The 55248-nt window shown below is 65.2% G+C and carries 55 protein-coding genes, 1 tRNA gene and 1 pseudogene (1 of these 57 only partly in view); 34 read left to right on the top strand and 23 right to left on the bottom strand.

From position 1 onward, the window contains the following. The 15 genes from D578_RS0104515 to D578_RS0104445 all read left to right on the top strand — a co-directional run. Positions 1-516, top strand: partial view of an NADH-quinone oxidoreductase subunit J gene (locus tag D578_RS0104515; protein ID WP_018948787.1) — the 3' portion only. It extends 141 nt beyond the left edge of the window; the window shows 516 of its 657 coding nt (coding positions 142-657); its start codon lies beyond the left edge, outside the window; its stop codon occupies positions 514-516. An 89-nt stretch (positions 517-605) separates the two neighbouring features. After that, positions 606-911, top strand: coding sequence for an NADH-quinone oxidoreductase subunit NuoK (gene nuoK, locus D578_RS0104510; RefSeq protein WP_018141813.1), 306 nt, complete (start codon positions 606-608; stop codon positions 909-911). Between the two features lie 6 nt (positions 912-917). Beyond that, the gene (gene nuoL / locus D578_RS0104505; protein ID WP_018948786.1) at positions 918-2927 is read left to right on the top strand and encodes an NADH-quinone oxidoreductase subunit L; all 2010 of its coding nucleotides are present in this window, start codon (positions 918-920) and stop codon (positions 2925-2927) included. Between the two features lie 52 nt (positions 2928-2979). Further along, on the top strand, positions 2980-4494 hold the full coding sequence (locus tag D578_RS0104500) for an NADH-quinone oxidoreductase subunit M (RefSeq protein WP_018948785.1): 1515 nt from the start codon (positions 2980-2982) through the stop codon (positions 4492-4494). Between the two features lie 13 nt (positions 4495-4507). Continuing rightward, the gene (nuoN, locus tag D578_RS0104495; protein WP_018948784.1) at positions 4508-5956 is read left to right on the top strand and encodes an NADH-quinone oxidoreductase subunit NuoN; all 1449 of its coding nucleotides are present in this window, start codon (positions 4508-4510) and stop codon (positions 5954-5956) included. Positions 5957-5959: 3 nt separating this feature from the next. Then, on the top strand, positions 5960-6301 hold the full coding sequence (locus D578_RS0104490; RefSeq protein WP_018948783.1) for a DUF2818 family protein: 342 nt from the start codon (positions 5960-5962) through the stop codon (positions 6299-6301). A 60-nt stretch (positions 6302-6361) separates the two neighbouring features. Then, positions 6362-6438: transfer RNA gene (locus D578_RS0104485), tRNA-Met, on the top strand. 195 nt (positions 6439-6633) lie between these two features. Continuing rightward, the gene (gene rimP, locus D578_RS0104480; RefSeq protein ID WP_018948782.1) at positions 6634-7089 is read left to right on the top strand and encodes a ribosome maturation factor RimP; all 456 of its coding nucleotides are present in this window, start codon (positions 6634-6636) and stop codon (positions 7087-7089) included. A 77-nt stretch (positions 7090-7166) separates the two neighbouring features. After that, positions 7167-8660 (top strand): transcription termination factor NusA, encoded by a 1494-nt coding sequence (gene nusA, locus D578_RS0104475; RefSeq protein ID WP_018948781.1) that lies wholly within the window; start codon positions 7167-7169, stop codon positions 8658-8660. Between the two features lie 64 nt (positions 8661-8724). Beyond that, positions 8725-11496, top strand: coding sequence for a translation initiation factor IF-2 (gene infB / locus D578_RS0104470; RefSeq protein ID WP_018948780.1), 2772 nt, complete (start codon positions 8725-8727; stop codon positions 11494-11496). Next, the gene (rbfA, locus tag D578_RS0104465) at positions 11496-11963 is read left to right on the top strand and encodes a 30S ribosome-binding factor RbfA (RefSeq protein ID WP_018948779.1); all 468 of its coding nucleotides are present in this window, start codon (positions 11496-11498) and stop codon (positions 11961-11963) included. The genes infB and rbfA overlap by 1 nt, the downstream gene beginning before the upstream one ends. Positions 11964-11994: 31 nt before the next feature. After that, entirely contained in the window at positions 11995-12954 is a 960-nt protein-coding gene (gene truB, locus D578_RS0104460; RefSeq protein ID WP_018948778.1) for a tRNA pseudouridine(55) synthase TruB, read from the top strand. A gap of 135 nt (positions 12955-13089) precedes the next feature. After that, positions 13090-13359: a 30S ribosomal protein S15 gene (rpsO, locus tag D578_RS0104455; RefSeq protein ID WP_018948777.1), complete on the top strand. Its 270-nt coding sequence runs from the start codon at positions 13090-13092 to the stop codon at positions 13357-13359. 122 nt (positions 13360-13481) lie between these two features. Beyond that, on the top strand, positions 13482-15569 hold the full coding sequence (pnp, locus tag D578_RS0104450; RefSeq protein ID WP_018948776.1) for a polyribonucleotide nucleotidyltransferase: 2088 nt from the start codon (positions 13482-13484) through the stop codon (positions 15567-15569). A 69-nt stretch (positions 15570-15638) separates the two neighbouring features. Beyond that, positions 15639-16256 carry a class I SAM-dependent methyltransferase gene (locus D578_RS0104445; protein ID WP_018948775.1) on the top strand — a complete coding sequence of 206 codons (618 nt, stop codon included), beginning with the start codon at positions 15639-15641 and terminating at the stop codon, positions 16254-16256. Positions 16257-16433: 177 nt separating this feature from the next. On the opposite strand, the gene D578_RS0104440 is transcribed toward D578_RS0104445, so the two are convergent. Continuing rightward, positions 16434-16712 (bottom strand): hypothetical protein, encoded by a 279-nt coding sequence (locus tag D578_RS0104440; protein ID WP_018948774.1) that lies wholly within the window; start codon positions 16710-16712, stop codon positions 16434-16436. A gap of 111 nt (positions 16713-16823) precedes the next feature. Here D578_RS0104440 and D578_RS0104435 point away from each other — a divergent pair, with 111 nt between their 5' ends. Further along, entirely contained in the window at positions 16824-18272 is a 1449-nt protein-coding gene (locus D578_RS0104435; protein ID WP_018948773.1) for a circularly permuted type 2 ATP-grasp protein, read from the top strand. Position 18273: 1 nt separating this feature from the next. Continuing rightward, positions 18274-19239 (top strand): alpha-E domain-containing protein, encoded by a 966-nt coding sequence (locus tag D578_RS0104430; RefSeq protein ID WP_042798339.1) that lies wholly within the window; start codon positions 18274-18276, stop codon positions 19237-19239. Positions 19240-19258: 19 nt separating this feature from the next. Here the strand turns inward: D578_RS0104430 and D578_RS0104425 are convergent, their stop codons facing one another. Then, a complete protein-coding gene (locus D578_RS0104425) occupies positions 19259-20083 on the bottom strand; it encodes a proteasome-type protease (RefSeq protein WP_018948771.1) in 825 nt (274 codons plus the stop codon). Between the two features lie 162 nt (positions 20084-20245). Between D578_RS0104425 and D578_RS0104420 the strand changes: the two genes are divergently transcribed. Together D578_RS0104420 and D578_RS0104415 are read left to right on the top strand one after the other, a co-directional pair. Next, positions 20246-20842: a histidine phosphatase family protein gene (locus D578_RS0104420; protein ID WP_018948770.1), complete on the top strand. Its 597-nt coding sequence runs from the start codon at positions 20246-20248 to the stop codon at positions 20840-20842. Positions 20843-20951: 109 nt separating this feature from the next. Further along, positions 20952-21551 (top strand): histidine phosphatase family protein, encoded by a 600-nt coding sequence (locus D578_RS0104415; protein ID WP_026289172.1) that lies wholly within the window; start codon positions 20952-20954, stop codon positions 21549-21551. A gap of 63 nt (positions 21552-21614) precedes the next feature. Here the strand turns inward: D578_RS0104415 and D578_RS0104410 are convergent, their stop codons facing one another. Then, positions 21615-22064 (bottom strand): host attachment protein, encoded by a 450-nt coding sequence (locus tag D578_RS0104410; RefSeq protein WP_018948768.1) that lies wholly within the window; start codon positions 22062-22064, stop codon positions 21615-21617. Between the two features lie 235 nt (positions 22065-22299). Here D578_RS0104410 and D578_RS0104405 point away from each other — a divergent pair, with 235 nt between their 5' ends. Together D578_RS0104405 and D578_RS0104400 are read left to right on the top strand one after the other, a co-directional pair. Beyond that, positions 22300-23337: a DUF21 domain-containing protein gene (locus tag D578_RS0104405; protein ID WP_018948767.1), complete on the top strand. Its 1038-nt coding sequence runs from the start codon at positions 22300-22302 to the stop codon at positions 23335-23337. A gap of 24 nt (positions 23338-23361) precedes the next feature. Then, positions 23362-23943, top strand: a complete 582-nt coding sequence (locus D578_RS0104400) for a GNAT family N-acetyltransferase (protein ID WP_026289171.1) — start codon at positions 23362-23364, stop codon at positions 23941-23943. Positions 23944-23973: 30 nt separating this feature from the next. Here D578_RS0104400 and D578_RS0104395 read toward each other — a convergent pair whose 3' ends face one another. The 3 genes from D578_RS0104395 to D578_RS0104385 all read right to left on the bottom strand — a co-directional run bounded on the left by D578_RS0104395 (position 23974) and on the right by D578_RS0104385 (position 27476). Then, positions 23974-24360, bottom strand: coding sequence for a YajD family HNH nuclease (locus D578_RS0104395; protein ID WP_018948765.1), 387 nt, complete (start codon positions 24358-24360; stop codon positions 23974-23976). A gap of 70 nt (positions 24361-24430) precedes the next feature. Next, on the bottom strand, positions 24431-25465 hold the full coding sequence (locus D578_RS0104390) for an alpha/beta fold hydrolase (protein WP_026289170.1): 1035 nt from the start codon (positions 25463-25465) through the stop codon (positions 24431-24433). Next, positions 25455-27476, bottom strand: a complete 2022-nt coding sequence (locus tag D578_RS0104385; protein ID WP_018948763.1) for a site-specific recombinase — start codon at positions 27474-27476, stop codon at positions 25455-25457. The genes D578_RS0104390 and D578_RS0104385 overlap by 11 nt, the downstream gene beginning before the upstream one ends. A 265-nt stretch (positions 27477-27741) precedes the next feature. Here D578_RS0104385 and D578_RS0104380 point away from each other — a divergent pair, with 265 nt between their 5' ends. From D578_RS0104380 to D578_RS0104370, 3 genes are all read left to right on the top strand, one after another. Beyond that, a complete protein-coding gene (locus tag D578_RS0104380) occupies positions 27742-28356 on the top strand; it encodes a BMC domain-containing protein (protein ID WP_018948762.1) in 615 nt (204 codons plus the stop codon). A gap of 1 nt (position 28357) precedes the next feature. Continuing rightward, complete coding sequence (locus D578_RS0104375; protein WP_018948761.1) at positions 28358-28930, top strand: NUDIX hydrolase; 573 nt, start codon at positions 28358-28360, stop codon at positions 28928-28930. A gap of 92 nt (positions 28931-29022) precedes the next feature. After that, positions 29023-30294 (top strand): TlpA disulfide reductase family protein, encoded by a 1272-nt coding sequence (locus D578_RS0104370; protein WP_018948760.1) that lies wholly within the window; start codon positions 29023-29025, stop codon positions 30292-30294. 144 nt (positions 30295-30438) lie between these two features. On the opposite strand, the gene D578_RS0104365 is transcribed toward D578_RS0104370, so the two are convergent. Next, the gene (locus D578_RS0104365) at positions 30439-31137 is read right to left on the bottom strand and encodes a rhodanese-like domain-containing protein (protein ID WP_196800656.1); all 699 of its coding nucleotides are present in this window, start codon (positions 31135-31137) and stop codon (positions 30439-30441) included. A gap of 235 nt (positions 31138-31372) precedes the next feature. On the opposite strand from D578_RS0104365, the gene D578_RS0104360 reads away from it, so the two are divergent. Beyond that, on the top strand, positions 31373-31975 hold the full coding sequence (locus tag D578_RS0104360) for an Sbal_3080 family lipoprotein (protein ID WP_231364056.1): 603 nt from the start codon (positions 31373-31375) through the stop codon (positions 31973-31975). Between the two features lie 35 nt (positions 31976-32010). Here the strand turns inward: D578_RS0104360 and D578_RS0104355 are convergent, their stop codons facing one another. From D578_RS0104355 to D578_RS0104345, 3 genes are all read right to left on the bottom strand, one after another. Continuing rightward, positions 32011-33315: a TlpA disulfide reductase family protein gene (locus tag D578_RS0104355; RefSeq protein WP_018948757.1), complete on the bottom strand. Its 1305-nt coding sequence runs from the start codon at positions 33313-33315 to the stop codon at positions 32011-32013. Between the two features lie 111 nt (positions 33316-33426). Then, entirely contained in the window at positions 33427-34941 is a 1515-nt protein-coding gene (locus tag D578_RS0104350; protein ID WP_018948756.1) for a GGDEF domain-containing protein, read from the bottom strand. 106 nt (positions 34942-35047) lie between these two features. Next, a complete protein-coding gene (locus D578_RS0104345; protein WP_018948755.1) occupies positions 35048-35281 on the bottom strand; it encodes a hypothetical protein in 234 nt (77 codons plus the stop codon). A gap of 137 nt (positions 35282-35418) precedes the next feature. Here D578_RS0104345 and D578_RS0104340 point away from each other — a divergent pair, with 137 nt between their 5' ends. The 5 genes from D578_RS0104340 (at position 35419) to D578_RS0104320 (ending at position 40106) form a co-directional block, all read left to right on the top strand. Next, positions 35419-36735 carry a rhodanese-like domain-containing protein gene (locus D578_RS0104340; RefSeq protein ID WP_018948754.1) on the top strand — a complete coding sequence of 439 codons (1317 nt, stop codon included), beginning with the start codon at positions 35419-35421 and terminating at the stop codon, positions 36733-36735. Between the two features lie 241 nt (positions 36736-36976). Further along, a complete protein-coding gene (locus D578_RS0104335) occupies positions 36977-37588 on the top strand; it encodes a TetR/AcrR family transcriptional regulator (protein WP_018948753.1) in 612 nt (203 codons plus the stop codon). 32 nt (positions 37589-37620) lie between these two features. Continuing rightward, positions 37621-38112 (top strand): DsrE family protein, encoded by a 492-nt coding sequence (locus tag D578_RS0104330; protein WP_018948752.1) that lies wholly within the window; start codon positions 37621-37623, stop codon positions 38110-38112. 67 nt (positions 38113-38179) lie between these two features. Beyond that, complete coding sequence (locus D578_RS0104325; protein ID WP_026289167.1) at positions 38180-38680, top strand: DsrE family protein; 501 nt, start codon at positions 38180-38182, stop codon at positions 38678-38680. Positions 38681-39065: 385 nt separating this feature from the next. After that, positions 39066-40106: a GGDEF domain-containing protein gene (locus D578_RS0104320; protein ID WP_018948750.1), complete on the top strand. Its 1041-nt coding sequence runs from the start codon at positions 39066-39068 to the stop codon at positions 40104-40106. Between the two features lie 125 nt (positions 40107-40231). Here D578_RS0104320 and D578_RS0104315 read toward each other — a convergent pair whose 3' ends face one another. The 3 genes from D578_RS0104315 to mscL form a co-directional block, all read right to left on the bottom strand. Continuing rightward, positions 40232-40999: an ABC transporter permease gene (locus tag D578_RS0104315; protein WP_018948749.1), complete on the bottom strand. Its 768-nt coding sequence runs from the start codon at positions 40997-40999 to the stop codon at positions 40232-40234. Next, complete coding sequence (locus tag D578_RS0104310) at positions 40996-41964, bottom strand: daunorubicin resistance protein DrrA family ABC transporter ATP-binding protein (RefSeq protein ID WP_018948748.1); 969 nt, start codon at positions 41962-41964, stop codon at positions 40996-40998. The genes D578_RS0104315 and D578_RS0104310 overlap by 4 nt, the downstream gene beginning before the upstream one ends. Positions 41965-42031: 67 nt before the next feature. Further along, positions 42032-42442, bottom strand: coding sequence for a large-conductance mechanosensitive channel protein MscL (gene mscL / locus D578_RS0104305; protein ID WP_018948747.1), 411 nt, complete (start codon positions 42440-42442; stop codon positions 42032-42034). Positions 42443-42678: 236 nt separating this feature from the next. Here mscL and D578_RS0104300 point away from each other — a divergent pair, with 236 nt between their 5' ends. After that, a complete protein-coding gene (locus tag D578_RS0104300) occupies positions 42679-44172 on the top strand; it encodes a plastocyanin/azurin family copper-binding protein (protein WP_018948746.1) in 1494 nt (497 codons plus the stop codon). Between the two features lie 158 nt (positions 44173-44330). Here the strand turns inward: D578_RS0104300 and D578_RS14780 are convergent. The 3 genes and pseudogenes from D578_RS14780 to D578_RS0104290 all read right to left on the bottom strand — a co-directional run. Continuing rightward, positions 44331-44552 (bottom strand): annotated as a pseudogene (locus tag D578_RS14780) (antibiotic biosynthesis monooxygenase); the annotation flags it as partial. 270 nt (positions 44553-44822) lie between these two features. Next, positions 44823-44948: an antibiotic biosynthesis monooxygenase gene (locus D578_RS14775; protein WP_018948744.1), complete on the bottom strand. Its 126-nt coding sequence runs from the start codon at positions 44946-44948 to the stop codon at positions 44823-44825. A gap of 277 nt (positions 44949-45225) precedes the next feature. After that, a complete protein-coding gene (locus D578_RS0104290; protein WP_026289166.1) occupies positions 45226-45528 on the bottom strand; it encodes a DUF3817 domain-containing protein in 303 nt (100 codons plus the stop codon). A 108-nt stretch (positions 45529-45636) separates the two neighbouring features. Between D578_RS0104290 and D578_RS0104285 the strand changes: the two genes are divergently transcribed. Further along, entirely contained in the window at positions 45637-46254 is a 618-nt protein-coding gene (locus tag D578_RS0104285; protein ID WP_018948742.1) for a class I SAM-dependent methyltransferase, read from the top strand. A 31-nt stretch (positions 46255-46285) separates the two neighbouring features. Here D578_RS0104285 and D578_RS0104280 read toward each other — a convergent pair whose 3' ends face one another. The 5 genes from D578_RS0104280 to D578_RS0104260 all read right to left on the bottom strand — a co-directional run bounded on the left by D578_RS0104280 (position 46286) and on the right by D578_RS0104260 (position 50659). Next, positions 46286-46558, bottom strand: coding sequence for a hypothetical protein (locus tag D578_RS0104280; RefSeq protein ID WP_018948741.1), 273 nt, complete (start codon positions 46556-46558; stop codon positions 46286-46288). A gap of 174 nt (positions 46559-46732) precedes the next feature. After that, on the bottom strand, positions 46733-47167 hold the full coding sequence (locus tag D578_RS0104275; protein WP_018948740.1) for a DsrE family protein: 435 nt from the start codon (positions 47165-47167) through the stop codon (positions 46733-46735). Between the two features lie 347 nt (positions 47168-47514). Continuing rightward, on the bottom strand, positions 47515-49149 hold the full coding sequence (locus D578_RS0104270) for a methyl-accepting chemotaxis protein (protein WP_018948739.1): 1635 nt from the start codon (positions 49147-49149) through the stop codon (positions 47515-47517). Positions 49150-49323: 174 nt separating this feature from the next. Next, positions 49324-49962, bottom strand: coding sequence for a hypothetical protein (locus D578_RS0104265; protein WP_018948738.1), 639 nt, complete (start codon positions 49960-49962; stop codon positions 49324-49326). 67 nt (positions 49963-50029) lie between these two features. Further along, positions 50030-50659: an alternative oxidase gene (locus tag D578_RS0104260; protein WP_018948737.1), complete on the bottom strand. Its 630-nt coding sequence runs from the start codon at positions 50657-50659 to the stop codon at positions 50030-50032. A gap of 226 nt (positions 50660-50885) precedes the next feature. On the opposite strand from D578_RS0104260, the gene D578_RS0104255 reads away from it, so the two are divergent. Then, positions 50886-51293, top strand: a complete 408-nt coding sequence (locus tag D578_RS0104255; RefSeq protein WP_018948736.1) for a rhodanese-like domain-containing protein — start codon at positions 50886-50888, stop codon at positions 51291-51293. Positions 51294-51527: 234 nt separating this feature from the next. Beyond that, positions 51528-52466, top strand: coding sequence for a hypothetical protein (locus tag D578_RS0104250; RefSeq protein ID WP_018948735.1), 939 nt, complete (start codon positions 51528-51530; stop codon positions 52464-52466). Between the two features lie 137 nt (positions 52467-52603). Here the strand turns inward: D578_RS0104250 and D578_RS0104245 are convergent, their stop codons facing one another. Together D578_RS0104245 and pyk are read right to left on the bottom strand one after the other, a co-directional pair. Continuing rightward, entirely contained in the window at positions 52604-53086 is a 483-nt protein-coding gene (locus tag D578_RS0104245; RefSeq protein WP_018948734.1) for a hypothetical protein, read from the bottom strand. A gap of 486 nt (positions 53087-53572) precedes the next feature. Next, positions 53573-55036, bottom strand: a complete 1464-nt coding sequence (gene pyk, locus D578_RS0104240; RefSeq protein ID WP_018948733.1) for a pyruvate kinase — start codon at positions 55034-55036, stop codon at positions 53573-53575. Positions 55037-55248: the final 212 nt, after the last annotated feature.

Here is a 55248-nt window from a genome sequence, read left to right as displayed (position 1 = left end):
ATGGCGGAGGCCGAGTTCCTCGGCATCGTGCTGGTGCTGGTGTACGTCGGCGCGGTAATGGTGCTGTTCCTGTTCGTGGTGATGATGCTGGACATCAACCTCGCCAAGCTGCGCGAGGGCTTCACCGAGTATCTGCCGGCTGGGATCGTGGTCGCGCTGGCCATGGCCACCGTGCTGGTGCTGGTGATTACCCGGTACATCACCATGGACGCACCCGAGCGTGCCGGCCCGGAATACTCCAATACCGAGGCCCTGGGCGCGATCCTGTACACCGAATACGTCTATCCGTTCGAGATCGCCGCGGTGATCCTGCTGGTCGCGATCATCGCCGCGATCTCGCTGACCCAGCGCAAGCGTCCGGACAACAAGTCGATCGACCCGGGCAAGCAGATGGCGGTCTCCCGCGAAGGCCGGGTGCGCATGGTCGCCATGCCGTCGGAGAAGAAGAAGGCCCCGCGCCGGGGTGCGCAGGGGTCCGGGGCGAACGCGCCGGACAGTAAGGACGGCTCCAAGTAGGCAAACCGAGTACACAGGCATCCCGGCCGCGCGCCGGGACCCGGACACCGGGGGCGGTCAACGTCCCCGAAAGAACTCAGGGCTAGAACATGATTACGCTAGAGCACTACCTGGTGCTGGCTGCGCTTTTGTTTTCCATTAGCGTCGCCGGGATCTTCCTGAACCGGAAAAACGTGATCGTGCTGTTGATGTGCATCGAGCTGATGATGCTCGCGGTGAACATCAACTTCATTGCCTTTTCGTTTTTCCTGCAGGACCTCGCGGGCCAGGTGTTCGTGTTCTTCATCCTGACCGTCGCCGCGGCCGAGGCGGCCATCGGCCTCGCCATCCTGGTGTTGCTGTTCCGTAATCGCGGAACCATCAACGTCCAGGACATGGATGCAATGAAGGGATAAACGGCCATGGATACGATCTATCTACTCATTGTTCTGGCGCCGCTATTCGGCGCGATCGCCGCCGGCCTGTTCGGCCGTCAGATCGGCCGTGCCGGGGCGCACACCGTCACCATCCTGGGGGTGGCGGTGTCGTTCATCCTGTCTTTGGTGGTCTTCTGGGCGCATGTCTTCGGGGATGCCGGGGTCTACAACGAGACCCTCTACACCTGGCTGGTGTCCGACGGCATCCAGTTCGAAGTCGGGTTCCTGGTCGACAACCTGACCGCGATGATGATGCTCGTGGTGACCTTCGTCTCGCTGATGGTGCACATCTACACGATCGGCTACATGAAGGACGATCCGGGCTACCAGCGTTTCTTCGCGTACATCTCCCTGTTCACCTTCTCCATGCTGATGCTGGTGATGGCGAACAACTTCATGCAGTTGTTCTTCGGCTGGGAGGCCGTGGGCCTGGTCTCCTATCTGCTGATCGGCTTCTGGTACAAGCGTCCGACCGCGACCTACGCGAACATGAAGGCGTTCATCGTTAATCGCGTTGGGGATTTTGGTTTCCTGATCGGTATCGCCGCGCTGGTGTTCTACACCGGCAGCCTGAACTACACCGAGGTGTTCGCCGAAGGCCAGTCGATGAGCGAGGCCACGATCACCATCTGGCCCGGCTGGACCTTTGGCCTGCTGGATCTGGCCCTGATCTTCCTGTTCATTGGTGCGATGGGTAAATCCGCCCAGGTCCCGCTGCATGTCTGGCTCCCGGACTCCATGGAAGGCCCGACGCCGATCTCCGCCCTGATCCACGCGGCCACCATGGTGACCGCCGGCATCTTCATGGTCGCGCGCATGTCGCCGCTGTACGAATTCTCGGTTGCGGCGCTGTCTTTCATTCTCATCATCGGCGCGATCACCGCGTTCTTCATGGGCCTCGTCGGGCTGGTGCAGAACGACATCAAGCGTGTGGTCGCCTATTCGACGCTGTCCCAGCTGGGCTACATGACCGTGGCTCTGGGTGCCTCGGCCTACGCTGCGGGTCTGTTCCACCTGATGACCCACGCCTTCTTCAAGGCGCTGCTGTTCCTGGCCGCCGGCTCGGTGATCATCGCCATGCACCACCTGCAGGACATGCGCGCGATGGGCGGCCTGCGTCGGTACATGCCGATCACCTACGTGACTGCTCTCATCGGGTCCCTGGCGTTGATCGGCTTCCCGTTCTTCTCCGGGTTCTTCTCCAAGGACGCGATCATCGAGGCGGTGGGTTACTCCCAGACCCCGGGGGCGACCTTCGCCTACTGGCTGGTGCTGGCCGGGGTGTTCGTCACCGCGCTATACACCTTCCGCATGTTCTTCATGGTGTTCCATGGCGAGGAGCGCTATGACCAGGCACACAAGTACATGCCGGACCATGGTGACGAGCACGACGACGAGCATGGCGATGACCACCACCACGGTCCGCTGCAACCGAAGGAGTCGCCGTGGGTGGTGACCGTGCCGCTGATCCTGCTGGCGATCCCGTCGGTCGTGGCTGGCTACTTCATCGGTCCGATGTTGTTTGGCGATTTCTTCGCCAACAGCCTGTTCGTGTTGCCGGAGCAGGATGTGCTGGCGACCAAGGGCGAGAGCTATACCGGCGTGCTGGGATTTGTACTTCACGGGCTCATGCTGCCGGCGTTCTGGCTGGCAATGGCCGGACTGGCGACCGCCTGGTACCTGTACATGAAGCGCCCGGAACTGCCGGGGTTGATCGCCGAACGCCTGAAGCTCGGGGTGCGCATCCTCGAGGACAAGTACGGCTTCGACCGCTTCAACGACTGGTTCTTTGCCGGCGGGTCGGTGCGTCTCGGGCGTGCCCTGTGGCGCTACGGTGACGCGCTGATCATCGACGGGCTGCTGGTCAATGGCACTGCGCGCTCGATCGGCTGGATCTCGTCGCGTGTCCGCCACATGCAGTCCGGCTTCCTCTACCACTACGCGTTCGTGATGATCATCGGCCTGCTGGTCCTGATGTTCGCCTTCGTGATCTGAGCGGCTTCGACACCCATGCGCTCGAAGCCCATCGCTGTTTCAAGGAACGACCATGTTTGCTGACTGGCCTATCTTGAGTCTGTTGATCTGGCTGCCGATTCTCGGCGGCTTCCTGGTGCTCGCCGCCGGGCGCGACGCGCCCCATGTGGCGCGTCGGCTCGGGCTCGCGGTGGCCGTGGCGACCTTCGTGGTCAGCTTGCCGCTATGGTTCGTGTTCGAGCGGGGGACCGCCGACATGCAGTTCCAGGAGCTGGCCTCCTGGATCCCGGCGTTCAACGTGAACTACCACCTGGGTGTCGACGGCATCTCCATGCCGCTGATCCTGCTAACCACGCTGATCACCGTGGTCGTGGTGGTTGCCGCGTGGGAATCGGTGAAGGACCGCATCGCCTACTATCTGGCCGCGATGCTGGTGATGGAAGGCCTGATGATCGGCATGTTCGCATCGATGGATGCGGTGCTGTTTTACGTGTTCTTCGAGGCGATGCTGATCCCGATGTTCCTGGTGATCGGGATCTGGGGCGGTCCGCGGCGCGTCTACGCGACCCTCAAGTTCTTCCTCTACACCTTCCTCGGCTCGGTGTTCATGCTGGTCGCGCTGGTCTGGATGTACATCCAGTCGGGCAGCTTCCTGATCCAGGATTTCCATGCCCTGCAGATCGGCCTGACTGCACAGATCCTGATCTTCCTCGCATTCTTCATGGCGTTCGCGGTAAAGATCCCGATGTTCCCGGTGCATACCTGGCTGCCGGATGCCCACGTGGAGGCCCCCACCGGCGGCTCGGTGATCCTGGCCGCGATCATGCTGAAGATCGGGGGCTATGGCTTCCTGCGCTTCTCGCTGCCGATCACCCCGGATGCCAGCGCCGTGCTGGATACGATGATGATCGTGCTGTCGCTGATCGCCATCGTCTACATCGGCCTGGTGGCGCTGATCCAGAGCGACATGAAGAAGCTGATCGCTTATTCGTCGATCGCCCACATGGGCTTCGTGACGCTGGGCTTCTTCCTGGCCTTCTACATTTACTCCAACACTGGGGACTGGGAAGGCGCCTCGCTGGGTATCGCCGGTGGCATGGTGCAGATGATCTCGCACGGCTTCATCTCGGCGGCGATGTTCCTTGCGGTCGGCGTGCTGTATGACCGCCTGCACAGCCGGCAGATTGCCGACTACGGCGGTGTGGTGAACACCATGCCGTGGTTCGCCGCGTTCTTCGTGCTGTTCGCAATGGCCAACACCGGCCTGCCGGGCACCTCCGGGTTCGTCGGCGAGTTCATGGTCATCCTCGCCGCGTTCAAGGCCGACTTCTGGATCGCCTTCCTGGCCGCGACCACACTGATCCTGGCCGCCGGCTACACCCTCTGGATGGTCAAGCGCGTGATCTTCGGCGCGGTGGCCAACGAGAACGTGGCCGGTCTTTCCGACATGAATCGCCGCGAGTTCTTCCTGATGGGCGTGCTGGCCTTCTTCACGCTGCTGCTGGGCGTGTGGCCGGCCCCGCTGCTGGATGTGATGAACGCGACCATCGACCACCTCGTGGCGCATATCGCGCAGTCGAAGCTCTGAAGGGGCGCCTGACATGAATTTCGAGATCCCCAACTTTCTCCCCGCCGTGCCCGAGATGTTTGTGCTCGGGATGGCGTGCCTGATCCTGGTGATCGACGCGTTCCTGCCGGATTCGCGGCGTGATGTCACCTACGGCCTGGTACAGGCGACCCTGGTTGCAGCGGCTGGCCTGACGTTGTGGTTGATGGGTCCGGAGACGGTCCTGACCTTCAGCGACACCTTCGTCAAGGATCCCATGGCCGACATCCTGAAGCTGGCGGTGTACGTGACCAGCTTCCTGGTCTTCCTGTATGCGCGGCCGTACCTGATGGAACGCGGCATCCACAAGGGCGAGTTCTACATCCTCGGCCTGTTTGCCGTGCTGGGCATGATGATCATGATCTCCGGGCACAACCTGCTGACCCTGTATCTGGGCCTGGAGCTGCTGTCGCTGTCGTCCTACGCGCTGGTTGCGTTCTGGCGCGACAACTCGCGCGCGACCGAGGCGGCGATGAAGTACTTCGTGCTGGGCGCGCTGGCGTCCGGGCTGCTGCTGTACGGCATGTCCATGATCTATGGCATGACCGGTTCGCTGGATATTGCCGTGATCGCCGCCGAACTGGTGGCCGCGGACGAGGGCATGAACGTCCCGCTGGTCTTCGGCCTGGTGTTCCTGGTGGTCGCGATCGCTTTCAAGCTGGGGGCAGTGCCGTTCCATATGTGGGTGCCGGATGTCTACGATGGCGCCCCCACGGCGGTCACGCTGTTCATCGCCACCGCGCCCAAGATTGCCGCCTTCGCCTTCCTGATGCGCCTGCTGGTGGAGGGCATGGGTCCGCTGCATGCCGACTGGCAGGGCATGCTGATCATCCTCGCGGTACTGTCGCTGGCGGTGGGCAACGTGATCGCGATCGCCCAGACCAGCATCAAACGCATGCTGGCCTACTCGACCATTGCCCATATCGGGTTCCTGTTCATGGGGATCCTGGCGGGTACCGACAGCGGCTATGCCTCGGCGATGTTCTACGTGATCGTCTACGCGATTACCGCCGCCGGGGGCTTCGGGATGATCGTGTTCCTGTCGCGCAAGGGCTTTGAAGCCGATCAGATCGACGACTTCAAGGGGCTGGCCAAGCGCAACCCCTGGTTTGCCTTCATCATGCTGCTGTTGCTGTTCTCCATGGCCGGTGTACCGCCGACGGTCGGCTTCTACGCCAAGCTGGCGGTGATCCAGGCCGCAGTGGGCGCGGAGCTGGTCTGGCTGGCGATCGTCGCGGTGGTCTTCTCGATCATTGGCGCCTTCTACTACCTGCGTGTGGTCAAGATGATGTTCTTCGACGACCCCCAGGAAGGCGCGGAGGAGCCGGTCCAGCCGTCCGGTGCGCTGGCCGCCGCGCTTAGCATTAACGGGCTTGCGGTGCTGCTGCTGGGAATTTTCCCGGGGCTGCTGCTGTCTCTAACCCACTACGCAATTATCGGGTAAATCGTGACACAGTGGATTCCGTTTGAAGTTCTGGTCTGGGGGTATGTGGTTGTCGCGTTCATCAGCGCCAACCTGCCCTGGCTCAGCGAACGTATTGGCCTGATGGTCCTTCCAGAGGGCACCAAGGGCCCGTGGACCCGCATTGGCGAATGGCTGGTGCTGTATGTTGTGATCGGCGCGATCGGGAAGGGCCTGGAGTTCCAGGCGACCGGCGGCATGCATTCGCAGGGTTGGGAGTTCTACGTGATCACTCTGGCGCTGTTCGCGATGTTTGCCCTGCCCGGCTACATCTGGCGCTACGACCTGCGCCCGCACCTGCGCGCCGGCCAGCGTCGGTCACGGTAAATAATCGGCGACAGCCCTTGCGGGGTGGGTCGCCGCTTTGGTATAGTTCTGCGTCTCGGATGCGGGGTGGAGCAGTCTGGCAGCTCGTCGGGCTCATAACCCGAAGGTCGCAGGTTCAAATCCTGCCCCCGCTACCAATTTGTCAGAGAGGCCCCGTACGGGGCCTTTTTGTTAAGGGTCTTCGCCAGTGGTGAATCGCCCTTGAGCCGCGCTCCCGCGCGCCTCGCAGCACGCACCGTGTTGCTGTCATCTTGAAAGGTGTACGAGGGGCGTTCGACGCCCTTTTTTTGTTTCCGGGTCCCGCCAGCGGGACGGAGTCGATCGAGACGCCCTTGTCGCAGAAGGCTGAACAACTGAAGACGCTGCTGACCCCGGTGGTTGAGGGGGAAGGCATGCAGCTGTGGGGACTGGAGTACCACTCCGGCTCCACGCCGCCTGTCTTGCGGATCTATATCGATGGCGAGAATGGCGTCACGGTGGACGATTGCGCACGTGTCAGTGATCAGACCGGTGCGGTCATCGAGGTCGAGGAGATCCTGAAGGGGAACTACACCCTCGAGGTGTCCAGCCCCGGTATCGAACGTCCCCTGTTTACCCCAGAGCAGTTCCAGAGCTACATCGGTCACCCGGTGAAGGTGCGTCTGGCATGGCCGGAGCATGACCGCCGTAATTTCCGTGGCGTGCTGCTGTCGGTGGAAGATCCAATGATCGAGGTGGAAGTGGACGGCATGGCCTACGAGCTGCCGCTGGCCGCGATCCACAACGCGCGTGTCCTTGAGCAGCTATAAAAAATAGCTGTGGTACAGGGCGCTGCTACGCTTTTTGTTGAATCGGCAGGCGACTGTCGAGTGCGGAGAGGCAAGACATGAACAAGGAGATCCTGCTGGTCGCCGATGCCGTGGCGAACGAGAAGGGAGTGGAGAAGGACATCATCTTCGAAGCCCTGGAATCGGCCCTGGCGATGGCGACCCGCAAGTACCACGGCGGGAAGATGGACGTCCGCGTAAGCATCGACCGCGAGGAGGGCGACTACGACGCCTTCCGTCGCTGGACCGTGGTGGACGATGAGGACCCCGAGTTCGAGTCCCCGGAATACCAGACGCTGCTGTCCTATGCCCAGCAGAAGAACCCTGATGCCCAGGTCGGCGACGTGATCGAGGAGCCGGTCGAGGCCGTGGACTTCGGTCGCATCGCGGCCCAGGCGGCGAAGCAGGTCATCGTGCAGAAGGTGCGCGAAGCCGAGCGGGCCAAGGTCGTCGCGGAGTACCAGGATCGCGTTGGCACGCTGGTGATGGGGATCGTCAAGCGTACGGATCGCAATGGCACTTACGTGGATCTCGGGAGCAACGCCGAGGCCCTGATCCCGCGCGAACACATGATCCCGCGCGAGACCGTGCGCACCAATGACCGGCTGCGCGGCTATCTCAAGGAGATCCGCCCCGAGGCCCGTGGCCCGCAGCTGATGCTCAGCCGGACCGCGCCGGAGTTCCTGATGGAGCTGTTCAAGCTCGAGGTGCCGGAAGTCGGTCAGAACATCATCGACATCATGGGTGCGGCACGCGACCCGGGCATGCGCGCCAAGATCGCGGTGCGCTCCAACGACCCCCGTCTGGACCCGGTCGGCGCCTGCGTCGGCATGCGCGGCTCGCGCGTGCAGTCAGTCTCCAATGAGTTGGCCGGCGAGCGCATCGACATCATCGTCTGGGACGAAAATCCGGCGCAGTTTGTGATCAACGCCATGTCCCCGGCGGAGGTCCTGTCGATCGTGGTCGATGAAGACAAGCAGTCGATGGACATCGCGGTCGAGGAAGACAAGCTGTCGCTGGCCATCGGCCGCGGCGGCCAGAACATTCGTCTGGCCTCCCAGCTGACCGGCTGGGAACTGAATGTGATGACCGAGGAACAGGCGGCCGAGAAGAGTGACGCCGAGACCCAGCAGTTGGTCGCATTCTTCATGGAGGCCCTGGATGTCGACGAGGAAGTCGCCAGCATCCTGGTTCAGGAAGGCTTTACGACCCTGGACGAGGTGGCCTATGTGGAAGAGGCGGAACTGCTGGCGATCGAGGAGTTCGACGAGGCCATGGTCGAGGAGCTGCGCAATCGCGCGAGCGACGCGCTCCTGACCAAGGCCATCGCGGCCGAGGGTGGCGATGGCTATCAGGCCGCCGAGGATCTCCTTGGCATGGAAGGCATGAGCCCGGCGCTGGCGAACAAGCTGGCGTCACATGGCGTGTGCACCATGGAGGACCTGGCGGAGCAGGCATCCGACGATGTGGTCGAGATGACTGGCCTGGATACGGAAGAGGCGTCGGCGCTGATCATGACGGCGCGCGCCCCGTGGTTCGAAACCGGGGAATAAGCCCCGGTCGCTCGTCTCGCGGACGCGTATCACAGGCTGTCGGTTGGCCTGAAAAGAATCTGGAATGGAGGTAGGCGCCATGGCGCAAATGACAGTGCAGCAATTCGCGGAATCGGTGGGAACACCGGTTGACCGCCTCATGGTTCAGCTCAAGGAGGCGGGCGTCGAGGTCGATGGTCCCGAAGCGGCGATCACCGATGCGGAAAAGCGCAAGCTGCTCGATCACCTCCGTCAGGCGCATGGCGAGGGCGACGCAGGGCGTGTAACGCTGAAGCGCCGGACCCAGGCGCAGACCCTCAAGGTCAGCTCCGGCCAGGGGCGTTCCAAGACGGTTAACGTCGAGGTGCGCAAGAAACGCACTCTGAAGCCCAAGGCGGCCGAAGCGCAGCCCGAGGCCCCGGTGGAAGAGGCCCCGGTAGTCGAAGAGCAACAGGCTCCGGCGCCCGAGGCCCCGGAAGAGATCCGTGCCGCCGGCCCGGCGGAAGAGACGGCCCCCGAGGCCCCGGTCGAGGAAGAGACGCCGGTCGCCGAAGAGGCGCCGGTCGAGGAACCCAAGGCCGAAGAGCCGGTCGTCGAGACCCCGGCCGAGCCGGAACCGGAGCCCGAGGTTGCCGAAGAAGTACCGGCCGCGGAGCCCGCCGCCGAACCGGAGCCGGCACCCGAGAAGCCGAAGCGTCCGCTCAGCCGTACCGAGCAGCTGGCGCTGCAGGTGGAGGCCGAGCGCGAAGCCCAACGCAAGGCGTCCGACGCGCGCAAGCAGGAAGCCGTTGATCGCGAAGAACGCCAGAAGCGTCGGGCGAAGGAGCTCGAGGCCCAGGAGGCCAAGCGCGAGAAGGAAGAACAGGCGCGGGTGGAACGCGAAGCCGCGGCCCGGCAGGCCGCTCCGGCGGCCGCCGCTCCGGCAGGCGATGCCAAGGCCGGCAAGGGCGCCCGCAAGGGTGGCCGCAAGGACGAGCGCAAGGAACTGCATGTGGCCGGGGACCGCCGCGGTCGCCGCAAGAAGGGCGAGAGTCGCAAGGCCCAGTCTGCCGCGGCACAAGCGGTGACCAGCAAGCACGGCTTTGCCAAGCCGACCGCGCCGGTGGTGCGGGATGTCGAGGTGCCGGAGACCGTTACCGTGGCCGACCTGGCCCAGGCGATGGCGATCAAGGCACCGCAGCTGATCAAGGCCCTGATGGGCATGGGCGTGATGGCCACCATCAACCAGTCCATTGATCAGGACACCGCGATGCTGGTGGTCGAGGAGATGGGTCACAACCCGATTGCCGCGAAGGAAACCTCGGTCGAGGACGAGATCGATACCGGTCTCGAACAGAATGCCGAGGCGAGGGCGCGCCCGCCGGTGGTGACCGTGATGGGTCACGTCGACCACGGGAAGACCTCGCTTCTGGACTATATCCGCAAGGAGAAGGTCGCCTCCGGCGAGGCGGGCGGGATTACCCAGCACATCGGCGCCTACCACGTGAAGAACAACCACGATGGCGTGACCTTCCTGGATACCCCGGGGCATGCCGCGTTTACCGCAATGCGTGCCCGTGGCGCCCAGTCCACCGACATCGTGATCCTGGTGGTGGCGGCGGACGACGGCGTGATGCCGCAGACTATTGAGGCGATCCAGCATGCGAAGGCTGCGGGCGTCCCGATGGTTGTGGCGGTCAACAAGGTCGACAAGCCCGAGGCCGAACCGGATCGGGTCATGAATGAGCTCGCCCAGCACGAGGTGATCCCCGAGTCCTGGGGTGGCGATACCCAGTTCATTCAAGTCTCCGCCCATACCGGGCAGGGGATCGACGAGCTGCTGGAGTCCCTTGGCTTGCAGGCCGAGGTAATGGAGCTGAAGGCCCCGGACGAGGGTCCGGCGCGTGGTGTGGTCATCGAATCGCGCCTGGAGAAGGGCCGCGGTCCGGTGGCGACCATTCTGGTCCAGTCGGGCAAGCTCAAGCACGGCGACATCGTGCTGTCGGGCAAGGAATACGGCCGCGTGCGGGCGATGTTCGACGACACTGGTGCGGCCGTGAAAGAAGTTGGTCCGTCGATGCCGGTCGAGGTTCTTGGCTTGTCCGGGGTGCCGGACGCCGGTGACGAAGTGCTGGTGGTTGCGGATGACAAGACGGCCCGTGAGGTCGCCGAACATCGCGACACCAAGCAGCGCGAGCGCAAGCTGGCCGCGCAGCAGGCGTCGAAGCTGGAGAACATCTTCAATCAGATGCAGGATGGCCAGATCGCGACCGTGAACATCCTGATCAAGGCGGATGTGCAGGGGTCGGCCGAGGCCCTGCGCGAGTCGTTGATCAAGCTGTCCACCGACGAAGTCCGCGTGAAGGTGGTCTCCGCCGGCGTGGGCGGGATCTCCGAGTCCGACATGAACCTGGCGATGGCCTCCGAGGCGATCGTGATCGCGTTCAACGTGCGTGCCGATGCGGGCGCCAAGCGCCTCGCGGCGGAGAACGAGATCGACGTGCGCTACTACTCGGTGATCTACGAGGCGATCGACGACGTGAAGCAGGCGCTGTCCGGTCTGCTGTCGCCGGAGACCCGCGAAGAGATCGTCGGCCTGGCGCAGGTGCGCGACGTGTTCAAGGCCTCGGGCTTTGGTCAGGTTGCCGGCTGTCTGGTGATGGAGGGCGCGGTCAAGCGGGGCAACCCGATCCGCGTGCTGCGCGACAACGTCGTGATCTACGAGGGCGAGCTGGAGAGCCTGCGTCGCTTCAAGGACGACGTGAACGAGGTCAAGGCCGGTACCGAATGTGGTATCGCGGTGAAGAACTACAACGACGTGAAGGCGGGTGACCAGATCGAGGTCTTCCAGCGCGTCGAGGTGGCCCGGACGCTCTGATGCCCGGTAACCGCGACTTCCATCGTTCCGACCGTGTCGGGGAGCAGATCCAGCGCGAGCTGGCCGAACTGATCCGCATGGAGGTCAAGGACCCGAGGGTCGGCATGATCACGCTGGCCGGGGTCGAGGTGTCACGCGATCTGGCGTATGCCCGGGTGTATTTCACCCAGTTGGGCGGGGCCGAGAAGGGTCAGGAGGCGCAGAAGGGCTTGAACAGCGCCGCCGGGTTTCTCCGTCGAGCCCTGGGCCAGCGCATGCGCCTGCGCTCGGTACCACAGTTGCGCTTCATCTACGACGACACGCCGGAGCGCGGCGCGCATCTGTCGTCGTTGATCAACCAGGCACTGGCCGAGGATCGGGCGCATCATGCGGACGATCCCGAGGCCTTGGATGAAGACGGCTCGGCAGAAGACGGTGGGTCCGACACTCGGCGCGATCCGGACGAAGGACCGGAACGCGGGGCCTGAGGCCGGGCGTTTTAGGTCGGGCGATTCATCCATGGCGAGCAGGCGGCGCGAGGTCGACGGCATTCTGTTGCTGGACAAGCCGCGTGGGCGCAGTTCCAACCAGGCGCTTGGCCGGGTCAAGTATCTGTTGCAGGCGAAAAAGGCCGGTCATACCGGGGCACTGGACCCCCGGGCGACCGGCCTTTTGCCGTTGTGCTTCGGGCAGGCCACCAAGGTCTCGGGCTGGCTGCTGGACGCGGACAAGCGCTACGTCGCCGAGGCGCGCCTGGGTGTGGAGACTGACAGCGCGGATCTCGATGGCGCGGTGATCCGCGAGGCGGAGGTGCCGCCCATCGAGCCGGGAACCCTGCGCGAACTGGAGCAACGCTTCAGTGGAGCACAGGCACAGGTCCCGCCGATGGTCTCGGCCTTGAAACATCAAGGAAAGCGCCTGTACGAGCTTGCGCGCCAGGGTGTGGAGGTGGACCGCCCACCGCGCCCGGTGCAGATCCATTCCCTGCGGATCGAACAGGCCGCGCCGGACTGCCTGCGGCTGGAGGTGCATTGCTCCAAGGGCACCTACATCCGTTCGCTGGTCGCCGATATTGGGCATGTGCTGGGCTGCGGTGCGGCGGTGGATACCCTGCATCGGGTCGGCCACGGCCACTTCGACGCGGCCGCGATGGTGACCCTGGAGGCGATCGAGGCGGCTTACGAGAAGGGTGGGGCCGGGGCCATAGAGGCCTTGTTGCAGCCCGCGGAGACGGCGCTGGCGCACTGGCCGGCGGTCACCCTGGGCGCGGCCGCCAGTGCCGCCATGCGCCATGGCAATCCGGCCGCGGCGACGGCGGTAACCGGGCAGGTCCCGGGCGCGTCGGACGCCCCGCACGAAGCGGATACCGGCTGGCGGCTGGTGCGGGTGTTCGACGCCGACGGTCGCTTCCTAGCGGTCGGCGTCGAGGACTCCGATGGGCAGATTCGGGCGCGACGGCTGTTCGTTCCGGCGGCCTGAGGAAGGGGGCGGCGCCCTTGGCCGGGGCCGGTCGTTTTCTGTTCACGTCGTCGTGCGTCGTGCTACCATTGCGCGCCTGTCGCCAGCGCCACTGGTCGATTAACGGTTTAGAATATTTTCAGGAGTCAGGTTTTCATGTCGCTCACTACCGAACAGAAATCGGCCATTGTCGAGAAGCACAAGCGCGATCCCAACGACACCGGTTCGCCGGAAGTCCAGGTCGCGCTGCTGACGGCCCGCATCCAGCACCTGATGGGGCACTTCGACAAGCACAAGCAGGATCATCACTCGCGCCGCGGCCTGTTGCAGATGGTCAGCACGCGTCGCAAGCTGCTGACCTATCTCAAGCGTCATGACCAGGAGCGCTATCAGGCCCTGGTTCAGGAGCTTGGGCTGCGCCGCTAAGGCCGGCACGACGGGCCCGCGCCATTGGTGCGGGCCCGTTCGCTTTCGGGCCCGCACCAGCGGGTCGCGAGGGCCAGAATTCAGGCATCAAAGTCGCAAGAACACGGGAAACGGGAAATAACGTGGCATACAAGAAGTCGTTCCAGTACGGAAACCATACGGTCACCATCGAAACCGGTGACATCGCTCGTCAGGCTAGTGGCGCCGTCCTCGTCAATATGGCCGAGACCGTGGTGCTGGTCACCGTGGTGGCTCGCAAGGAAGCCGACCCGGGCCGAGACTTCTTCCCCCTGACCGTGAACTATCAGGAACGCACCTACGCGGCCGGCAAGATCCCGGGTGGATTCTTCAAGCGCGAGGGGCGACCCAGCGAGAAGGAAACCCTGACCTGCCGTCTGATCGATCGCCCGATCCGTCCGCTGTTCCCGGAGGGCTTCAAGAACGAGACCCAGGTGGTCGCGACGGTAATGTCGATCAACCCCGAGGTGGATCCCGATATCCCCGCGATGCTCGGGACCTCGGCCGCACTGGCGCTCTCCGGTGTGCCATTCGCCGGGCCGATTGGCGCTGCGCGTGTCGGATATCGCGCCGGTGAATACCTTCTGAACCCGACCTACAGCGCCCTGGCGGAGTCCGACCTTGACCTCGTCGTGGCCGGTACCGAGAACGCCGTGCTGATGGTCGAATCCGAGGCCAACCAGCTCTCTGAAGAGGTGATGCTGGGTGCGGTGATGTACGGCCACGAGCAGATGCAGGCCGCGATCCAGGCGATCAAGGAACTGGCGGCCGAGGCAGGCAAGCCCGCGTGGGACTGGGAGCCGGCGGCGTCGCTCGAATCGCTCGAGGACCAGATCAAGGGCGTGGTCGGCAACGAACTGGTAGAGGCGTACCAGATCGCCGAGAAGCAGGCGCGTACGCAGCGCATCGGCGAACTGCGCGGCAAGGCCGTGGAGGCCCTGGTCAGTGAAGACGAGTCGGGGCCCAGCCTGGATGACGTGAAGACCGCGTTCCACGACCTGGAGTACCGCCTCGTCCGTGATCGCATCCTCGACGGCAACCCGCGCATCGACGGCCGCGACACCAAGACCGTACGCCCGATCAACGTGAACACCGGCGTCCTGCCGCGCGCACACGGTTCCGCCGTGTTTACCCGGGGCGAGACCCAGGCGATGGTGGTTGCTACCCTCGGCACCGATCGTGATGCCCAGATCATCGACGCGCTGGAAGGCGAGCGCCGCGACCGCTTCATGCTGCACTACAACTTCCCGCCCTACTGCACCGGCGAGACCGGCTTTGTCGGTACGCCCAAGCGCCGCGAGATCGGCCACGGGCGCCTCGCCAAGCGTGGCGTGCAGGCGGTGATGCCGAACGAAGCGGATTTCCCCTACGTGCTCCGCGTGGTCTCCGAGATCACCGAATCCAACGGGTCCAGCTCGATGGCCTCCGTCTGTGGCACCTCGCTGGCGCTGATGGATGCCGGCGTGCCGCTGAAGGCCCCGGTTGCGGGCATTGCGATGGGCCTGATCAAGGAAGGCGAGCGCTTTGCGGTGCTTTCCGACATCCTCGGCGACGAGGATCACCTGGGCGACATGGACTTCAAGGTGGCCGGTACCAATGACGGCGTGACCGCGCTGCAGATGGATATCAAGATCGACGGCATCACCCGCGAGATCATGGAGCGGGCGCTGGCCCAGGCCCGAGAAGGCCGCATGCATATCCTCGGTTGCATGAACGAGGTGTTGCCGCATCATCGCGACGAGATGTCCTCGCACGCGCCGCGCTTCATCACGCTGAAGATCAACCCGGACAAGATCCGCGACGTGATCGGCAAGGGCGGGGCGACCATCCGCGCACTGACCGAAGAGACTGGCGCCACCATCGACATCCAGGACGACGGCACGGTGAAAGTCGCCTCCACCGATCAGGCGGCGGGCCTCGAGGCCAAGCGCCGTATCGAAGAGCTGACCGCGGATATCGAGGTGGGTCGTCAGTACACCGGAAAGGTGGCGAAGATCATGGACTTCGGGGCGTTCGTCTCGATCCTGCCGGGGCGTGATGGTCTGGTGCATATCTCGCAGATTTCCGACGAACGTGTAGAGAGCGTCGGCGATTTCCTCGCGGAAGGGGATTCGGTAACGGTGCGGGTCCTGGAAGTGGACAAGCAGGGCCGTATCCGCCTGAGCATGAAGGCGGTCGAACCCGAGTCCTGATCGGACTCGCTTCGATCGCGGGCGTCGTTTTTCCCGGCGCCCGGCCATTCAGATTCGGGACGCGTGGGCATGGACCTCGTCAGCATTCGCAAAAGTTATCGGCGCTACGCGCGCCACTACGACGCCACCTTCGGTCGGGTGTTCGCGACCGGGCGCGCAAGCGCGCGGGAGACCCTGGCGCCGGTCTCCGGCAAGCGTATCCTGGAGGTCGGGGTCGGCACCGGGATCTCGTTGCCGGATTACCCGGATGACTGCGAGGTGGTCGGGATCGACGTTTCCCGCGAGATGCTGGAGGTTGCGCGTGGGCGCCTGAACGGCGGTCTCCCCGCGGTATCCGGCCTGTGCGAGATGGATGCCGAGAAACTCGGCTTCGCCGACAATAGCTTCGACGCGGTGGTCGCGATGTATGTGGCCACCGTGGTGCCGAACCCCGACGCCCTGTTCGCCGAGATGTGGCGAGTCTGCCGCCCCGGGGGGCGCTTGCTGGTGGTCAACCACTTTGCCTCGCAGCAATGGCTGTTGCGCGGCGTCGAGCGCTGCCTGCGACCGCTGTCGAAGGCCGTTGGGTTCCGGCCGGACATGGAGTACGAGGATTTCGTGCGGGTGACCGGGCAGGAGCCCTGCATGGTCGCTCCGGCCAGCCTTTTCGGTTACTGGAAGCAGGTCGAATTCCGCAAGCCGGCCTGAACGTTCGTCCTCGCAGGGCTCAGCCACGAGCACCGTCATCGCGAGGAGCGCAGCGACGTGGCGACCTCCATGGGCGGCCCCGGGACCGATCCGAACGAAACGCAGGGGTTACGGACGGAGGTTGCTTCGTCGCTTCGCTCTTCGCAATGACGGTGCTTGTGACAACGCCATGGTTTGTCAGCGGCGGGTGAACAACGGCAGTTCGTGGCGCCGCGCATTGGCGGCGAGAAACTGCCCGCGGCCATCCCGCTCGGCATCCAGCCCGGCCTGTTCCGTTGAAGTTTCCCCCAGGATTGTTGCCAGGAAGACCTCCAGTTCGCGCCCGTCCACCCGCAACCTGCCGAAGGGCGTACCGTCCGCGGCCGCATACCAGAACAACCGTGGCTGCCAGTTGCATCCCTGAATCTTCGGGTGGCGGTAGAGTTCGATCAGGCGCTGTTCGAGTGCGTCGGACATGGGAACCTCGGTTGGGGCGGGCCGGACGAAACGCTGTAGGCAGAAACGCCGACTGTCGCCAAAAGGCGTTACTGTAGAACAACACCATCCCCGCGTCAGAGGACCCGACGAATGGCCATCGACTGGAAGCGTTACGATTCTGCCCCGTTTTACGACGAATTGATCGAGAAACCTGGCCAGCCGCGCGCTCCGGCCCGGGCACTCGCGGAATACCTGGGCTCGCTGGACGAGGGCGAGATCCACAGCCGCAAGCAGGCCGCGGACAGCGCGATCCTCGAGATGGGTATCAGCTTCACGGTCTACACCGAAGGCGAGAACATCGACCGCGCCTGGCCGTTCGACATCATCCCGCGGGTCATTGCACGCAAGGAATGGGATCAGGTCACGGCCGGCCTCGAGCAGCGCCTGAATGCCCTGAACCTGTTCATCGACGATATCTACAACGAGCAGCGGATCTTCCAGGACAAGGTGATCCCGCGCTATGTACTGAACCAGTCGAAGAATTTTCGCGAACAGTGTGTCGGCATCAAGCCGCCGCACGGCGTCTGGGCCCATATCTGCGGCTCGGACCTGGTGCGCGATGGCTCGGGCCAGTTCTACGTGCTGGAGGACAACCTCCGTGTGCCCTCCGGCGTTTCGTACATGCTGGAGAATCGCCAAGTCACCAAGCGAGTGTTCCCGGAGCTGTTCGAGAATTCCAGCATCCTGCCGGTGGATGAATATCCCACCCAGCTGTTCGACATGCTCGCCTCGATCTCGCCGCGCCCGCAGGATTACCCGGAGATTGCGGTGCTGACGCCGGGCATCTACAACTCGGCTTACTTCGAACACTCCTTCCTCGCCCAGCGCATGGGCGCGGAGCTGGTGGAGGGCGCGGATCTGGTGGTCGGCGACGACGACTGCGTCTACATGCGCACCATCGACGGCCTGGAGCGCGTCGACGTCATCTACCGGCGCATCGACGACGAGTTCCTGGACCCGGAGGTCTTCAACCCGGATTCGATGCTGGGTGTACCCGGCCTGATGCGCGCCTGGCGCCAGGGCAACGTGGGGCTCGCCAACGCGCCCGGCGCGGGCGTGGCCGACGACAAGGTGATGTATGCCTTCGTGCCGGACATCATTCGCTATTATCTTGACCAGGAACCGATCATCCCCAACGTGCCGACCTATCTCTGCGTGAACGAGAAGGATCGTGCCTACGTGCTGGATCACCTCGACGAGCTGGTGGTGAAGCCGGCCAACGAGTCCGGTGGCTACGGCATGCTGGTCGGCCCGCACGCAACCAAGAAGCAGCGCGCCGAATTTGCACGGCTGATCAAGAAGGACCCGCGCAATTACATTGCCCAGCCGACGCTCGATCTTTCGGTGGCGCCGACGCTGTGCGGCGACGAGATCGAGCCGCGGCACCTGGATCTGCGCCCGTTCGTCCTGCAGGGGGTGCGCACCGACGTGACCGCCGGCGGGCTGACCCGCGTGGCGATGCGCAAGGGTTCGCTGGTGGTGAACTCTTCGCAGGGCGGGGGTAGCAAGGACACCTGGATCGTGGACGAGGAGAACTAAGATGCTCTCGAGAGTCGCAGAACGCGTGTACTGGATGGCGCGCTACGTTGAGCGTGCCGAGAACACCGCGCGCATGGTCATGGCCTTCAATCTGCTGGCGCTGGACATGCCGAAATCGGTGCAGCTGTCCTGGAAGGGGCTGGTGGACGTCACCGGTAACGAGGCCCTGTTCGACAATCACTATCAGCGCGACGATGAACGCAACTGCGTGAAGTTCCTGCTGGCGGATGCCGACAACCCCAGCTCCATCCTCAACTCCCTGCGCGCTGCGCGCGAGAACGTACGCACCACGCGCGATCTGGTGCCTTCCGAGGCCTGGGAGGTGATGAACGAGCTCTATCTGTTCGCGCGCGACCACATCGACCAGGGTATCGGCAAGCGCGGGCGGTTCGAGTTCCTGTCGGACGTGATCCAGCGCTGCCAGACCCTGACCGGGCTGCTGGCCGGAACCATGAGCCACGATGCCGCCTACGACTTTATCCGCCTGGGACGCAACCTGGAGCGGGCCGACATGGGTACGCGCCAGATCGACGTCGGCGCGCTGCGCCACCTGAAGAAGGATGGCGAGGACCCGGGGCCCTACGAGGGTCTGTTGTGGACCAGCATCCTGCGTTCGGAGAGCGGCTTTCAGATGTATCGCCAGCATGTGAAGCGGCGTATCAACGGCGTGGATGTGGTGCGCTACCTGTTGCAGGACACCGCCTTTCCGCGGTCGGTGACCCACGCCCTGACCCAGGTACAGGACGCGCTGGAAAAACTGCCGAACAACGAACTGCCCCTGCGCCTGGTGATCCAGGGACGCCGTCACGCGGCCGATGCGCACGTGGACGAATTGATCAAGGAAGAGGGCCTGCACGCCTTCATCGACGTGCTGCAGCGGGATATCGGGGATATTCACGGCGCGAACGCCGAGACCTGGTTCCTGGCCTCGCCGGCGCAGGTGCAGACTCAGACTCAGGCGGCGTAGACTCGGCCCGCCACCGCGTTCAGCGGTGCGGCTTTTTCGCCTTGGTCGAGGAAGACCCCGCCGTCTTGCCGGAGCCACGGCTGACGCGCGTCCCGCGCTGCTTGGGTTCGTGGGCGGATTCCCAGTCGAAGCGCGGCAGGTCGGTGAAGGCCTTCTTGATGTTCATGTCCCAGGCCTGGGTGAGCGATCGCAGGTAGTCGTCGTCCGTCTCCAGGCACAGGTAATGGTCGAAGGTCAGGGTGCCGCGCTCGTAGACCATCACCTCGATCGGTGGCCCCACGGTCAGGTTCGAGCGGATGGTCGAATCGATGGAGACCAGGGCACAGCGCGCGGCATCGCCCAGCGGGGTGGTCGGGTCAATGATGCGGTCCAGGATCGGCTTGCCGTATTTGCTCTCGCCGATCTGCAAGAAGCGTGTCTGCTGCGAGGTGGTGATGTAGTTGCCCTGCGGGTAGACCATGAAGATGGCCGGCGCGTCCTGGCCGATCTGGCCGCCGATGATCAGTGTGGCCTCGGCCTTGATGCCGGAGCGGGACAGCGCCTCGGAGTGCTTTTCCGCCTCTTCGCGGTTGAGCCGCCCCAGATAGTCGGCCGCATCCGACATGCGTTCCACGGTTGCCAGGCTCTCGTCGGCACCTTCTTCCATGTCCCGTTTGAGCTGCTGTACCACCGATTGCGTGGTGGCGAGGTTGCCGGCAGCGAGGACCACAAAGACCCGCTGACCCTCGATCTCGAAGGTGTGCATCTTGCTGTAGGTGCTGACCTGGTCGACGCCCGCATTGGTGCGGGAGTCGGAGGCGAAGACGAGACCGTCGTCCAGATCGATGGCGACACAATAGGTCATGGGGACGCGGGTTTCCGGGCAAGGGGGTGACGGCATACTAGGGCTGGGGTCGGGGGGCGTCAACGCGCCGGGCGGATGGTCGCGCCCAGAACATGCATCGAACCGATGCCCTTTTATGACGGTCTCTTGCTCTGTTGAACCCTGCTTTTACTGGAGGCCCCGATGCTTCGGCGCTGGTTTTTGTTCCTGATCATCCTTGGATTTTCCCCCGTAACCGCGAGCGCCGACACACTGGCGTCGGAGGCCCTGATCGAGCGCATGCAGGCGGGTGGGCTGGTGATTTACTGGCGGCATGCGGCCACCGACCGCAGCCAGCGGGACACTGGCCTGTCCGACATGAGCCGTTGCGAGGCGCAGCGCAATCTCGACGACCGCGGGCGCGAGCAGGCTCGTCAGGTGGGCGAGGGCTTCGAGCGCCACGCGATTCCGGTAGAGCGCATCCTGAGCTCGCCCTTCTGCCGCAATGTCGACAGCGCCCGGATCGCCTTCGGCGAAGATTCCTGGGAGGTCCGTGACGACCTGTTCAACGTGCCGCCAGTGCGTGACCGTCAGCGCCAGCAGGAGCTGGTCGAGGCATTGCGGCGCTATCTGGTTACGGCGCCGGAGGATGCCGGGAAGAACGTGGTGATCGTCGGCCACAACATCAATCTTCAGCAGGCCGCCCGGGTTCGCATCGACGAGGGTGAAATCGCCGTGTTCGAGCCCGGCGGCGACTCGCCCCGTGTACTCGGGGTGCTGACGCCCGAGGACTTCGACTGAGCCTCGGGATTCCTTGAGGCACGTGCCCGGTGTGGATGCCGGGCACCGCGGCCGCAGATCGTCTACGCCCAAGGGAAACACCGAATCCATCACCTGCGAGGAGGACGGCATGCGAACTGGGATGCTGGGCGCAATCCTGGGCCTGTTGCTGGTGGCGTTCGCTACCGCGAATGCGGAGACGCTGGCACCGGATGCGCTGATCGAGCGTATGCAGACTGGCGGGCTGGTGGTGTACTGGCGGCATGCGGCGACGGATCGCTCGCATGACGACTACGATCTGTCGGACATGGACGACTGCGAAGGGCAGCGCAATCTCAGCACGCACGGGCGTGAGCAGGCGCGCCAGGTGGGCAAGGGCTTCGAGCATTACGCGATCCCGGTGGAGCAGGTGCTGACCAGCGAGTTCTGCCGCAACTGGGAGACCGCACACTATGCCTTCGATGACTACGAGATTCGGACCGAGCTCTACAATCTGCCGATTATCCAGGATGACGAGCGCCGCGAGGACCTGATCGAAGGCCTGCGGAGGCATCTGAATACTCCGCCCAAGGATCCGAAGAAAAACATCGTCGTTGTGGGCCACGACCTGAACCTGCGCCACGCGGTGGAGGTGGAGATCGAGGAGGCCGAGATGGCGGTGTTCGAGCCACACGCCGACGGCCCGCGTCTGCTGGGCACGCTGAAGCCGGACGATCTCGGTAAGCGCTGAGAGGTGTTTGTTCCGGTCGGTCGCACCCTGGCCCCGCCATGCGGGGCCAGGGCTGGGGTGTGACTAGTAGAGGAAGTCGGGCAGGTGCTTGCGCAGGGTGGTGGCGTCGATGGATTTGGTGATGTTCTTGGCGACCTCGGCAGTGACGTTATGGGCCACGGTCGGGTCCAGCATTTCGCGCAGGGCGCCCAGGAACGAGGGTGCGGCGACGATCACCAATTTCTTGTAGGTGCCGTCGTTATGGGCGGACTTGAGGCGTTCGGCCACCTGACGGGCAAAGCGGTTGCGTTCGTTGGCGGCGGGGTCGGTGCTGTCCTGCATGGCGTGGCGTGCGTCCCCGCTGGCACTGCTCCAGCTGCGCCCGGGACGATCCGAGACGAGATCCTGATTGTGGGCGCGGGATTCGCTGTGCGAGAGCGTCTCGCTCTCGTGCATCCCCTGGCAGGCACGGCCCTCGCAGGTAAAGATGCGGGCTCGTGCGGCGTCGGCGACAACGATCCAGACAGTATCCATGCAGATCCTCCTGTAGCGTATTCGGTGGCCCGACCGGCCGTTTCCGGGCGTACCGGGCCGCTATGGGGCCGGCCCGACAGGCATCGGCCCCGTCTTCGAGTGTAGATGCTTTGCCGGTTCACGGGTGGGGCTTTGCACGACGAAACCAACGTTCCGTGCGGGCGCGCACGGCTTGCCGCGCGGTACCCTGAAGCCTCTCTCGTTCGTGCGCAGTGTTGCCCAAGGAAAAGACCCCATGAGTGTCCTCACCTGGCTGGGTATCCTCGTCTGCCTGTCCCAATCGGCGATTCTGTCCGGGCTCAATCTCGGACTGTTCTCGCGCAGCAAGCTGGAGCTGGAGGTCGAGGCGCAGAAGGGCGACCGGCGCGCGGAGCGCCTTCTGGCCTTGCGCGCCGATGCTAACTTTGCCTTGGTGACCATTCTCTGGGGTAACGTTTCCGTCAACGTGCTGCTGGCGTTGTTGTCTGGCTCGGTGATGGGCGGTGTGGCGGCGTTCCTGTTCTCCACCGTGGTGATCACGATCTTTGCCGAAATCCTGCCGCAGTCCTATTTTTCGCGGCATGCCCTGCGGGTGGCCGGGGCGCTGTATCCACTGCTGCGCTTCTACCAGATCCTGATGTACCCGGTGGCACGGCCCACCGCCTGGGTGCTGGACCGCTGGCTGGGCGGTGAGGAGATTCGCTTCTTCCCCGAGCGCGACCTGCACTACCTGATCGATCTGCACATGCAGGCCCACGGCAGCGAGATCACCCGGGTCGAGGGGCGGGGCGCGCGGAATTTCCTCGAGCTGGACGACATCCTGGTGCAGCACGAGGGCGAGGCGCTGGACCCGGACAGCGTGATCACGCTGGACTTCGAGGCCGGGCGTCCGGTGTTCCCGGGGATCGAGCCCCGTACCGATGATGCGTTCCTGCGCCGACTCAATCGACCGGGTCGAAGCTGGATGGTGGTCAGCGATCCCGAGGGCGAGCCGCGCACGGCTATCCGGGTCGCGGATTTCACCCGCGAGGCGCTGTTTGCGCCGGAGCGGTTCGATCCCCACCATCACTGCCATCACCCGCTGGTCGTGCGTGATGGCAGCCACCGGCTCGGCAGCCTGGTACCCCATTTCCGGGTGCGGCCGGCCAGCAGCGGCGACACGGTGGTTGGGGACGACGTGATCCTGCTGTGGACCGATAGTCAGCGCCGCATATTGAGTGGGTCGGATATCCTTGGGCGCCTCTTGCGCGGTGTCGGCCGGGAGGCCCCCGCGGACACGCCGGCGTCGGTTTGATTGCGATCCCGGGGGGCGAGACGAATGGAGTACAGGATCGTGGGAGGGGCGGGGATGGCCCCATACCTGGAGGATGTTGCACGCCTGCGCATCGCAGTGTTCCGCGAGTGGCCGTATCTCTACGACGGCAGCGCGGAGTACGAAGAGCGGTATCTGCAGGACTACGTGGACTGCCCGGACAGTACGTTGGTACTCGCGCTGGAAGGTGATCGCGTCGTGGGGGCCTCCACTGCGCTGCCGCTGGCCGCGGCCGAGGCGGAGTTCCAGGCCCCGTTCCTTGAGCAGGGACTGGACCCGGCGGCGTATTACTACCTGGCGGAATCGGTGCTGGAGCTGGACTTCCGCGGCCAGGGCGCGGGGCATCGGTTCTTCGACGAGCGCGAGGCGGCGGCGCGGCGCCTGGGCTTTGCCCATGCCACCTTCTGCGCGGTGGTGCGCCCGGATGATCACCCGAGACGCCCGGCCTGTTACCGGCCCTTGGACGGGTTCTGGGAAAAGCGCGGCTACCGTCGCGCCGAGGGGCTGGTCGGCCACTTCCCGTGGCCGGATATCGGCGCGAGGCAGGAGAGCCTCAAGCCATTGCAGTTCTGGTGCCGCCGGCTCTGACACAAAGCCGGCATCCAGCCCGGAGTCGATCTACGTTTTCGAGTCGTCGCCGCCCCGGTCGTTATCGTTAAGCAACCCAGCCAGTCCGGCAAAGGGGTTGTGGGTGGCCGAGTTGGTACCCGCCGTCTGGCCGCTGCCCGGGGTGGCGTCGGTGTAGCGCTGGTGTTCGTTGTCGTGGCAGTACAGGCACAGCAGCTCCCAGTTGCTGCCGTCGGATGGATTATTGTCGTGGTTGTGGTCGCGGTGGTGCACGGTCAGCTCGCGCAGGTTGACGCGGGTGAATTCGCGCGCGCAGCGTCCGCACACCCACGGATACATCTTCAACGCTTGCTCGCGGTAGCCCTGTTCCCGTTCCGCCTGATCGCGGCGGCTGCGGGCAACCAGGTCGTCGAGGCGGTTGGGGGTCGAGTGGCTCATGGGGCGTTCTCCGAAGGTTGGCTGGGTCCACCGTAGCGCCAGCGCGCGGTGGTGGCCAGAGAAACCCGGGTCAGTCCTTTTCGCGCAGGTGCTGCGCCAGGGCGGCGGGCGAGCGTTCGTGGCCCGAGGGCAGGCCCCCTGCGGGGGCTCGCAGCCAGGCGGCGATGTCCTCGAAGGTGGTTTCGGCCCCGGTATACCGGGTCAGCATGTGATAACCCTCGGGGTAGAGCGCCGCCCGATGGTCATCGGATTCCTGGGCGGTCAGGGCCTCCAGCAGGCGCGCCAGGGGCTGGGGCGGCACCAGATCGTCGCGCGCCCCGTACAGCGTCAGGCTCGGTGGGGGCAAAGCCGGGCCCGCCTCCAGCGCGCGGGTCATCAGGGTGGTCAGGCCGTCCAGCGCATCGATGCGGGCATCACGCAGCACCAGCGGGTCGTCGCGCATCTGTTGCAGTACGGCGGGGTCATCGGTGGGGTGGATGTCGAGATCGGCGGCCATCTCGCCGTCCAGACGCCAGCCGGGCGCCAGGCGCGCTCCCAGCCACAGGCCGAAGCGCTGATACCAGGGCATGTCGCCGCGGCTCCAGACCGCCGGGGCGATCAGGACCGTGCCGGCCACCAGCGGCGATGCACCCCCGGAATCGGCTGTGTCCGCCACGGCCAGTAGCGCGACGGCTCCCCCCATGCTCTTGCCGATCAGGTAGGGCGTCTGGTCGGGGTAGCGCTCCTGCAGCAGCCGGAGCGCGGTGCGGGCGTCCTCGACCATCAGACGGTGACCGGACCAGTAGCCGACGTTGCGCGTGGCCCCGAAGCCGCGCTGGTCATAGGCATACACCGCAATGTCGTGCCCGGCCAGCGCCTCGCCCAGCGCCTGCATGCTGCCGCCGTGGTCGTTGAAGCCGTGCAGGGCCAGCACAACCCGCTCGGCGGTGTCCGGCCCCCAGCGGTGCAGCGGCAGCCGGTCGCCATCGGCTGTGTCGATGACCTCGGGGGTCATCATTGGCGCGCGGGTCTCGTCGCCGGAGGGGCTGGGTACCGTCCCGGCACAGCCGGCGAGCGCTAGCGCGAGTGCCGTCGCCAGCAGACGCAAGGCCCTGCTAACGGGCATCGGACTCGTCGTCGCCCCCGTCGGCCGTGGCCTGGGCGCTGGGCGGGAACAGGAATTCGCCCGGACGTTCGCGCAGGTGGTGGCCGTAGGCGCGAAACACGCGGCCAAAGGTCCCGATGCGCACGCCACGGGCACGCAGGGCAACGTACAACGCGAGCCCGAAGCTGACCCACAGGTTGACCGCCCCGATCAGCAGCACGAACACCAGGAACAGCACGAACATGCCCAGCCCGGGCGCCTCGCTGGCGGTGACATAGCCGAGGTTGGCCGAGGCAAAGGCCACGTGCTGGATGTCCAGCGGCAGGTTCAGCAGGTAGCCGATATAGCCGGTCACCCCCAGCAGCACACCGAACAGGAAGTTGCCGATCAGTGCACCGTAGTTGTGGCCGATCCAGTCGGCCAGACGGTGGCGCGCACCGGTCGGCAGCAACCGGCGCAGCAGCGGATGCTCACGCAGGCGGCCGGGCAGGTCGAGATAGGCGCAACGGTTGTCGAAGAAGCCCGCGATCAGGCCGGAGACGAACAGCCAGACCCCGGCGATCGCGGCAAAGAACAGTGCCAGGCCCATGATCGGGTGCAGCCCGTCCACCAGGTAGTCGACCTCGTGATCGGACAGGACCGGGGCGTTGAACAGACCGGCCGCGAACAGGCCGATCAGGATGGCGGTCGGCAGCGCGATGCCCACGTTGCCGAGGACCGCAGCGAACTGCGAACGGCCCACCCGCATCAGGAGATCCGCCATGGTTCGTGGATCGGCTGTGCCGCGTTCGCTTTCCTCGATGGCGGCGGCCAGACGCGCGGCGGTCATGGCCGGCTGCTTGGTGGCCACGGTGAAATGCAGGATGTGGATCAGTACGAAGCCGAGGCCGTAGTTCAGGCTCACCCACAGGGTGTTGATCGCGTGGGACAGCCCGAGGGATTCGATCTGGATCTTGATCAGGGCCATGACCGCGATGATTAGCCCGGCGCCGGCCCCGGAGCGCAGCATCTGGAAGTATTCGCCGCGCGACTGCGTGATGTAGTGCTCGCCGGTGTCGCTGACTTGCTGGGTGATGCTGCGTGAGACCAGCTTGATGTTGTCCTGCCACAGCGCGCGTACGCCGTGCTGGCGGGCGCTGATGGTGATGAGTTCGCGGAACACCCCGACCGAGGCGGCGCGCGTGTCGCGATCCGTGTCAGGCTCCAGCAGATCGAGCAGCTTGTGAATGCGCCCGAGGGTCTGGTCCAGCCGTTCCAGCAGGTGGGTCAGCGACAGGCTGTTGCCATGGGTGATGGCCAGCTGGCGCAGGCGCGCGATCTGTTCACTGCACTGCTCCAGCAGCACCCGGGCATGGCGGTCGTCCATGCGCTCGTGGTTGGGGTCTTCCAGGGCGGCGCGATAGTCGCGCACATAGGCGGAGATCTCGCGCTCCTGGGCAACAAAGGCCGAGTTGTGCTCGGCGATCGACGGGTCCAGGCGCAGCAGTTCCGGTTCCAGCTCCTCCGCGGCTACCCAGATCGACAGCATCTCCAGGGCGTAGAGGACCTCCTCGCGGGCCCGCTGCAGAACCCCCGGGTGCTCGCCGGACAGGCAGCCCAGGGATTCGAGAAAGCGCCACCAGGCATCGTCCGGAAGGGACGCGACCCAGATGGCGTCATCGGTCTGGTGAAAGACGTGATAAAGCACGTCTTTCAGGTCGCGCCGGTCCATCGGGCGAGGATTGATCCGCTCGTAGATCAGTTCCGCCGCCTCGCGGAAGAACCCCTTGCGCGAGAACAGCCCGATCCCGGTGTACAGCGTCAGATGCCGGGCATCCTCCAGTCCGTCCTCCAGGCGTTCGCGCAGCCGCTCCTGCAGGCGGGGGTTCTCCGCCAGGGCCAGATTCAGTTGCTCGATGCGGGAGATCACCGGCGCGACATTGCGCGGGTCCTCCGGGCGCAGCCAGTCGACGATCCGGCGCAGGGTTTCGGCCAGATCGAGATCGGCGTCTTCCACGCTGGCGAGGAGGTGTTCCGCATCCTGCTTCGGCATGACAATCCCTGTGGCTGCGGGGGTGGCGTTGCATTATACGAGCGTCTCCCGGGGACGTGTGGCCGCCCGAAGGCCGGCCCGTTAAGGCACTCAACGTTGAGCTTGGGACGCGCTGCGTTCACAATATGTCCTCCAATTCTCCCGCGTGTGCCCGCGAGCCCGCCATTTCGAGGCGGCTTGCATGAGGCGTGCGCGAATTCCCGCGCGGGTTCGGGCCGCGACGTGCGGGAACCATGGGCCTCGGGCCCTGGCCCAGAGCGAATCGATGATCCAGCTGCGCACCTACGTCTACATGGATTCCCTCCAGCCGCAGCTGGCGGAATACATGGCTACGGTCTCCCAGGGCTTCCTGCCCGTTCCGGGGGACTCCTGCCTGTGGGTGGAGGTGTCCCCGGGGATGGCGGTGCACCGCCTGACCGACGTGGCACTGAAGGCGACCAACGTGCACCTCGCGCAGCAGGTGGTGGAGCGTGAATTCGGCTCCATGGTGATCCACCACCGCGACCAGAGCGACGTGCAGGAGGCCGGGCGCGTGCTGCTGGCGCGCCTGGGTGCCAGCCAGACCGATCGCCAGCCCTGCCGCATCCCGTGGCAGGAGACCATCCGCGGGATGACCCCGGATCACACCGTGCTGATCAACCGCCAGAATCGTCGCGGCAACATGATCCTGCCGGAACAGAGCATGTTCATCCTCGAGGCGGAGCCGGCCGGGTACATCATCTACGCCGCGAACCAGGCGCTGAAGGCCGCCAACGTCTCGCTGATCGACGTCCGTGCGGTGGGTGCCTTTGGCCGTCTGACCCTGGCCGGCAGAGAGGGCGATGTGGACGAGGCCGCGCGCGCGGCGATCCACGCCCTGCACAACCCCGCCGGGACCTGAGATGCATCGCGCCCAGCTGCTGGACCTGCTCGCCCGGCACCAGACGACCTTCATCGAGGAGGCCGGTTACGTCCGCCGTGCCCTGGAGTTCGTCAGCGAGCACCCGGACTGCTTCCACTGCGATCTCCTGCCCGCGCATGTAACCGGTTCCGCCTGGGTGGTCAGCCCCGACCGCGAACGGGCATTGCTGCTGCTGCACGGCAAGCATCACCGCTGGTTCCAGCCCGGCGGGCATGCCGATGGCCAGGCCGACATCCTGCAGGTGGCCCTGCGCGAGACCCACGAAGAGACCGGGCTCGCCCCCGAGCAGATCCGGCTGGTGGAGGAGGATGTCTTCGATCTCGACATCCACACCATCCCGGCCAGCCCGCATTTCCCGATGCACGAGCACATCGACGTGCGCTTCCTGCTGGAGATCGACGACCGCCTGCCGGTGCCCGGCAGCCACGAGTCGCACGATATCCTCTGGGTGCCGCTGCAGCACGTCTCGCGCTACAACAACTGCCGCTCCCTCTGGCGCATGGTGGAAAAGACCCGCCGTCTGCGCACCTACCAGCACACCCACCTGCGCTGATCCTGCCCTGGCTTCGGCGCTTCCGTGCGCCGTTCCCGCGAACGCGAGTGGGCGCTATAGTCGCGGTCGGTTCCCCTTGAGGTCCCGTCTCGATGACCATCCTGCCGCGTTTGGCCTTGCTGCTGTCTTTGCTGCTCCTGTTCTCGCCAGCGGGTGCCGGCGAGGTGGAATCGCACACCGTCACGGTGACCGATCCCGCCGGCGTGGACCTGGAGGTCACCGTGTACCCGGCCGCCGGCGATCGAGTCTACCTCTGGCTGCTGCCGCAGGCGGGCGAACACGCCAACCATGCGCGCCTCGGCCGCGAGCTGGCTGCGATGGGTGTCGAGGTCTGGCAGGTCGATCTGCTGGATGCCCATTTCCTCCCGCGCACCAACGAGAGCATGCGCAGCCTGGATGGCGTGAGCGTGGCGGCGCTACTGCGCACGGCGCACGAGCAGACCGGCAAGCAGGTGATGCTGGTGGCCTCGGGCCGTCCGGCGATCACCGCCCTGCGCGGCATGCGCCAGTGGCAGGAGGACGACCCCGAGCAGGCCTATGTGCTCGGAGCGGCGCTGGCCTTCCCCAACCTGATGGTCGACACACCGGTGGCGGGGGCGCCCGCCGAGTTCGTGGATGTCGTGCGCGCCACCAATCTTCCAGTCTTCCTGCTGCAGCCTACTCAGGGTGTCTATCGCTGGCACCTGGACGACATCCTGGCCGACCTGCGCCGGGGCGGTAGCCCGGTGTTCGTGCAGATGGTCCCGGAGGTGCGCGACTTTTACTATCTGCGCCGTTCGGCCCCCGACCCGGAGGAGCAGGCCGCGGCCGAGCGCCTGCCCGCGCAGTTGCTGCAGGCGGGCCGTCTGCTGGCCAGCGTCCCGCGCGCGCTGGCGGCCGCGCCCATGCCCGAGGCGGCCCGCGACGTCGAGGCCGGCCGCGGCCTGGTGGAGCGCGATCACCCGCCGCCGGTCGCGGACTTCACGCTCACCGACCATCTGGGCGATGAGCAGTCGCTGTCCCACTACGACGGTCAGGTGGTACTGCTGAACTTCTGGGCCAGCTGGTGCCCGCCCTGCGTGCACGAGATCCCGTCGATGAACCGCATGGCCGAGACTCTGGGCGAGGGCTTCGCCATCGTGTCGGTCAACTATCAGGAAAGCGCCGAACACATCACGGCCTTCATGGAAGAGGTGCAGGTCGATTTCCCGGTCCTGATGGACTTCGACGGCCGGGTGGCCGCCGACTGGCGCGTGTTCGCCTTCCCCAGCTCCTTCATCCTCGGCCGCGACGGCCGTGTGCGTTATTCGGTCAACAGCGCCATTGAATGGGACGACCGCGACGTTATCGCCATCGTCGAGGCCCTGATGGCGGAGCCGGAGTAGTCGGCAGGCTGGCTGGCGCAGTGACCGCCGGTTCGCCACCCATCCCGTCATTGCAAGCGCAGCGAAGCAATCCGCCAGACAAGGGCGCAGCCCCACCAGATTGCTTCGCTGCGTTCGCAATGACGCGGTAGATGTTCTCTTGGGCTAGTCGTCGGTCTCGCCCTCAACGATGGTCAGGCCGAAGGCGTGCCACATCTGCATGCCGCCGCGGTACCACTTGATGCGCTCGGCGGGGTAGCCGAGATTGGTCAGGGTGCGGATGTTGGTGGGTGACTGGCCGCACCAGGGGCCGTTGCAGAACAGCACCAGGGTCTTCGCCCGGCTGAAGTCGTAGAAGTCGCCGTCGAAGATTGCGCCGAAGTCTTCGGTCAGCACGTTGCGCACGTCGTCCGGGTCCGCGCCGGAGGCAAAGTGCAGGCGGTCCCAGGGGATGTTGACGGCGCCGGGGATGGTGCCGCGGCGGTATTCGCGCGGGGTGCGCGAATCGATGATCACCAGGTCGTCGTGCTCCGTGGTCTGCTGGAGGTAGTCGATGAACTCCAGCTCGCCCAGGGTCTCAACGCCGGGCCCAAGGCTCATCGGCTGGATACAGAACGGCGGGCAGGGTCGCGCGATCTGCGCGTAGTCGAGGTCGATGGTTGCGAAGGTATCCTGGTCGCGGGTCACCGTTACCAGTTCGTCGCCGTGGCGCACCTCGAACTCGGCCATGTCGGTGGTGATGCCGACCTCTGTTTCCGCGAATGCCGGTGCGGTCAGCAACAGGACCGTGGCTGCGAGCAGGCCCGATCGGATTCGGTGTATTGCATTGGGTGCTTTCATGGGAGTCTCCGCTACGTCTCTCATACCTCGAACGTAGTCTCGAACTGCGGCGCTTGCGCCAAATAACGCCTGCCCGCGTGGGCATTTCCTGACCCGGCAAGGTGCTGCACGAGGGGGCGCGCGATCCATCAGGCGGTGGGATGACCGCTGAGGTACGGATGCCTCGGTATTCGGGGAGTAGTGCAGGTCTGGTAGGGTGCGCGCTCGTTCGCGCGGGGCAGGTGCGCGCAGGATTTCGTCCAGAGGAAGGAAGGTGTTTGTGTTGCGAGGATTGCGTACGTTTTGGGTGGCCGGCATTGCGCTGGTGGCCACCGGGTGTTCCATCACCCAGTCGATCGAGCCACTGGATGCCGTGGATGTCAGCCTGGTCTGCGTGCTCGACAACCCCGACATCCACATGGCGGGATTTCAGCCTGAGTTGCGCGAACTGATCGAGCAACGCGGCATCCGCACGGATGTCTATTCCGGTTCCCGCCCTGCACGGTGCTCGCATTACCTGGAACACACTGCGAACTGGAAGTGGGATCTGGCAATGTACCTCTCGTACGCCGATCTTCGCGTCTATGACGCCCAGGGCCTGGCGGGGCAGGCCACCTACGATGCCCGCAGCGGTAGCGGGCGGATGGACAAGTTCGGGCCGACCCGAGAGAAGCTGGCGCCGCTAGTGGACGAGCTGTTTGCGCAAGTGAATGCCGTGGAGTTGATCCGCGGAGGCGAACAGGCGGATCAGGGAGGCGTTGAAGACTCCGACGGCCGTTCGGTCGAGGCGCGGCTGGAAGAGCTGGATCGCTTGCACGACCGGGGGCTGATTACCGAAGCGGCCTACGAAGAGCGCCTGCGCGCCATCCTGGCGGATCTTTAGCACGCCCCGCGCGGCGCCGCGCCCTTTCCGGGCCGCTATGCGTCTTCGTCCAGCAGGTCGCGGATCTGGTCGATCACGCCGGGTTCGGTCCATTCGATGGCGCCGAACAGGTAGTAGCGCAGGCGGCCCTTGCGGTCGACGACGTAGCTGGTGGGGTAGGCCATCGCGCGCCAGTCGTCGAGGGAGTCCTGTTCCGGATCGAGGAGGATGGTGAACTCGGTCTGCACCTCGTCCTCGATGAAGCGGCGGATAGTGTCCTTGTCCTCTCCCAGGTTCACCGCCAGGATGCGAAAGCCTTCGTCGCGCAGTTCGTCCTCCAGCAGTTGCATGGACGGCATCTCGTGCACGCAGGGGGGGCACCAGCTGGCCCAGAAATTGATCAGCACCACCTCGCCGCGATAGTCCTCCAGTCGATGGATATCCCCCGCCAGGTCGGGCCGCTCCAGCGGCGGGGCCGCCACGGGTTCATCCAGGGCATTGAGCTGTGCGTCGGTGCCGCTGGGGGTGCGTACCGTCAGGTCCGTGTCCGCTTCGGCCACGGCGGGCGTCCGTTGGTGAGGCAGGCGCGTCAGCAGGCCCATGGCGAAGATAATCTCGCGGTGGAAGGTCTCGCTGGCGAGCCGCTCGCCTTCGGTCGCATCGGGGCGGAAGAAGAAGCGGTCGCGGATCCCGGGAAGCAGGCGCGCCCCCACCGCACTGCCGCCCTCGGTCAGCCCGCTGCGAATACGCCCGAGCTGCTGGCGCTGGGGCGACTGGGCCGGCTGCAGGATGTACACCGGCAGGTTGGTCAGTCGGACGATGGGTTGTAGTTCGGCCTCATCGGTATCCACGCCGGTATGCAGAAAGGGGCTGGTCATCAGCAGTCCGGCCAGGTAGTCCGCCTCGGGGTGGTCCTGTTGCCACTGGTACAGGCCCGTGAGCAGCCAGGGCAGGGCACGGTCATGCCCGAAGGCAAAGACCGGTCGTCCGGTATCGGCGTGGGTTGCCTCGATCAGGTCCGCCACCGTGGCGGTGGGCATGTCGTCGAAGCTGGATGCCGCCTCGGGCAGGAAGTGGCCGGTGAACGGATCGACCAGCCAGACCTCGACCCCGGCCGCCTGCAGTGCCAGGGCCTGTTGTCGATGGCCGTCCTGCAGGCCGTGTTCGGAGGGAAGCCACAACAGCACGGCCTCGCCATCGGCGCGATATCGTTCCACCGGGATCTCGGCCCCGCCGGCCTCGATGGAAGCGGCGGCGTCGACTGCGCCCGTCGGGCCGTTGGCCTCCTGCGCCAGCGCGGCGAACGGGATCATCAGCAGGGTCGCGAGGGCAAACAGGCGTACGAGAATGCGGTGGGTCATGGAAACCTTGGTGAAGGGGTTCGGGGTAGATAGACGCGCGAGAGCTCGATATTGCTCCACTGATCTCCTGCGGGGTGTCAGGATTGTGTTCGCAGTCGGGGATTCCGGTCCCTACAACGCGGGCATGCTGGCAACGGGTATGGGTTCGGTGGTGGCGATCATGATGCGGTCACGTCCGCCGTCCTTCGCGGCGTACAGGGCCTGGTCGGCGCGTCCCAGCAGCGAGTCCATGGTGTCGCCGGGGTGGAAGCTGGCAATCCCGGCCGAGCAGGTCTGGCCGTTGGGCATCGCAGCGCGCAGGCGTTCCAGCACACGACTGGCCTGCTGCGCATCAATGTGCGGGAATACCACCACGAATTCCTCGCCGCCAAAGCGTGCCAGCAGGTCCGTGGGCCGCAGGATGGGGCGCCAGGCGGCCACCATTTCCTGCAGCAGGGCGTCGCCGGCGGCATGGCCGTGGGTATCGTTGAAGCGCTTGAAATGGTCAATATCCAGGAATGCGAGGTTGAGCGGGCCCTGGGTGCGTTCGGCGCGGGCGATCTCGCGGGTTAACTGTTCTTCCATGTGGCGACGATTGCCCGCCCCGGTCAGCGGGTCGGTACGCGAGAGGTGCTCCAGGCGCTTGGCCTGGTGCTGGGTCTCGCGCAGCAATCCAGCCATGCGGTACAGCACCAGCAGGAACAGCAGGATGGAGGCGATCGCCGCGACGCGAATGATCTCCATCTCGCTGCCAGCGGTAAACAGGATCACCATCGGTACCAGGACGGACGCGGCCCCCAGCACCAACAGGCGGCGGCCGGAGAGCTCGGCGGGCGAAATGCGCGTCCGAGGTTCCACCCTCGCGGAGGGGTGCCAGGCGGCTGCCACGATCAGGGAATAGGCGATCAGCCAGAAGGCATCGGTCAGCCCGCCCGCGGTGTACCAGCCGGTGGAGTTGCCATGGGCGTAGAGCAGGTCGGCCGCCAGATAGGCGAGCATCCCCAGGAGCAGGAAGCTGTGGGCCGTGATGCCGGTTCGGTGCAGGAACACCAGGCGCAGGACCAGCGGCAGCAGGATCAGGTCCGCGACCGGATACCCAGCGGATACCAGCAGCTGCAGCCAGGTCAGGTCGGGGTCGTAGGTGTAGGGGGCGATCAGCAGGGCCCAACCGAGCACCGCGGCCGAGATCCCCACGATCAGGGCATCCACAAAGGCGCCATCGTCGCGTGCGGTCTGGCTTCCCAGTTGCCACAGCGCCATGGCAAACAGTGGGTATACCGACAGGTAGAAGATATCCGCGGCCGAGGGGAAGGGTTCCAGGCCCTGCAGATCGAGCCAGTACCAGATGCCGTGGCCGATGGCTGCCAGCGTCAGCGCGGTGGCGATCAGGCCCCAGGCGCTCGCGGCGAATGGCCGCGATCGGTGCAACACGGCGATGCCGACAGCGACCGCAGCGCTTGCGGTGCCCAGCACGTAGAGACTGCTGGCCAGCAGGCCATAGGGCAGGGCGACATAGGTTGCGGTCAGCAGGAGGCCGATGCCCAGCAACAGCTGCCAGGCATTCGGGCGCACAAAACGGACACCGCCGCGGTATTCCGCGCCTGCGGAGTGCGTGTCGTCGCGCTGGATGCCGGCCCGTTTCCCCATGAATAATATGGTGACAGACCGTTGACGGGTTGTCCCGATTCGGCATGCCTTGTGAGCCGGTCACCCGGGCGCCACTGGCTGAAAACAGCCTGTGGCGCCCGGGAGGCTACAGGCCGATCAGTTCGGCGTGGACGCCGGAGTCGGTCACCGTGTCCAGCAGCTTGCGGCTGTCGACCCGTTCCGGATCGTACTCCACCACCATCAGGTGAGGGCGTTCGTCGTGACTGGAGGCGGCCATGACGCCGGGGAGTTCACGCAGGGTGTCCTGGATGCGCTCGCGGGTCGCGTGATCGGTGTTTTCGTCGATGTGGATGGTGACATCCGCCATGTGATTGCTCATCGGGGGTTCCTTCGGCTGCTGGGCCGTGTGCCTTCACCATGAATATAGACGCTAAACGGGGTGGCTCAAGCGGAGACCTGGCCGGCGGCGGAACAGGGAGCTATGGTGGAGGGATGAACGCAAAAAGGAGAATCACGATGCGAGCGATCTGGCTGGGACTGGCCCTTGCCGCGGTGAGCAGTACCGCGCAGGCCGAGGAACTGACCGGCGACCGGCTGCTGGAGGCCGCCAACGCCGAGATCACCAACATCGACAAGGAGGGCCTGCAGGAGTGGATCGCCAGCGAGCCGGACCATGTGGTGATCGACGTGCGCACCCGCACCGAGATCGAGCACACCGGCGGGCAGATCCGCTCCAGCGAGACGCTCAATATCCCGCGTGGCTGGATCGAGTTCGAGGCCCCCGGCGAGATCCCGGACAAGGACACCCCGATCGTCGTCTACTGCGGCCAGAACCTGCGTAGCGTGGCCGCCGCGCAGACCCTGCAGCAGATGGGCTACACCAACGTGCAGAACTACCCCGGCGGTTTCTTCGAGTGGCAGGACGCCGGCCTGCCGCTGTACGTGCTGGACAAGGCGCGCGACTCGTTCCTCTATGACTTGCCGCAGGAGGTGACCGAAGGTGTCTGGTCCGCGATCGGTGCGACCCAGCCCTCCACCTACGAGAACTCCGGCCACAACAACAACCTGTCGTTCATCATCACCGATGACGGCGTGGTGGTGATGAACGCCGGCGACAACTACCTGCTGGCCAAGTCGCTGCACGAGGAGATCAAGAAGATCACCGACCAGCCGGTGAAATACGTGGTGCTGGAGAACGCCCAGGGCCATGCCATGCTCGGCATGACTTACTGGCAGGAGCAGGGCGCGACGGTGATCGCGCACAAGGAGGCCGCGCGCGAGATCGCCGCCAACGGCCAGGCCAGCCTGGAGGGTGCGCCCAACCGCACCCGCGACAAGGCGTTTCTGACCGAGCTGGGTACGCCGGATGTCACCTTCGCCACGCGTCTGGATCTGGAGATGGGCGGCGAGACCATCCAGATCCGCTACCTCGGGCCGGGCCACGCCCCGGGTGATATCGCGATCTGGGCGCCCGAGCGCAAGGTGCTGATTACCGGCGATCTGGCCTTCCATCAGCGCATGCTGCCGATCTTCGACTACACCGATACCGCCGGCTGGATCGAGACCTGGAGCGAACTGGAGGCCCTGGATGCGGACTACATCATCCCCGGCCACGGCGAACCGGTGAACGACTTCGGCGTGTTGCGCCGCTACACCCACGACTACCTCGTGCATCTGCGCGAGGAGGTCCAGCGCATCCTCGACGAAGGCGGCACGCTGAATGATGCCTACAACATCGACCAGTCCGCTTACCGCCACCTGGACACCTACGGCGAGCTGCACCGTCAGAACGCCGGCCGTGTGTTCCGCACCATGGAGTTCGAGGACTTCTGAACCGCAATCCGGGCGATACCCTGTCCTGGCGAGCACACCCCGTCCTTGCGAGCGCAGCGAAGCAATCTCCATCCGAAACCACCGGACCCAGGGTCCGGTGGTATGTCCCTAGGCGGGCCCGTCGGCCTTGGGCCCGGTCAACAAGCTCGCAAAGCCTCTTCCTCACCCCGCATCGGGTTGCATATGGCATTCACCAAATATTCGCGTTAGATTAGAACGAACGTTCGGTTTGGTTTTGGTGATGACGGAAAATCCGAAGCAATCAGTGCGCGGCGCCGCACTACGCAAGCTGGTTCTGGATACCGCCCTGGAGCAGTTCAGCCGCGATGGTTATTTCAATACCTCTATCCACGATATCCGGCGCCAGGCCGAGGTCTCCATTGGGTCGATCTATCACCACTTCGGCAACAAGGAGGCGCTGGCCAAGGCGCTGTACGACGACCTGCTGCAGCGCATGGATGCCGGCCTGGCCGAGGTGATGGGACGCGAGAGTGGATGCCGCGCGCGCTGCGACGGGATCATCGCGTTTATGTTCGAGGCCGCGACCGAGGCCCCGCAGACCATGCGTTTCGTGCTGGAGGCGCGCCACCGCGAGTTCCTGCCGGACGAGCCGCCGGTGTGTTCATCGCAGCCGTTCCAGCGCATGCGCGAGTGCATTGAGCAGGGCATTGAGCGCGGCGAGGTGCGGCCGATGGAGGTGCCGGTAGCGGCCACCGCCGCATTTGGCGGCGCGATCCGCCTGCTGCACCTGCACCTCGACGGCGTCCTGGAACGCCCGCTGGCGCACTACCTTCCCGAGACGCAGGAGGCCGCCTGGCGTGCCATCGCCATGACCCCGGCGGATCGACCGTGACCCCCGCTTCAACCACGAAGGAGAGCCCCCTGATGAAGATTGTTGCTTCCCTGTTCCTGCTGTTTGCCTTGTCCCTGTCCGCCTTGAGCGTCCAGGCCGATGCCCCCACCGATGCCCGGGCCCTGGAGGGTGTCGAGCAGGGTCGAGTGGTGTTCGACCTGAACAACAATGACCCGGAGATGCTGGCGCTGTACCTGATGGTGATCCGCGAGACCTTTGAAGACCTCACCGACCAGGGGGTGGAACCGGACATGATCCTCGTCTTCCGCGGCCTGGCCGTGACCATGATCAGCGAGGACCGTGAACGCTTCGAACTGACGGAATTCGACCACCTGGACACGATCGAAGAGCACATCGCAGCGTTGAAGGAGAAGGGCGTGCGCATGGAGTCCTGTTCCGTGGCCACGCGGCTGTTCGGGGTCGACCACGGCGAGCTGCTGCCCGGCATCGAGCCTGTGCGCAATACCTTCGTGTCGCTGACCGGCTATCAGGCGCAGGGTTACGCGGTCATCCCGATCTACTGAGACCCGGTCTACCCCGGCACCAGGAACGAAACCACTGGACCCTCACCCCCAAAGGAGGAGTACATCCATGCGAAACCGAATGCTGATCCTGCTGTTGGCCCTGCTGCTGCCGCTCGGGCTGGGCCCGACGGCCACCGCCGAGGGCCTGGACAACCGCGAGGCGACCCAGGGCATCGAGACCATGCGGGCGGTCTACGACATGCGCAAGTCCGATCCCAACGTGATGCTCGCCTATCTGCGCGGCATTGCCACCAACCATGAAAATCTGATCAAGGAGGGCGTGGAGCCCGACCTGCGCATGGTCTTCATCGCCGAGGCGGTCAAGCTCATCACCACGGATCCGGAGCCCGAGATCGCCATCGACCACGGCGACACCCTGGAAGAGATCGCCAGGGCGGTCGACCGCCTGGCCGAGTTGGGCGTGAAGATGGAGGTCTGCGCGGCCGCCACCCGCGCCTACGGGGTGGACAACGACAAGGTGCTGGACCCGATCCAGCCGGTCCGCAGTGGCTTCATCGCCGTCATGGGTTACCAGAACCAGGGCTACGCACTGGTCCCTGTCTACTGAGTTCCCGCCGCCCCCTCACACGGGGCCTTTCTTGTCGTCGCAGGGAAGCGACGACTGTTTTGCCTGCAACGAGTGGGTGAAGCCACCGCGAACCGGTCCAAGCGGCCGTCGGCCGGGCGGGACATCCGGGACCAGGTCTCCCTGGTTGTCGATTCTCTTCTCTACCTGCCTGGAGTGGCGTCCTGTACTCGGGCCCCGTGTTTTTCGAATACCATAAGGCGCGAATTTCTGGCGTTGCCCCCGGCAGGAAACCTTGCAGGCGGGGCAGGGTCCTATGATCGCGTGATGCCGAACGGCATCTGCGGAGAGGTTTTCGCACCGCAGGTGCCCTGGTTCGATCGCCCGGGGTGCCGGCGGCCCCTACCGAAGCCACGAGATCATTGCCATGACCAGCAGTCGTGATCTGCTTGACGGACTGGCCCACCTGACGGGCATCCGCAATGCCCAGCGTCTGGAATACAGCCTGCTCAAGACGCTGGACGGCATCTACGAGTCTGCCGGCATCTGGGCGATTCAGCTTGATGCCGCCGGACGGCCCAGGGGCCTCCATTCCTTCGATCGCAAGCACGACGCCGTGATGACGGTGCCGTTCGATCCCGAGGACCAGACCGTGCCCGCCGGGTTGCTGGAGCGAGCGTTGGCGACCGGTCAGCCGGTTGCGGATGCTGACGCCTCCGGGCGCCCGGTATCGGTCTTTCCGATGTCCGGGCTCAATGAGTTCAGTATCTGCCTGGCGTTTTCATTCGACAGCGAAGGTGACAACGAGTCGCTGGATGCGCATCTGGTCAAGAGCTTCCTTTCGGTTTATCGCAACTTCGTCAGGCTGATTGATGACGCCCAGACGGACGAGCTGACCGGCCTGCTCAACCGCAAGACCTTCGACGACAACTTCCGTGAGCTTGCGACACTGGAGCGCAGTGTCCACCGGCCGGGTCTGCCGGAGGACCGTCGCCAGGAGCCCGATCCCGAGGAGACTCAGATCTGGCTGGGCGTGATCGACATCGACGACTTCAAGAAGGTCAATGACGGCTTCGGCCATGTGTACGGCGACGAGGTGTTGATCCTGCTCGCGCGGCTGCTGCAGCAGAGCTTCCGCAACAATGACTTGATCTATCGCTTTGGCGGGGAGGAGTTCGTGGTGCTGGCCGAGGTTGCCGGTGCCGACAGGGCGGCCGCAGCCTTCGAGCGCCTGAAGCACGCGGTTGCCGACTACACATTGCCGCGGGTCGGTCGCGTCACGACCAGTATCGGCGTGACCCAGTTGCGCCCCTACAAGACCGCCAGCGCGGTGCTGGACGAGGCCGATCAGGCCCTGTACTACGCCAAGGCAAACGGCAAAAATCAGGTCTGCCTGTACGACCGCCTGGTTGCCGAAGGCGTGATTAAGCCCTCCAAGATCGACGTTGGCGAGATCGAACTGTTTTGATTGCGCAGCTCGCCGCGATCCTGCGTTGCGGCTCGCTTATGTAGCTCGGCTACACTTCGCTCTCCGCGCCTTGTCATCGAGCAAAATCGACTCGAGCGCGGAGGTGCGAATGGATCCGTGTTTCTCTAGCCGCGCGCGAGGCGGCGGTTGAGCGTGTAGACCGACAGCGGCGCGAACACCAGCACAATGCCCAGCGCCCAGGCCAGCGACCAAAGTGCCGGCTCCAGGGCCGGGCCGTCGGCATTCATCAGTCCGCGCGCCGCGTCGGCCAGCAGCGACACCGGGTTGGCCTGCACGAAGCCCTGCAGCCACGGTGGCATCGTATCCACCGGCACGAAGGCCGAGCTCACGAAGGTGACCGGGAACAGCGCGGTAAAGCCGAACAGCTGCACATGCTCGGGGTCGCGCGCGATCACGCCCACGAGCACCATCACCCAGGAGAAGGCCACGGCGAAGGTCAGCACCAGCGCCACCATCGCCAGTAGATGGGCCCATGAAGTCTCCAGGCGAAAGCCCAGCAGAAACCCGACGATCAGCAACAGCGCAATACACAGCAGCTGTTTGACCACGTCCGCCAGGATGCGGCCGGCCAGTGGCGCCCAGCGCGGGATGGGCAGGGCGCGAAAGCGGTCGAACACGCCTCGGGTCAAGTCGGTGTTCAGGCCATGGCCCACGTATACGGTGACGAACAGCATGTTCATCACGATCACGCCCGGCAGCACGAACGCCAGGTAGTTTTCCGGGGAGCCGGCAATGGCCCCGCCGAACACGAACAGGAACAACACCAGAAACAGGATCGGCTGGATGCTGTAGTCGCCCAGCTCCCAGGGGTTGCGGCGCACCTGAACCAGGCTGCGCCAGGCCAGCGCCAGGGTCTGATCGAGGGCCTTCATGCCGCGTCCTCCGCGTCGCTTGCTGGCTCACGGCTGGCCCCGCTGCGCCCGGTCAGGGACAGGAACACGTCATCCAGACTGGCGCCGCGCAGCCCGAGCTCCGCGACCTCGATGCCGGCGGCGTCCAACTCGCGCAGCACCGCGGGCAGCAGGGCCGGGTCTGACACCGGTACGCTGATTGTTTCGCCCTCCACACGGGGAGGGGTGCCCACCATCGCGGCGACCCGCTCGCCGGCCGCCGCGGCCTGTTCCGCGCGGGCCACCATCAGGAACAGCGTGCGTCCGCCGACCCGAGCCTTCAGTTGCGCGGCGGTGCCTTCGGCGATCACGCGTCCGTGGTCCAGTACCACGATGGAATCGGCCAGGGCATCAGCCTCCTCCAGGTACTGGGTGGTCAGCAGCACGGTGGTGCCGGCGGCCTGCAGCTGGCGGACGCGCTCCCACAGGTCGCGGCGGGCCCGCGGGTCGAGGCCAGTGGAGGGCTCGTCGAGGAACAGGATGCGCGGGTGCCCGACCAGGCTGGCGGCCAGATCCAGCCGCCGCCGCATCCCGCCGGAGTAGGTCTTTGCCGGGCGCTGCCCGACCTCGCGCAGGTCGAAATCCCGCAGAAACTCATCGGCGCGGGCCCTGGCGTCACGGCGTTTCAGGCCCAGCAGGCGGCCGATCAGAATCAGGTTCTCGCGCCCGGTCAGCTTCTCGTCCACCGAGGCGTACTGGCCGGTCAGGCCGATGATCTCGCGCACCCGCGCGCCCTCGCGAACCACATCGAAGCCGCCCACCCGGGCCGCCCCGGCGGTGGGCGTCAGCAGTGTGGCGAGCATACGCACCACGGTCGTCTTGCCGGCACCGTTCGGCCCCAGAAGGCCCAGCACGTGCCCGGGCGGAACCCGCAGATCCACTCCGTCCACGGCCCGCGTGCCGCCAAAGTCGCGCACCAGGCCTTCCACTTCGATGGCGTTGCCCATACTCGCCTCCGTATCCGATGTCTTCGCCGAGACGCCGTCTGGCTGTACCGGTTCCTCAGCGTTTTCCTCAGCCGCCTTGCCGCGTCTTCAGCAGGTCGCGGATCTCCGTCAGCAGTTTCTCTTCGTTGCTGGGTGCGGCGGGTTCTTCCGGCTTGGCCTCTTCCTTGCGTTGCAGGCGGGCGATCGCCTTGATGGCGGCGAACACCACCACGGCGATAATCAGGAAGTCCACCACGCGCTTGATGAACAGCCCGTAATTGATGGTGACCGCCGCCACGCCGTTCTCCGCCTCGCGCAGCACGATCGCGAGTTCTCCAAAGTCGACCCCGCCGAGCAGCAGGCCGATGGGTGGCATCACCACATCGGATACCAGTGATGACACGATCTGGCCGAACGCCAGCCCAATAATGACACCCACGGCCATGTCGACCACGTTGCCGCGCGCCACAAACTGCTTGAACTCGTTCACGATGCCCATGGCCCTTCACCAGTCGATGGATGCTGCTAGATCTATAGGCCAGCGCAGGGGCGGTTGCTATGGAAAGGCGAAGGGCGAAGGGCCAAGACCGGAGTTTGCGCGGTGGACACGTCAGTCTGGGTGCCGCGGCGTTGCGCTTGACGCGCGTGATTGTGCGGCGCGACGCTGTAAATAGATGCACGGTCTATAAAGGTTATAGCGGAGCGTCTTGGATCCGATCCAGAGGAGGGCGGGCAATGAAACGAACAGAATCGGCATATCCTTCGGCCATCGGCCGTAACCCACTGGGTGCACATTTCGCGGCCGGGTTCGCCGTGGTTCTGTTGTGGTGTCTCACCTCAGTGGCCCAGGCATCGACGGGCCCGGATTTCAGCGAACTGTTTGGTGACAGCGACTTCATCGAGATCATCGAGCGTGACGAGGGGCTCGAGATCCGGCCGACCGGGTACGTGCACCCGGATGCCGAGCCGGATCATGTGTTCCGCATTGATCTGGACGAGGGGCAGGTGCCGATCGGGCAGGGAGTGGTCTACGACGGCTTCCTGATCGACGGGAAGCTGCCCGGGCCAACCTTGCGGGTGACCGAGGGCGACATCGTGCGCATGGAGATCACCAATAGCGGGGACGTGATGCATGGTGCGTCGATCCATGCCGCCTATACCCAGACCTCGAAGCATGTCGGGCACATCCTCCCCGGGCAGACCAAGTCGGTGACCTTCCGAGCGACCACGCCGGGGGTGTTCATGTATCACTGTGCCCCGGGTGGTCACGCCATCCCGATGCACGTGATGTTTGGCCAGTACGGAATGATCGTGGTCGAGCCGCGCGACGAGTCCTACCAGCTGGAGGCGGATCTGGGCCAGGAGCCTGATTTGAAGCTGTACATGCTGCAGCATGAGCTGTACGCCAGCGGCAAGGAGGCGGTGGAAGGCGATGTCAGCTATACCGCCTTCAATGGCGAGTTGTTCCGTTACGTGGAGAACCCCATCCCGGTCCGTCCGGGCGACTACGTGCGCATGTACTTCCTGAATGTCGGCCCCAACCTCCTTTCGACCTTCCACATCGTGGGCATCCTCTGGGACTACGTGTACTGGCAGGGGCACCCGGAAGCACGGTGGCCCGGCGGACAGACGGTAACCGCGGGTCCGTCGGACTCCTGGGTGATCGAGTTCCGCATCCCCCCGGAGGAGGGCGTCTACACCATGCTGGATCATGGCGTCGGGGCCACCAGCCGCGGTGCCATTGGGCTGCTGGACGCTCGGGCCGATGCGGACACCCCCTCCGAAATCCTGGCCGAAGGTCCATCGTACGAGCCGGCAGAGCGCGCGGAGCGGATCGGTGAAGTCCGGCGTGTCCTCGCGCCGTTCGGCATTCCCGACGCCGACACTAACCCGGTACCCGCCCGGGCTGATCGTCCGGTTCGGCTCGGGGCGGATGTGGACGAGGTCGTCATCGAGATGAAGGGCAATTCCTTCTACCCGAAGGTGGTCGAGGTGGCGCCGGGCACCAAGATCACCTGGGTGAACGAGGATGTCTTTACCTATGGTTTCGGGGAGACTTCGGGTGCGCACAATGCCGTCGCCATGCGCGGCCCGCAATCGTTCGCCACGGCGATGCTGGGGCATGCCGAGAGCGACAGCGTCACGCTGACCGAGCCGGGCACTTACGACTACATCTGCGCCCCGCACCCTTACATGGAAGGCCGCATCATCGTGCGTGACCCCGGGTAAGGAAGCGCTGAGCAAAACCATCCCGGTTTTCTCGGAGCAGGGGGTTGCGGCGGGCCGTAACGAAACGCCAGCCCATCAGCGTTTCCCGAACACTCGGCCGGCCTGCTGGGCGAGGCTCGATCCCGATCGAGCCTCTTTTGCCCGGTTGATGGCGAGGGTCAGGCTCCGTGGGCGCTGCGGGAGTCGTCCGGCGCCTGGTCGCGGTCATGCATGCCGTAGTCGCGCAGCACCTCGGCCACGCGCAGCCGGTAATCGGCAAAGATGCCGCCGCGCCCGGCCGCCTGCACCTGGCGGTGCTCTTCCAGGTTGCGCCACTGACGCACCGCCTCGTCATCACGCCAGAATGACAGCGACAGCACCTTGCCCGGCTGGCTCAGGCTTCAGGGAGACACTGGTTAATGTACTCGCTCGCGCTCGAGTCGATTTTGCGTGCTGACAAGGCGCGGTGAGAGAAGTGTAGCCGCGCTACATGAGCGAGCCGCAACGCAGTCAGCGGGCAAAATCGGCCGAGCCCTCAAGGGGTTGGTGTGCCATGTTCCCCGATCCTGCGTTGCGCCGCTGGCCGGTAGCACCACTACCGACTGCACGACCCGCCTTGTCTCGGAAAACATGGGGCACCAACGCGAGCGAGCACATCAATCAGTGTCTCCCTAAAAACGCTCGATGGAGATGAACCCGTCCACGTCCTTCAGGTGCTCGCGCAGTTGCGCGGCCGCATCCAGGTAGTCCTGTTTGCGTTCGGCATGTGGTTCCACTTCGAAGATCACGGCGATCATGGCGGGCTTTGGTATGGGGGTGAAGGGCCGATTAGACCACGCGAACGTCGGTTCTGGGGAAGGCATTCAAGGGACGAGTGGCCAGTCCGATCCACGAGGCACACCTAGGACCGAGGCACACCTGGGCCCGTCATCCCGGACGCCGCGCAGCGGCGATCCGGGATCTCCGGCGCTGGGGGGCGCTGACGTAGGAGACCCCCGGCTCTGCGCTTCGCTCCGCCCGGGATGACGAGCGGGGGCCGGAGGCGGTTGCGTCGTGGCCCGTGATGATTGGGCGTCAGGCCGTCCTGGCCGCGCTTGCGTGGGGGATTTCGCGCCGGATCAGGTGGTCGACGTAGAGAAAGCCGAAGGGCACAACCCCAAGGAACAGGACCAGCAGCCACTTCCAGACCGGCCAGCCGCTCAGATGGCTGGCGATCAGCGAGGTCGCGCCATAGACGATGAACAGGATGCCGTGCACCCAGCCCACGTAGGTCACGGCCAGCGGCATGTCCGCGTAGGTGCGCAGCGGCATGGCGACAAAGAGCAGGGTGAGGAGCGAAATGCCCTCGATAACGCTGATCAGACGGAAGAATTTCATGGTCAGGACCGGAGGCATGGGAATCGGCGCGGAGGGTAGCACAAGGGGCCCGAACGCCTGGTAACCTGTCGGTACGAGAAGCCTTCGCTTCAGTAACCAGGAACCCGCATGAGCACCAAGCCGCACTGGGAACACGTCTACCAGACCCGCGCCACTGATGCGGTGGGGTGGTATCAGCCCGAGGCACGCACGTCGCGGGCACTGATCCAGGAGATCGCTCCGGGAACCGATGCCGCGATGGTCGATATCGGTGGCGGTGCCTCCGTCCTGGTGGACGAGCTGCTGGCAGAGGGCTATCGCAACCTGACGGTGCTCGATCTGTCCGGGGCGGCGCTCGAAAAAGCGCGGGAGCGGATCGGGGAGCGCGCCGCGGCGGTCGTGTGGCAGGAAGCGGACGTACTGGAATACGCGTTCCAGGAAGCTGCGTTCGATGTCTGGCATGACCGCGCGGTGTTTCACTTTCTGACCGACGCGGATCAACGCGCCCAATACGCGACGCAGATGCAGCATGCCCTTCGTCCGGGTGGACATGTGGTGATCGGGACCTTCGCACTGGATGGCCCGGAAAAGTGTTCCGGCCTGCCGGTTCAGCGGCATTCCCCGGAGACCCTGCAGGATGCGTTTGGCCCGGATTTCGCGCTGGTGAAGTCGCAGAGGGAGATCCACGTGACCCCGGGCGAGACCGAGCAGCTGTTCAACTGGTGCGTGTTCCGCAAGAACGACTGATCACGGTCGCACCACGCCCAGCGCGCGACGATCAGCGGCGTTTGACCTCCGTGGCATGGGCCTTGGCCCGGGCGCGGATCTCCTCGAAGAACAGCACTTCCCAGCGGGTGTCGCGCTCGTCCCGCGACAGGACCCCATTGTCCTGCTGCTCGAGCTTGAGGCGCTCATCCGCCGCGGCCTCCGCAGCGTCCAGGATCTTCTTGAAGCTCTCCCGCGCCGCAGCCGCCTTCGGGTCGATCCCCTGGCGCTGCAGGACGTCGGCCAGCAGCGCCCCGCCTTTCTTCCACTTCGACCAAAGCCTCATAAGTGGCTCCCCTGGTGTTCGTTTCGAAACGGCCCGGTCCAATGCGCGACGGGCTCGGAGCCTGGGCTCCGCCAGGCGCTAAACAGTGTACCCGGGCACGCCTGCAGAGGAATCCGGCCGCCCATACGAAAAAGGCCCTCCGAAGAGGGCCCCGTCACCATCGAAAGCGGGCGATTAGTTCGAGAAGAAGCGCACGTTCGGGTCGGCCATGTAGGCACCGACTTCTTCCGGGTCGGCCGGGGTGATGCCGTCAAGCAGGTCGGCCTCGGTGTAGTCCGTGTTCGGCAGGAAGATGGCGCAGGTCTCAACGGTGGCGCCGTTGTTGAGCAGGTTCATCATCAGCTGCTGTGCGTTCCGGTCGGCCGGCTGCATGGTGGCGCCGTCGAAGTCTTCGGTCGCCATCGTAGCGGCGGGACCGCACAGAAGGACGCGAATCTCCTGACCCTGACGCATGCTCTGGTTGGCCAGCACCATGGACATGAACTGGGTGTGGTCGTCGGCCGAGGTGACGCTGACGAACAGCTTGGAGGGCTCATCCGCCTGCGCCGCCGCGCCGGCACCGGCGAAGGCGAGAAGGGCGGAAGCGGCTAGAGTCTTGATGGCTCGCATGGAAGCTCCTGATCGGTTCTTAAAGTGGAATGTCAGAATATAATCGTATGCTGATCCTAAATGCAAAAGAATGCGTCTAGATCGCGTTTATCGGGCCACCCCCGATGGGTCCACCTTCGTCGGGTGGAGGCATCGCGGGCAACTTAAATCTGGGAGTGCGTTCGGCGGCTGGAGTTCCCGGTGCCCCGTGACGAGCCCCCATTTTTCGCATCGAAAGCTCGGAGCGCGTGGCTCCTCCTGACGTATCCGCTTCTTCGGGTACTTTCGTGCAAGGCGGTGGCGGTCCGCCTGGCAAGCCGGCACGCTGGACTCGAAGCCGAGCTCACAGTGCCCTGTAAGAGTGGGGGTCAGCCAATGCGGTAGGCGGAGGCCAGGTCGCGTACGCGCGAGGCGATGTCCGCGACCTCCTGGCTGGCGGTGGCCGTCTGGCGGGCCCCGTTGGCGGTATCGCCAGTGATGTCATTGATGGCGTAGATGTTCCGGTTGATCTCTTCGGCCACTGCGTTCTGTTCTTCTGCCGCACTGGCGATCTGCGTGGTCATGTCGCTGATCCGACCGACGGCCTGGACGATGGATTCCAGCGCCTGGCCGGCGCGTTCGGCATCGTTGCTGGTGGCCTCGGCCATTTCGCGTCCGCGGCCCATGGCGGTCACGGCGTTGCGGGTGCCGGCCTGCAGCGCCTCGATCATCGCCTGGATATCCGCCGTGGAGTCCTGCGTGCGCGAGGCGAGGGTACGCACCTCGTCGGCGACCACGGCGAAGCCGCGCCCCTGTTCGCCAGCGCGGGCGGCCTCGATCGCCGCGTTCAGCGCCAGGAGGTTGGTCTGTTCGGCAATACCGCGAATGACGTCGAGCACCGAGCCAATCTGCTGTCCCTTCTCGTCCAGGTTGCGCACGGACTCCTCGATGGTCGCGACCTCGCCCGACAGGCGCCCAATGTCGCTGACCACCGTACGGACCACGTCGCCACCTGCGCGGGACTCCTGATCGGCTTCCTGGCTGGAGGACGCGGCATCGGAGGCGTTGCGCGCGACCTCTTGCACCGTCGCGGCCATCTCGTTCATCGCCGTCGAGACCTGTTCGGTCTGCGAGCGCTGCTGGTCGATATTCCCGTTGGTCTGGGTGCTGACGGCGGACAGTTGCTCCGAGGCGGAGGCCATCTGGTCCGTCAGGGTGCGCAGCTCGCGGATCGAGTCCTGGAACTGGTCGAGCATGCTGTTCAGGGCATCTGCAGTGGTGCCGATCTCGTCGTCCGAGCGGATGTCCACCCGGCGGGAGAGGTCATGGTGCTCGGCAATCTCCGTGAGCGTCTCGCGCATCCGCGAGATCGGGAGCGCCACCGAGCGATACGTCCATAACCCGGTGAGCACGACAATGATCAAGACGACGAGCATCAGCGCGCCGGTGCGCATTAGAACCTGGGTATAAAACTCCGATACCCGCTCCGCTTCGGCCCCGGCAACCTCGATCTGCAGGTCGACCAGCTCGGTGATCTGGTCGCTGATGGGGTCGATGGTGTCGTATAGCGGCCCGTTGAAGGCGTCGAGCTCACCCTGAACATCGCCGGACATCCCGCCAAGGGCCCCCTCCAGACGGTCCAGATCGGCGTTGGCTGCGCGGAACAACCCGCGGGCACCATCGGCCAGTTCCTGTTCACGGGGTGTCAGGGTCGTGGCCAGGTAGGCGTCCCAGATCGCGGCGATCTCGGTTCGCGCCTCGCGGACGTCGGCGAGGGCCTCTTCCGCGCTCATCCGGCCGGCATCTGCCTTGTTGACCGCATCAATGACCAGCACCGCATAGTTGTCGGCGATGGTCTTCAGCTGCTGCAGGGGCACGACGCGGTCGTGATAGATATTCTGCACGCCCTCTTCGATATTGGCTGTGCCGCGTGCGGCCAGGGCCGCCAACAGCAGGAGCGCGGCCACGGGCACCACGATGGTGATGACCAGCTTGGATCGAACAGAGAGCGAGCGGAAATTCATGGGCGAGTCCTTGCGTGGCCAGGGTTGAGAGCAGCCCGGAATCCCGGACCATGACCACTGTAAACGGCCCGGCGCGCCAAACCTTGAGACACATCAATCGTGCCCCGCCCGATGGAGGCAGACGCCCTCTTGCACGTCGGCGCTTTCGCGGCCGTATCGGGCGCCGCAGCCGATTTACTTCGCCTCGCTATGGGGCCTGGACGACAGGGTCTTGCGGATGCGCCGTACATCGCGCACATACTCCAGCATGGCCGTCATGGCGTCGGCGAACAGGTAGGCCCCGAACAGGGCGAACCCGGCCGCGAACAGCCCGGCAAGGGGCCACAGGATGGCCGCCAGGATCGCCAGTGCCCAGCTCGCCGGTTCCACCAGCTCGGTTTCAAGCGCGAACGTGGCCACAGCGGCAACCGCAAAGGGCTCGATGGCCGTCAGGGAGATAACCGACAGCGCCAGCGAGAACAGCACGAAGCCAACCGCCAGCAACTCGCCGATCAGTCGCATGCCGACCACGACGCAGGTGATGGCAGGATAGTCGCGCGTCTCCAGCGCGCCGAGTGCGCGAGCCCGGTGCCACAGGAGCGCCACCCAGGCCACCACCGCAACTGCAAAGAGGATCTGCAACAGCACCAGGGATGCAATCGGCGAGGGCACCTCCAGCGTCTCCTGCGCCAGTGCCCAGAACGCCACCGATGCCAGGAGGCCGCCCAGGCCCGTCAGGACGGCGATCCCGCGCAGCCCCCATCCCGCCAGCCGCTGCAGGGGGAGCGTGCCCTCGGTCCCGCCGGTTGTCTCGTCGTTCACGGCCGTCTCCATGTCGTTCGCGTACGGCCACGATAGTGCCCGAAAACCGGCCCCGTCAGGTTGCGGGAGAGCGCCTGGGTCAGTCCTTTTTGCGGAGCAGGTCGGCGAAGCTGTGGTTGACGTCCCGGTGGCCTGCCTCGTCGGCGCGTACCGCGCGGATCACGTCGGACAGGCGGGCATCTTCCGGCAGGTTCCAGTACTGGATCGCGCGTTGCGGCGCGGCGACGTTGTCGAGCGCGCCGGATTCCACTTCCTCCAGGTACTCGGTGTAGCTGACGACCGCTTCCTCTTCGAAGTAGCCTACGATCCGGTGCGCCGTACGCGACGAGACGATGTAGATCATAAAGAACAACGTGTAAAAGAAGCCCTGAGCCGAGATGATCAGGAAGCGCTCCAGCCAGTTGGGCGAGGTGATCTCGATGAAGGTGAGCAGGTGCATGCGCTCGTTCTCGGCCTCGTCCATCAGCGTGCGGATCCAGCCGTGGTCATCCTCCATGCGCCGCAGCGAGCGCAGGTGCTGCAGCGTGGCGCCCACCATGCCGGGGACGCCTGCAACCGTCTCCAGGACCACGGCACGGTGTCCGTAGCGCCGGGCAAAGAAGGTGTCGGCGAAGAATCGCATCAGCGAGGTAAAGCCCCGCGCGACGCGGTCGGAGAAATCCCGGGGTTCGTGGTGGCGGCTCAGGTCGATGTCGTGGTCGTTTGTCATGATGCCCCTTGGGGCGCCATTTCTGGCGGCGAATATCCATGGAGCATAGGACCCGCAGTCTGAAATGTCGTGGGGCCACCTCACAAAGCATGAACGCCCCATGGAACATCGTGCCCGAGACCGGTTCGCTGATGCCCAGTGCAGAGGCTGTAGTGGGGTGGTGCAATCGGGGGAACCGGGCGCCGGGAAGGCGGCCTGAGAGAGAGGCTGAAACAAAGGAGAGCGCATGACGAACGACACGAACAAGCCGCAGCTGGAGATCAGCGTGAACGCGGCGCGCGAGCTAGTCGATATTGGCCTGGCCGTGCTGCTGGATATCCGCCAGCCCTTCGAGCTGGAGCTGGAAGGCGCGGTAGAAGGCGCCGTCCCCGTTCCCCTGTTCCGCCTGAAGCAGCTGCTGGGTCGCGAACTGTCGGAGGATGAACAGGAACTGCTGGACGCGGACGAGCCGGACGAGCGCGATTTCCAGCACTTCATCTCCCTGATCAATCGCCACCACGTGACCCAGGACCAGATCCTGCTGTGCCTGTGCAACAGCGGCCGCCGCAGCCTACGCGCCGCGGAGCTCCTGCGGGACCTCGGGTACGCACGCTGCCTTTCCGTCCGGGAGGGATTTCGCGGCTGGACCAGCTAGTGGGCGCTTCCGCCGGCCGGAGCCGCCGAGACCTCATCTCCGGCGAAGCGACGTCGCGCATCTGCGTCCGTTCGCGTCTGCTTGCCCATTTTTACTGCCGGAATGGGCTATTTAGAGGGGATGAACAGAGGCGATTTCGCCTTGATTGGCACTGTTTTGGGTCCTTGTCCGGGGCCGATCCCGTCATCACCGTCGTCGGGTTCCGGCGGGCCAATTCTACGGAGGGGCGCTGCCATGTTTCGACTGCCGGCCGTTCCGCTTGCCACGAAATCCTGGTGGTTCCGGTCGCCCCTGGTCGTGCTGCTCGGGTTGGTTCTGCTCGCCGGGAGCCCTCAGCTGGCCCATGCGGATGATCCCGAAGATTGGCTCGCCGCCATTGCCGAATCGCCGCTCGACGACCCGATTGCGGTCACCTCCACCCTGAAGGGGGGCGTCGTCGAGGGGGCGGTACACGCCCGGCTGCCGTATTCGTTTGCGCTGGTGGCCAGTGAGCTGGAAGCGCTTTCAGCGTGGTGCGAAATCACCTTTCTGCACATCAACATCAAGAGCTGTGTCTACCGCGACGGCCCTGGGGCGGCGGCCGCCTTGCTGAAGCTGTACGTGGGCCGTGCGCGTTACGAGGAGCCGGAGTACGCGGAGTCTGTCGAGCTCCTCAGGCGCTCGGCGCAGATGGACGACGACTGGCTACTGATCGAGCTGGAGGCCGATCGTGGGCCCTACGGGACGCGGGATTACTCCATCGTCGTTCATGTCGTGCCGCACGACACGGGAATCCTCGTCAAGCTCGAGTACTCGTTGCGCTTCGGGGTGATTGCCCGGCTGGCCGCTCGCGTCTACCTCGCCACCGGCGGACGCGACCGGGTGGGATTCACCGTGGTGGGGTACGACAATGGCGAGGCGCAATACATCGGCGGCCTGGAAGGGATGATCGAACGCAACGTCATGCGCTTCTATCTTGCACTGCAGGCCTGGCTCGACATCCGCGACCGGCCGGCTGAGGAGCAGCTTCTGGCCCGCCTGGAGCGCTGGTTCGACCTGACCGACGAGTACTCGCGCCAGCTACGCGAACTGGACCGGGAGACTTATCTCGACCAGAAGCAGCGCGAGTACGCGAACCAGCAGAGGCTGCAGGATGCCCCACCGCCGCGCCGGCGCATCCTGCCCCTGGACTGACCGGGCATCCGCATGTGCCTGACCTCCCGGCTTGGCAAAATGGTGGGTGTCCCCATTCGTCAATCTCAATACGGTCTGAGCTACAGCCCCTTGGTCGGGTCCGACCCCGACCCCGTTGTTCTCGGGGGGCTTCAGTCCTAATTGCGATGGATATAGGAGAACTCCACGGTGACGGGTTCGTCCGCGTCTTCAGGGGTGATGGACAAAGCGATCTGGTACTCCCCATCCCGGCGCATTGTGAAGTAGTTGCCGAATGTCACCGTATCGGCAATCTCCATCGGTTCAAGTCGCCGACTGGTTGCGCTCAGGCCGAGTGGGGCGACGCTCGCGTCGATTTCCGCCTTCTCCACGCGCTCGCCAGTCTCGACGTCGAACAGAGCCGCAGTGATGTGGTAGGCATGACGCCCGCTGGGTATGCCGTCGTGCATCTCGGCTTCCGGGTGATCTGGCGGGTGGGCCCCTTGGATCATGGCGGCCGGGAGCACGCCAAGATAGATGGAGAGCCCTCCTGCGGTATTGTGGTTTGCTCCTTCCTCGGCAGCGGCGGCATTCCCAGTTGCCATTAGGGCCCAGAACAGGGCCAGGATGGAAAGCTGAAACAAACTCTTCATGTGCGACATGGCGGTTCCTCCTGTTCTCAAAGGAAAACGCGCCCGGGCGCTCCTGCTCGCGGTCGCGCGGTCGATCTACGCCCCCACGCGCTATCACGGGCGCGCGTGATGCGGGGGCACCTATGCCGGATTAGCCGAAATCGGCGTTATCCAGCGCCTACCTGAAGTATAGGCCCCAGCGAATCGAGGTCCAGCAAGGCTATGCCGCATGAAAACGGGGACAGATTAATTGCTCATGTTGGGCGCGACGGGGGCCGCCCGGGCCGGCGACGCTCGATGCAGTAGCCGAGGATCTGCCCCAATTCGTCTACGAAACGCGGGTTGCCAGTGCGCTGGACGCGCTGCAGCGCATCGCGAGTCAGCGAACGCGGCGGAAAATAAATCTGTCCCCTTTTCCCGCGATCCAAATCTCTCTGCCCTTTTAGCTCGGCCAGAAGGTGGGTGTCCTGGTCTTTCGTCTCTGTTCTTCCGTCTTCGGCCGCACGGGGGTGTGGGTCAGGGGTGCTCCGGTGCGTTGGTGTAGTTCTGGCGGGGGCGGTCGAGTTCGAGCAGTTCCAGGCGGTGGTTGCCGGTCGGATGGGGCCCCGAGGGGCCCTGGACGAGGAGGGCGAGGCCGTCGTCGATGCCGTGCTCGGTGAGCCACTGGCGGGCGAAGTCGTTCCAGTCGGCGCGGTCCTCGGCGACCTCCACCGGGTGGACGCCGTAGGAAAACAGCAGGCCCTGGGCGGTGGCCGGGGTTGGGGTGAAGGCAGCGATCCAGCAGGGCAGGCGCAGGCGGGCGATGCGCCGGGCAGTGGCACCACTGGCCGTAGGCGCCAGGGTGACCCGTGGCAGGCGCCGCTGGGCGGTGTGGAGTACGCTGCGCGCGATCAGGTCGACGGCTCGGTCAAGACCTGCCTCGTCGGAGTCGTCCGGGCCGTCGGCGCTGATGCCGCCATCGCGTTCCGGTTCGATGGAGCGGGCGATGGCCGCCAGCATCGCCACGGCCTCCACCGGATAGAGCCCCATCGCCGACTCGGCGGAAAGCATCACGCAGTCGGTGCCGCCGAGGATGGCGTTGGCGACGTCGGTGGCCTCGGCGCGGGTAGGGCGGCGCGAGGCGACCATGGACTCCAGCATCTGGGTGGCGGTGATCACCGGGCGGTTGTGCCGGTTGGCGCGTCGGGTGATGCGCCGCTGGGCGAGGGCGATGCGCGCGATCGGAATCTCCACTCCGAGATCCCCGCGCGCCACCATGATGCCGTCAGCGGCCTCGAGGATGCTGTCGAGCTGTTCCAGCGCGGCGGCGCGCTCGATCTTGGCGATGATGAAGGGGGCATAGTCCAGCGCTTCCGCGGCCTTGCGCACCGCAAGGATGTCGTCGCCGTCGACCACGAAGCTCTGGCTGACCGCATCCACGCCGTGTTCCGCTGCAAACCGCAGCCATTGGTGGTCTTCCGTGGTGAAGGCGCGGATACCGAGATCGATGCCTGGCAGATTCAGGCCCTTGCGTGAGCGCAGTTCGCCGCCGGTATGCACGCGGCAGATCACTTCGCTGCGCTCGACTGTAACCACCTCCAGCTCGATGAAGCCATCGTTCAGGAACAGGGCATCGCCCGGCTGCACCGCCTCCGGCAGGCCCGCGAACGACACGCTGACCCGCGAGGCGTCGCCAATACAGTCCTCGGTAGTCAGGGTGATGGTCTGGTCGGTGTGCAGTTCGATCGGCTCTTCCGCCAGTTCGCCGATACGCATCTTCGGACCCGGCAGGTCCCCGAGGATAGCGACGCGGGTGCCGGTCGCGCGCGCGGCGTCGCGGATGTGGCCGATCAACTCGGCATGGTAGGCGGCATCGCCGTGCGAGAAGTTCAGCCGTGCTACATCGAGCCCGGCCAGCATCATGCGCCGCAGCGTCTCTGGTGAATCGGACGCCGGCCCAATGGTGGCAACGATCTTTGTCTTCTGCGCGGGAAACGGCATGGGAGGGGGTTACTCATCCGGACGGTGTCCTAGGAGGGTAGACCGTCCGCGCGTACCTGTCGCCGTGCCCGCGGCGCGTCCACGTTCGGCCCCCTGGAATCCAGTAGACGACCCTCAGTGCGATGCGCCCGCTGTAGTCGTGGCGCTTCGAGCTGCGGGACACCCACTAGGGAGACGCTGATTCATTCACGCGACCGCGTTGGTGCCCCATT

This window comes from Thioalkalivibrio sp. ALMg11, assembly GCF_000377905.1.
Lineage (GTDB): Bacteria > Pseudomonadota > Gammaproteobacteria > Ectothiorhodospirales > Ectothiorhodospiraceae > Thioalkalivibrio.
The sequence above is the reverse complement of the archived record's forward strand: the minus strand, read 5'-3'. Positions and strand labels throughout refer to the sequence as shown.

Excerpts from the sequence above, each read along its gene's own strand:
- D578_RS0104350 (WP_018948756.1), bottom strand. The coding sequence starts at position 34,941 with ATGGGGAAACGGGCCGGCATCCAGCGCGACGACACGCACTCCGCAGGC.
- D578_RS0104390 (WP_026289170.1), bottom strand. The coding sequence starts at position 25,465 with ATGCCCGTTAGCAGGGCCTTGCGTCTGCTGGCGACGGCACTCGCGCTA.
- D578_RS0104290 (WP_026289166.1), bottom strand. The coding sequence starts at position 45,528 with ATGAAATTCTTCCGTCTGATCAGCGTTATCGAGGGCATTTCGCTCCTC.
- nuoL (WP_018948786.1), top strand. The coding sequence starts at position 918 with ATGGATACGATCTATCTACTCATTGTTCTGGCGCCGCTATTCGGCGCG.
- D578_RS0104265 (WP_018948738.1), bottom strand. The coding sequence starts at position 49,962 with ATGGAGACGGCCGTGAACGACGAGACAACCGGCGGGACCGAGGGCACG.
- D578_RS0104300 (WP_018948746.1), top strand. The coding sequence starts at position 42,679 with ATGAAACGAACAGAATCGGCATATCCTTCGGCCATCGGCCGTAACCCA.
- D578_RS0104255 (WP_018948736.1), top strand. The coding sequence starts at position 50,886 with ATGACGAACGACACGAACAAGCCGCAGCTGGAGATCAGCGTGAACGCG.
- D578_RS14775 (WP_018948744.1), bottom strand. The coding sequence starts at position 44,948 with ATGATCGCCGTGATCTTCGAAGTGGAACCACATGCCGAACGCAAACAG.
- D578_RS0104385 (WP_018948763.1), bottom strand. The coding sequence starts at position 27,476 with ATGCCGAAGCAGGATGCGGAACACCTCCTCGCCAGCGTGGAAGACGCC.
- D578_RS0104445 (WP_018948775.1), top strand. The coding sequence starts at position 15,639 with ATGGACCTCGTCAGCATTCGCAAAAGTTATCGGCGCTACGCGCGCCAC.
- D578_RS0104410 (WP_018948768.1), bottom strand. The coding sequence starts at position 22,064 with ATGGATACTGTCTGGATCGTTGTCGCCGACGCCGCACGAGCCCGCATC.
- D578_RS0104395 (WP_018948765.1), bottom strand. The coding sequence starts at position 24,360 with ATGAGCCACTCGACCCCCAACCGCCTCGACGACCTGGTTGCCCGCAGC.
- rbfA (WP_018948779.1), top strand. The coding sequence starts at position 11,496 with ATGCCCGGTAACCGCGACTTCCATCGTTCCGACCGTGTCGGGGAGCAG.
- infB (WP_018948780.1), top strand. The coding sequence starts at position 8,725 with ATGGAGGTAGGCGCCATGGCGCAAATGACAGTGCAGCAATTCGCGGAA.
- nusA (WP_018948781.1), top strand. The coding sequence starts at position 7,167 with ATGAACAAGGAGATCCTGCTGGTCGCCGATGCCGTGGCGAACGAGAAG.
- rpsO (WP_018948777.1), top strand. The coding sequence starts at position 13,090 with ATGTCGCTCACTACCGAACAGAAATCGGCCATTGTCGAGAAGCACAAG.
- truB (WP_018948778.1), top strand. The coding sequence starts at position 11,995 with ATGGCGAGCAGGCGGCGCGAGGTCGACGGCATTCTGTTGCTGGACAAG.
- D578_RS0104245 (WP_018948734.1), bottom strand. The coding sequence starts at position 53,086 with ATGTCGCACATGAAGAGTTTGTTTCAGCTTTCCATCCTGGCCCTGTTC.
- D578_RS0104425 (WP_018948771.1), bottom strand. The coding sequence starts at position 20,083 with ATGACCTATTGTGTCGCCATCGATCTGGACGACGGTCTCGTCTTCGCC.
- nuoN (WP_018948784.1), top strand. The coding sequence starts at position 4,508 with ATGAATTTCGAGATCCCCAACTTTCTCCCCGCCGTGCCCGAGATGTTT.
- D578_RS0104370 (WP_018948760.1), top strand. The coding sequence starts at position 29,023 with ATGACCATCCTGCCGCGTTTGGCCTTGCTGCTGTCTTTGCTGCTCCTG.
- D578_RS0104335 (WP_018948753.1), top strand. The coding sequence starts at position 36,977 with ATGACGGAAAATCCGAAGCAATCAGTGCGCGGCGCCGCACTACGCAAG.
- D578_RS0104330 (WP_018948752.1), top strand. The coding sequence starts at position 37,621 with ATGAAGATTGTTGCTTCCCTGTTCCTGCTGTTTGCCTTGTCCCTGTCC.
- D578_RS0104280 (WP_018948741.1), bottom strand. The coding sequence starts at position 46,558 with ATGAGGCTTTGGTCGAAGTGGAAGAAAGGCGGGGCGCTGCTGGCCGAC.
- D578_RS0104285 (WP_018948742.1), top strand. The coding sequence starts at position 45,637 with ATGAGCACCAAGCCGCACTGGGAACACGTCTACCAGACCCGCGCCACT.
- D578_RS0104325 (WP_026289167.1), top strand. The coding sequence starts at position 38,180 with ATGCGAAACCGAATGCTGATCCTGCTGTTGGCCCTGCTGCTGCCGCTC.
- pyk (WP_018948733.1), bottom strand. The coding sequence starts at position 55,036 with ATGCCGTTTCCCGCGCAGAAGACAAAGATCGTTGCCACCATTGGGCCG.
- D578_RS0104400 (WP_026289171.1), top strand. The coding sequence starts at position 23,362 with ATGGAGTACAGGATCGTGGGAGGGGCGGGGATGGCCCCATACCTGGAG.
- D578_RS0104260 (WP_018948737.1), bottom strand. The coding sequence starts at position 50,659 with ATGACAAACGACCACGACATCGACCTGAGCCGCCACCACGAACCCCGG.
- D578_RS0104500 (WP_018948785.1), top strand. The coding sequence starts at position 2,980 with ATGTTTGCTGACTGGCCTATCTTGAGTCTGTTGATCTGGCTGCCGATT.
- D578_RS0104320 (WP_018948750.1), top strand. The coding sequence starts at position 39,066 with ATGACCAGCAGTCGTGATCTGCTTGACGGACTGGCCCACCTGACGGGC.
- D578_RS0104270 (WP_018948739.1), bottom strand. The coding sequence starts at position 49,149 with ATGAATTTCCGCTCGCTCTCTGTTCGATCCAAGCTGGTCATCACCATC.
- D578_RS0104420 (WP_018948770.1), top strand. The coding sequence starts at position 20,246 with ATGCTTCGGCGCTGGTTTTTGTTCCTGATCATCCTTGGATTTTCCCCC.
- D578_RS0104340 (WP_018948754.1), top strand. The coding sequence starts at position 35,419 with ATGCGAGCGATCTGGCTGGGACTGGCCCTTGCCGCGGTGAGCAGTACC.
- D578_RS0104315 (WP_018948749.1), bottom strand. The coding sequence starts at position 40,999 with ATGAAGGCCCTCGATCAGACCCTGGCGCTGGCCTGGCGCAGCCTGGTT.
- D578_RS0104275 (WP_018948740.1), bottom strand. The coding sequence starts at position 47,167 with ATGCGAGCCATCAAGACTCTAGCCGCTTCCGCCCTTCTCGCCTTCGCC.
- D578_RS0104435 (WP_018948773.1), top strand. The coding sequence starts at position 16,824 with ATGGCCATCGACTGGAAGCGTTACGATTCTGCCCCGTTTTACGACGAA.
- mscL (WP_018948747.1), bottom strand. The coding sequence starts at position 42,442 with ATGGGCATCGTGAACGAGTTCAAGCAGTTTGTGGCGCGCGGCAACGTG.
- D578_RS0104355 (WP_018948757.1), bottom strand. The coding sequence starts at position 33,315 with ATGACCCACCGCATTCTCGTACGCCTGTTTGCCCTCGCGACCCTGCTG.
- D578_RS0104440 (WP_018948774.1), bottom strand. The coding sequence starts at position 16,712 with ATGTCCGACGCACTCGAACAGCGCCTGATCGAACTCTACCGCCACCCG.
- D578_RS0104430 (WP_042798339.1), top strand. The coding sequence starts at position 18,274 with ATGCTCTCGAGAGTCGCAGAACGCGTGTACTGGATGGCGCGCTACGTT.
- nuoK (WP_018141813.1), top strand. The coding sequence starts at position 606 with ATGATTACGCTAGAGCACTACCTGGTGCTGGCTGCGCTTTTGTTTTCC.
- D578_RS0104380 (WP_018948762.1), top strand. The coding sequence starts at position 27,742 with ATGATCCAGCTGCGCACCTACGTCTACATGGATTCCCTCCAGCCGCAG.
- D578_RS0104345 (WP_018948755.1), bottom strand. The coding sequence starts at position 35,281 with ATGAGCAATCACATGGCGGATGTCACCATCCACATCGACGAAAACACC.
- D578_RS0104310 (WP_018948748.1), bottom strand. The coding sequence starts at position 41,964 with ATGGGCAACGCCATCGAAGTGGAAGGCCTGGTGCGCGACTTTGGCGGC.
- D578_RS0104405 (WP_018948767.1), top strand. The coding sequence starts at position 22,300 with ATGAGTGTCCTCACCTGGCTGGGTATCCTCGTCTGCCTGTCCCAATCG.
- D578_RS0104375 (WP_018948761.1), top strand. The coding sequence starts at position 28,358 with ATGCATCGCGCCCAGCTGCTGGACCTGCTCGCCCGGCACCAGACGACC.
- D578_RS0104415 (WP_026289172.1), top strand. The coding sequence starts at position 20,952 with ATGCGAACTGGGATGCTGGGCGCAATCCTGGGCCTGTTGCTGGTGGCG.
- D578_RS0104365 (WP_196800656.1), bottom strand. The coding sequence starts at position 31,137 with ATGAGAGACGTAGCGGAGACTCCCATGAAAGCACCCAATGCAATACAC.
- D578_RS0104250 (WP_018948735.1), top strand. The coding sequence starts at position 51,528 with ATGTTTCGACTGCCGGCCGTTCCGCTTGCCACGAAATCCTGGTGGTTC.